The sequence below is a fragment of the Streptomyces sp. NBC_00376 genome (assembly GCF_036077095.1).
GTDB lineage: Bacteria > Actinomycetota > Actinomycetes > Streptomycetales > Streptomycetaceae > Streptomyces.
This window is the reverse complement of the sequence record NZ_CP107960.1, coordinates 8,838,185-8,894,867: the sequence shown is the minus strand read 5'-3', so window position 1 is coordinate 8,894,867 and position 56,683 is coordinate 8,838,185. Positions and strand designations below refer to the sequence as shown.

Here is a 56,683-nt window from a genome sequence, read left to right as displayed (position 1 = left end):
GCGTGTTTTCATCTGCCGCAGTAGATGCCGGATTTAGACGGCGTCTCATTTGGGGCAGTCAAGAAGTAGAAATGGCAAGCTGGGGGCACAGTGCCTCCTCTGGATCTTCCGGGCCGATTATGTCGGCGGAGCCAGGTGGATGATCATCGGGCCATGAACACGGACTACTGGACAGTGCTCGCGGACTCCGAGCGGGAGCAGTGGGGGTACGCGCCCGCCGAGACTGTCGGGCCGCTGGCCTTCGGGATCGATCGGCACGGCGCCATCACAGCTATGGCAGGGCACGGCTTCGTCGCCGAGGAGAGAGAAATAGAGCGCTGGAACTCGTTGCGCACCCAGTGGCGGGTCGACTTTCGCCGGGCTGCTTCGGACGAGCAGTGGCCGGCCGTGAAGTGCTACTTCGTCGAAGGGGTGGGGCTGACCTGCGTGCTCGTCGATGGGTTGCGTGGCCCTCAGGTCATCTGTGAGGGAATCCGGTTGATCGGCCGTGTGCCGTCGGAGTTGTCCACTGAGATGGAGGGCCATGCGCTGGAGCGAGACGTGGGCATTCAGTTCAGCCTGACGGGCGACCTGTGCTGGCCCGGCTTCGATTTTGAGCGGGGTGCGCAGCGTGCAGGTGACGTTGTCGTGAGCTGGGCTCTCTTCTTCAACACTGGAGGGATCGCTGGCACCTCCTGGGACATTGCTCCGGGAGAGGTCTGGCACCACTCATAGGCCGCCACCACTCCGGGCCACAGAGGTGGCTGGGCTCAGTTGGGGAGTCGGCGGAAGCAGATGAGGGCTGCGGCGATTCCGACGAAAGCGAGGAAGTGTTCGGCCTTGCGCTCATAGCGTCGATGGAGTCGTCGGCAGCCGTTCAGCCAGGACATCGTGCGTTCCACCACCCAGCGATGCCGACCCAGGCGGCCGGAGGGCACTGTCACGTTGACTGACCGGGTGGGATGATCTTCTGGTTGGTCATGCTGGGAGGGGTCGTCCGTGGACAGCGCATCGCCGTCGTACAAGGGGCACCGGTACCCGGTCGAGGTCATTGCCCACTGTGTGTGGCTGTACCACCGCTTCCCGCTGTCGTTCCGCGAGGTCGAGGAGCTGATGCTCGAGCGCGGCGTGGTCGTCTCCCACGAGACGGTCCGCCGCTGGTGTGCGAAGTTCGGGCAGGCCTACGCCAACGGCCTGCGCCGGAGGCGGCCCCGGCCCGGCGACAAGTGGCTCTACCTTCTTGAACGGGTTGGTCCTCCCGTTCGTAGGGTGAGGACACCCAGGGGAGCTGGGTGTGGCTGACAAGTGGCTGCCGTTCGTGGCTTCAGGTGCTTGGCCGCCTGGCTCCCCACGACGACTCGGCCGCCGATTGGGAAGTGCGAACAAGTCGCTGTGTAGAGCAATGCCGGCGAGGTCGTCCGTGGTACGCAAGGCATGTACGACCGAATGGAGCACGATGAGCCGGATATGGGCGGGAACCGACTGCGGCAAGACCCACCACCACTGCCTGGTCCTGGACAGCGAGGGCGACACGCTGCTGTCGCGTCGGGTGGCCAACGACGAGCCGGAACTGCTGAAGCTGATCGGTGACGTCCTGGACCTCGCCGACGGCGGCAAGACGACCTGGGCGCTTGACATGACCGGCGGCGAGCCCGGCCTGCTGATCGCCCTTCTGGTCAACCATGGCCAGGAGCTCGTCTACATCCCCGGTATCGCGGTCAACCGGGCCACCGACAGCTACCGCGGCCAGGGCAAGACGGACGCCCGTGACGCCCGCGTGATCGCCGACCAGGCCCGGATGCGCCGCGACCTCCAGCCGATCCGCCCCGGCGACGAAGCCACGCTCGAGCTGCGGCTGCTGACCGACCACCGCGTCGATCTGGTCGCCGACCGCACCCGCACCACCAACCGGCTCAAGGCCCTGCTGAACAGCATGTTTCCGGCCCTGGAACGGGCCCTCGACCTGGGTAACGTCGGCCCGCTGGTGCTGCTAACCGGTTACCAGACACCGGCAGCGATCCGCCGCGCGGGCAGTCGGCGGCTGACCGCCTGGCTGCGCAACCGCAAGGTCTGCAACGCTGCTGCCCTCGCCGAGAAGGTGGTTGAGGCCGCCGAGCGCCAGCACACCGCCGTCGTGGGTGAGAAGGCCATCGCGAAGATGGTGCACACCCTCGCCAAGGAGGTGATGGTCCTCAACGAGAAGATCACCGAGACCGACAAACTCATCGAGGGCCGGTTTCGCGAACACGAACTGGCCGACGTGATCCAGTCCATGCCCGGCATCGGCACGATCCTCGGTGCCGAGTTCCTCGTCGCCGTCGGCGGCAGCCTGGACGCCTTCCCCACGGCCGACCGGCTCGCGGCCTTCGCCGGCGTGGTCCCCGCCCCACGCGACTCCGGCCAGGTCAGCGGTAACGACCACCGACCGACGAGATACCACCGTCGCCTGCAGCGCGTCTTCTACATCTCCGCGCTGGTCAGCGTCCAACGAGACCCCAACTCACGGAAGTTTTACGACCGCAAGCGCGCCGAGGGGAAACGGCACGTCCAGGCCGTCCTCGCGCTCGCACGCCGTCGCGTCAACGTCCTGTGGGCTCTGATCCGTGACCGACGGTGCTACCAGGTCATACCCTCAGTGACGACGGCGGCTTGACATCGGCATTGGGAAGCACCTGGACGAGGTCTTCGTGAAGATCAACGGAGAGCAGAAGTACCTCTGGCGGGCCGTTGACGCCGACGGCAACGTGCTCGACATCCTGGTCCGGTCCCGCCGGGACAAGGCCGCGGCCCGGCGCTTCTTCCGCAAACTGCTCAAGAGAACCTGCTCGGTGCCGAGGGTGATCGTCACCGACAAGCTCCGCTCCTACGGCGCGGCCCACCGCGAGGTCATGCCCTCCGTAGAACACCGCGCCCACAAGGGCCTCAACAACCGGGCGGAGAACAGCCACCAGCCCACCCGCCAGCGCGAACACGCCATGAAAGGCTTCCGTAGCGTCGGCGGAGCCCAGCAGTTCCTGTCCGCGTTCAGCGGCATCTCACCCCACTTCCGACCACGCCGCCACCTGATGACCGCCCCCGAATACCGCACCGAGATGACCACCCGCTTCGCCATCTGGGACCAGATCACCGGCGCTGCAAGCCGGCCCACCACGGCCTGAGCACGGAGCCGGAACCCGACCCCACCACACCCGACACACCATCAGGCACTCACACACCCAACAACGTGACAGCGCCTTCCGAACACCTCGAACGTTGGCACCCACGGCCGCAGCCAGTCGCCGGCGTTTCCGTCAGGCGGAAGCCTGACGGATCTCAGGCAGTCGCGCGGGTACGCCGGCCGAGCTCGTCGGAGATCCCGTGCGTGGCCCTCAAAAGCGGCTCCCGTAGCCTGCGTGCACGGCTCGCGCCACGCGCTGTGATCACGATCCCCAGGGCGGCACTGACAGGCCCGGCCCGGCCGATCCGTACAGGCGCGGCAACCGCGACCGTGCTCTCCGAGAGCTGCCGGTCGCTGATGAAGACCTGTTCGCGGCGGATACGGTCCAGCTGCGTGCGCAGCGCCTTCGGGTCGATGACGGTGTGCGGGGTCCAGGCCCGCAGTGGCGAATCGAGGACCTCCTCCTGGATCTCCTGCGGTGCGTGTGCCAGCAACACCCGGCCCATCCCGGTGGAGGCGATCGGGAAACGAGTCCCGACCATGGTCAGCAGTTCCACCGACCGATGCCCGGCGATCCGTTCGATGAACACGAGCTCTGTGCCCTCGCGCACCGCGAGCTGGATGTTCTCGTGGGTCACCTCATAGAGGTCCTGCATGAAAGGCAGTGCCACATCACGCAAAATCTGAGTGCGCGGGCACCCCGAGGCGATCTCCCAGAGCCTCAGCCCGACATGCCACGCCCCGTCCTCTCCGCGTTCCAGCGCGCCCCAGCCCGCCAGCTCCGCGACCACCCTGTGCGTGGTGCTCAGGGCCAGACCCGTACGCTGAGCGACCTCCGACAGAGTCTGCGACGGGTGCTCACGGTCGAAGGCCGAGAGGACTTTGAGGACTTTTCCTGCCGCCGAGATCTGGGTTGTACTCACGCGGCCAGTCTCGCAGACCGGCGTTGAGCAGCCCGACTGCGGGCCGTACCATCTGCCGCACACCAAGGAGGCTATGTGAACCGAGAGATCTCTGGGCTGTCCTCGATGGCGACGCGGCCGATACTGGCCGAGCTTTCCGAGCACATCCGACTCGCCCACGGCATTCCGGTGCGATTCGAGGCCGCCGGCGGGGTCGAGACCGCACGGCGAGTACGAGAAGGCGCTGAGGCCGACCTTCTTGTGCTCGCAGATGGAGCGTTGGCTGCGCTGGGGAAGGACGGGCACCTCCTGGCGGACACGGTGCGCCCGCTGTGGATCTCCCAGGTCGTCACCGCCGTGCCGGAGGGAACGCCGGTTCCAGCACTCGGCTCGGAATCCGACCTGCGGGCCGCTCTCCTGTCCGCGAAGAGGATCGCCTACTCCACAGGCCCGAGCGGGACGGCACTCATCGATCTGATCAGCAGGCTGGATCTCACCGACACGCTTCGGGACCGACTTGTTCAGGCAGCACCAGGTGTGCCTGCCGGCAGCCTGTTGTCGTCCGGACAGGCCGACCTGGCCTTTCAGCAGCACAGCGAGCTGATGGACCTGCCAGGTGTCGTTGTCGTCGGACCGCTGCCGGGCGACACCGCGATCACCTCGCTCTTCAGCGGGGGCGTACTTGCCTCCTCCACTCAGCCGGTCCGTGCCCGCGAAGTCCTCGATCTCCTGGGGTCCGATACGGCATCAAAGGCCGCCCGCGCCCGGGGCATGCGGGCGCGGGGGGAGTGACCTGAGCCGAAGAGGCGCCGACACTACGAGCGACGGCCTTCGACGAATTCGTCTGCGGTCTTGGCCCTCAAGAACGGCCCAGATGTGTGCGACCACAGCTCGCGTGGACCGACCGATCCTCCTCAGCTCCTGAGCTTGACTCTGAAGCTTCTATAGATCGTCAAGCTGCAGGAGACGGCCCGGGTGCGCCGGTGAATGCGCTGGTGAGGTGGCGGTAGACCTCTCGCGCGACGAAGCGCTTGAGGCATCTGAAGATGTCCTTCGTCTTGAGTCCTTCGAGGGTGCGTCGTGCGACGTAGTCGCGGGTGCGCGGGTCGTGACGCATGCGGACCAGCACGATTGTGTGCAGCGCGCGGTTGGCCTGGCGGTCTCCACCACGGTTGAGTCGGTGGCGGTCTGTGCGCCCGGATGAGGCTGGCACGGGTGAGGCGGCGCACAGGTGGGCGAATGAGGCCTCTGAAGCGAGCCTGTCGGGGTTGTCGCCGGCGGTGACCAGTAGCTGCCCGGCGGTCTCGGTCCCGACGCCCGGCAGCGCGAGCAGGCCGGGGGCGGTGCGAGTGATCAGGACGCGCAGGTCGGCGTCCGCGTCTGCTATCTCCTCGCTCAAATGCCGGTAGCGCTTGGCCAGACGCTTGAGGGCCAGTTTGACGGCTGTGGCCGGGGCAGCCAGGTCGGTGCCCGGACGGCTGGCGGCGAGCCGTCGGACCAGCTCGGTGGTGGTCAGCGAGCGCAGTGCTTCGCGTACCGCAGCGGGCGCGGTGATGATCAGTGATTTGATCTGGTTGATGGTCTGAGTGCGGGCCTTGACGGCGCTGGCGCGTACCACGCGCAGTCCGCGGATTGCCTCGACCGCACCATCGCGGTGCTTCGGGGTGCCTGTGGCGCGGCCGGCGAGTACCGCGGTGGCGGCGGCGTAGGCATCAATGGGGTCGGACTTCCCAGCCGCGCGACGAGCACGACGGTCGGGTCGGTCCACCTCGATGACAGTGATCTGGTTGGTATGGAGATAGCGGGAAAGTTCGGCACCGAAGGAGCCTGTGCCCTCCATGCCCACGACCAGTACTTGGCCGTGGGAGTGCAGCCATTCCAGCAGGTCTCGGTAGCCCGTGGGCGTTGTGGGGAACGCCTCGGTGGCCAGGTGTCGGCCGATGGTGTCGATGACGGCGGCCTGGTGGAGATCGGTGTGGGTGTCGATCCCGCCGATCACCTCGATCGGCTGTGACATGGTGGCCGGGTTCCTTCCGTGCGCGGCGAGTGGGTTCGCGCGCACTGGCCGGCAGACGGACACGACTGTGATGGGACCGCTTGGGTCAAGCTTCTATGAGGTCACGATCTCCGGCCGGTACACGCATTGGCACCGCTCGGAAGGCCGACGATTCAGAGTGAGGACAGCCGAAGCGTCAATCGGGGATCGGGTCAGACCCTCGAGCGGTGCCGCCTCATCCTCACAGTCGGGGATCTTGGGGATCCCCGGCGGGGCAGCATGATCAACTGGCAGGCTCGGCTCTGTTCATGGAGAGCATGGGGAAGAAAAAGCCTCGCCGCCCTCGCCGTTCATTCACGCCGGAGTTCAAGGCCGAGATTGTCGGGTTGTGCCGACGGGGTGGCACGACTGCTGGCGACGGCGCGGCCCGTCGTCGGCTTCGTGGTGGCGGTGGCGGGCGCGCTGGCCCTGGCCCGGTTCGGCGAGGCGCCGCAGGACACCCCCGAACCGGTCTGAACCCGCCCCGCCCGCGCCTGAACCGCCCGCCCTCGCGAACCGCGCCGGACGGGCAGGCGGGCAAACAGGCGGGCAGGCGGTTCAGGTTCGTCGGCCCGGGTGGCGTTCAGCTTCCCGCCCTGCCTCGTTCGCCCCGGTCACCCGGCGGTTGCCCTGCGGCGGGACCAGGCCGACAGTCCGAGTGCCAATACGGCGCCGGCGCCGAGGACCGCGACCGCGACCCAGGTGGTGTGGGTGACCGCGTCGGTGAAGGCGATGCGCGGGTCGCGGACGTGGGCGACGCGGTCCTCGAAGCGGGTGGTGACCAGTGTGCCGAGGATACTGGTGCCGAGGACGGCGCCGATCTGACGGGCGGCGTTGACGGTGCCGCCCGCCTCGCCCTCGCGGCCCGGTGGGACGTGGCCGACGGCGAGGGCGGTGGACGGGGCGTTGGCGAGACCGCAGCCGAAGCCGAACAGGACAAACGCAGCGGCGTACCCGGCGAACGCGGTGCCCGGTCCGACCTGCGCGAAGAGGACGGCGCCGACGGCCGCGAACAGCAGGCCCGCCGTGATCAGGACGCGCGGCCCGAGCCGACGCACCAGTATGCCAGCCAGGACCGAGGCGGCGATGAACGCACCGAATTCCGCAAGAAGTTGAACGCCCACCTGCAGGGCGGTCAGGCCCCGTACCCGCTGCAGCCACAGCACTTGGAGAAGGCTGAGGCCGACGAAGCCGAACAGGACGGTCCCGGCCAGCAGGAGGGAGACGCTGTAGGAGGGATCACGCATCAGCCGCAGGTCGACCATGGGGGCGGTACGGCGCAGTTCTACCAGAGCGAAGGCGGCCAGCAGAAGGACCGCTGCCACAACGGCGGCCAGGGCCCGTGCGGAGCCGTAGCCGTGGTGACCGCCGTCGATCAGCCAGAAGACCAGGAGCGCGAGACCTGCGATCGCGGTGAACTGTCCCGCCCAGTCCAGGCGCTGGGCCGGATTGCGGGACTCGGCGACCCGGCCGAGCGCGACGATCGCTGCGAGGCCCGCCATGACGAGGTTGAGCCAGAAGGCCGCGTGCCAGGTCCACCAGCGCAGTGCGAGGCCCGCGACAAGGGGGCCGACGGCCAGGCCCAGCCCGGAGGTGGCCGCCCATGCGGCGATCGCCCCGGCACGGCGGCGCGGGTCGCGGACGGCGTGGGTGATCAGCGCGAGAGAGCTGGGGGTGATCAGGGCACCGCCCAGACCGGCGATCGCCTGGCCGACGAGGAGGGTGGCCAGGTTGTCGGCGAGGACCAGAACCAGAGCGCCTGCGGCCATCGCCGCGGTCCCGGTCAGGAAGACGCGCTTGCGACCCCACCGGTCGGCCAGGGCGCCCGCGCCGAGTACGCAGGATGCCACGACCAGGGTGTACATGCTCGGCACCCACACCATGTCGGCCGGGGCGAGGCGCAGATCGGCCTGGACGGCGCCGAGCGTGCCGATGGTCTGGGTGGTCTGGAGGAACACCGTGAACAGTCCCAGGCACGCGGCGACGAGGACCGGCCCGGGGCGGTTGCCGCGGGCGTCGTCGCGCTCCTCGGCCGTTGTGTCACGCAGCTCAGTGGTCATGGTTCGCTCCTCCGGACAGCATGGCCCCGGCCTGGCGGGGGACGTCGTCGGCGAGGAGTTCCTCGCGGGCGGCCTCGACGGCGTCGAGGACCTGGTCGACCACGTCGGCAGGGATGATCCCGGCCCGGTCGACGTGGGCGGCCATGTCGGTGTCGATGAACTCCGGGTACACGGCGACGGTGCGGGTGCCCTGCGCACGCAGCTCCTCGCGCACCGCGTTGGTCATCGGCCGGGCCGCCGACTCAAAGGTGCCGTACGAGCCGGTCTGCGGCAGCGTGTGCCGGGAGAGCACGGGGAGTACGTCGGCCGGGGCCCCGCCACCGTTCCTTCCGGGGACGGGGGCGACGGCGCGGCCCGGTCCGCGGCCTGCTTCGGTGACGAGCGCGATGGCTCCGCCGGTGTTCACGAGGTCTCCCGGGGGGCTGCCGAGGGCGAGGGGGCGTTCTCCGGGGGGGGCGTCCTGGACGACGCGGGCCTGCCGGGCGAGGGCCAGCAGTCGGCCGTCGGCCGACCACACCTCGCTGTCGTCGACCGCCCAGCCGCCGCCGGCCTGTTCGGTACGGATCCGGACGAGGGCCCGGTCCGTGAGTACCTCGGAGGCCGGCGTGTCGGCGAAGTGGATGGTCAGCTCGGCGGTCGGCACCGGACGCGGGGTGCGCCAGCACGCGAACAGGGCGGGCGGGAGGACATCGGTGAGGGTGACGACCGCGGCCTCGTCCAGCGGCCGCCCGTCGGTGAATCGCACCCAGGCCACCAGCTCGGCCAGCTCGCCCCCGGCGAGGGGCAGCGCCTCGGTGGCGGGTCGCACTTCCACCTGCTGGGCGAAGGCCACGAATCCGCCGGGCAGGTCGAGGGGCACGCAGTCGGCCGGACCCGGTACCTGGGGGAAGGCCCGCCCGTCATAGCCGGGCCCCGGGTGGCCGGAGCCAAACAGCGCCGACCCCGCGAGCACCGCGGCTCCGTCCTGATGGGCCGTGAAGAGACAGGTGGAGGCCCGACGTCCCCTACGGGGTCCGGTCAGGGACAGGCCGAGCGGACGGGTCTCGACAGGGGCGAGGAAGTGCGCGGTCAGGGCGCGGAGCGGGCGGCCTTGCCCGACGCCCTGTTCCCGCATGGCGGTGAGCGCCGCCGCTGCGACATGCCCCCCGTGCGCGCCCGCCCAGGACCTCCACAGGGGGTCGATCCGGGCCACCGCCTCATCGGTGACAGACGTGCTGCCGGGTGGTGAAGTCCTCATTCCGGTCTCCTCGTTCGGTCGGGCCCGAGGAATGCCCGAGCCAGATAGTTGGAAAACAGGACTCACTATAAGGGAGTTAGTTTGAAAAACAAATGCACTCTGATCCGGACCGCCCCCAGGCTCCGCCTCATGGGTCTTTTTTTCCAACCCACTGGTCTAGGATGAGAGGTCAACCGGCCCGGGAGGCAGACGATGGACGACGTACTGCGGGGCGGCAGGTGAGCCCGGAACCTCCCGGCGGCCGACGAGCTCCGCACCCGGAGCGACGCCCGCATGCGCCGTGCCGCCCCGGCACGGCGCCCACTCCCCGGAGGTCCACACCCATGACCGTCGCCCACCCGCGCCCCTGTTCCATCGCGAACTCGCTCGCCGTCATCGGCGAGCGCTGGAGCCTGCTCGCGCTGCGGGAGGTGTTCTTCGGGGTGCGCCGCTTCGACCGGATCGCCGCGAACACCGGCGCCAGCCGGGACATCCTCACCGCCCGGCTGAAGAAGCTCGTGGAGAACGGCGTCCTGGCCAAGGAGCTCTACCAGGCCCACCCGCCGCGCTACGAGTACACGCTGACCGAGGCCGGACTCGCGCTGCACCCGGTCCTGCTCGCCCTCAAGGAGTGGGGCGACCACTACGTGACCGAGGGAGAGGCCCCGACGGTGTTCCGGCACGACTGCGGCGCGGTCCTCCATCCGCGCACCGTCTGCGACGCCTGCAGCCGGCCCGTCCCTCCCGACAGCGCCCGCGCGGTCCGCATCGGTGGCGTCCCCCAGCGCTCCGCGGCAGACTCCCCCGGCGCACCGTCGCCGACGGACACGTGATCATCCGGAACCCTCGCCGGACGCCCGTACCGGGCGCCGGCGCCCCCTGCCGGCCGCCGCTTCCGGTATCACCGTCGGATCCTTGAGCCGGCTCTTCCGGTCCGGTCTGCGGATCGGAGGGCTGCGGGCGCCGCACATGACGGCCCGCTCTTTTGGCCGCACCATCACTCGTTCCCGTCCAGCCACCGCGGCCACCGGGAGGCCGCAGACGCGGGACGGAGCGGCCGGACGCCCCCTCTCGGAGAAGTGATCCGTACCCGGGGTTCCGCGGTACCCGGCCTCAGGAGAGCGCCCGGCAGAGAGCCTCCAGCGCTCCCGCCCACGCGCTGTCGGTCGGTGTCCCGTAGCCGACGACCAGTGCGTCGCGCCCCGGCGGCGCCTGCGGGTGCCGGAAGCGCGAGATCCCGTCCAGCGCGAGCCCCTGCCAGGCCTCCGCCCGGAGCGCGGCCTCCTCGCCGCCCTCCGGGAGTTCGAGCACGGCATGCAGGCCGGCGGCGATACCGCTGCCCCGGACACCGGGGGCCCGTTCCGCGAGTACCGCGACGAGTTGGTCGCGTCGGCGGCGGTAGCGCAGCCGCATCGCCCGCACATGGCGGTCGTACGCGCCCGACGCGATGAAGTCCGTGAGCGTCAGGTGCTCCAGCGCGCTCGACGACCAGTCGCTCAGCCCTTTCGCCTCGATCACCTCCTCCACCAGGCTCTCCGGCAGCACCATCCACCCCAGCCGCAGCCCGGCGCCAGGGATTTGCTCGTCGTCCCCAGGTGGACGACGCCTTCTGGGTCGAGCCCCTGAGCGCGCCGACCGGCTGCCGGTCGTAGCGGAACTCCCCTCGTAGTCGTCCTCCAGAATCAGCCCGCCAGTGCCGCGCGCCCAGTCGACCGCCGCCCGCCGGTCGGGGTGGAACGGCACGCCCGTCGGGAACTGGTGCGCGGGGGTCAGCAGGGACAGCGCCCTCCGGAGGGCTGATCACTTTGGCACGGCGCGATACGTATCCCACTCGCCCGGCGATGGCGGGGCCTCCTCCCGGATGTCGACGACGAGGTCATACGCCACCTCGTCGACCGCCGCGAGGCTCGCCGCCGCGGGGCCGATGTCGTTCACTTCCTCGGTGCCCGCACGGAGGAGGGCGAGGTCGCCTCATGGGCCGACCTCTATCTGGACCCGGCAACTGGCACCGCCCAGATCGAGGACCTGGTCACCTCGGAGGCCCACCTCAGGCGCGGCTACGCCGATGCCGTCCTGACCACCGCCTTGCGCCTGGCCGCCGACAAGGACTGCGATACCCGGTTCCTGACCGCGGATGCGACGGACTGGCCACGGCACTGGTACGAGCGCCGCGGCTTCTCCGTCATCGGCCGCTCTCACTGCTTTGAACGGGACTGATTGCGAGACACCGGATAACAAACCGAACGAGGGCCTGGCCGCCGCCCGCGCCCGCGGCCGGACCGGCGGGCGCCCCTCGGTCATCACGCCCGAGCTCTTGCGCGCGGCTCGCGACATGCTGCCCAACCCGGAGAACAGCATCGAGTCCATCGCGAAACTCCTCGGCGTCTCCGACGATACCCTCTGCAACCACATCCCCGACTGCGCGAACTGCGTGCCTCCCGCGTTCCGCGCCAGCTCGAAGGCAGTACCTCGTAGGTCACGGCAGAGCCGTTGTGGCTTTTGGCCTCACCTTGGCTGGACCCCATCTTGGCGGTGGCGTAGCTGCGGATGCGCGGGACGCTCTCGCGGACGAATTGCATCTCCGCGGCCAGGAGGATCGCCCCGGCCTCACCGAGGTAAGTCAGACCGGAGTGCCTGTGGATGACGTGCGACCTGGGCGGTGCAGTTTCGGTGAGACGAACTGAGTGGAGAGCGTGTCGGTGAAGGTGCTTCATTCCGTGCGGCGTTCCGCTGTGTGTCATGGAACCTGCGCTGTGTTGCGCTTCCTCGTGTGCCGGGGATACCGCTCAACGCGTAGCGGCGTCGGCGAGGATTGCCTGAAGCCGTGCTCGGCATTCGGCGACGAAGGCGGGGAGACGAGGACGCGGGCCGGGTGAGGTGTGGTCTCCTCGGCGAGCATGTGCAACAGGAACGGCACGGCGTGGAGCGTGGCCTCGTAGACGCTTCCCTGGTGATAGAGGGCGGACCACATACGGTCCCACGCCTGGGTCCGGTGTTCCCCGTCGCCGCAGACCAGAGCGCGCAGCTGCTCCGGGACGTCGGTCGCCGGGCCGTAGGCGTGGCGGAGTTCGGCCCAGGGCGCCTGGTCGAGTTCGTCGAGTGGGCGGGTGCCGGGCGACGGTACGGCGCGGTCGGGTCTCACCGGGCGCTCCCCGGGGCCTCGGGTGCGGCGGTGCGCTGGGTCTGCCGCCACGACTGGAATTCGGGTAGGGCGGCGATGTCGGTGAGGTCGCCGAAGGAGGGGTCGCGGGTGAGGATCTGGTCGGCGACCCGGTAGGCGTCGTCGGTGCGGCCGAGGGCGAGCAGGACGCGGACCTGGGTGTCGCGGACGAAGTCGTACTCCGGGGCGTCGGCGACGGTCAGTGCCTGCTCGACGGCGGCGAGCGCGCGCTCGGGTTCGCCGCTGTGCAGCAGATGCCAGGCGAGGGCGTTGCCGGTGCGGCGTTTGACCTCTTCCTGGAAGGCGCCCTCGTCGGTGAAGTGCCAGATCGTGCCGGGTATCAGGGAGAGTGTCTGCTCGGCGTAACGGATGAGCTTCGTGGCCGGTTCGGGGCGGTCGGCGTCCGGGGCGTTGTCGGCGAGTTGGCCGAGGGCGTTGACCAGGCCGTAGTGGGCGTAGAGCCGGTCGTGGTCGGAGTAGCACGCGCCCGGAACGCAGAGCGCGACGGCTTCCTCGAAGGCGGTGACGGCCGCCGCGTGGTCCTGTGCGGCCTGCTTCTCGGCGCCGGTCCTGACCAGGGCGTGCACGGACTGCCAGTTCGGGTCGTGGACGACCTCCTTGGTGCCGGTGTCTCGCAGGTCGAGCCGGGTCCGCGGAAACATCGCGCGCAGCCGCTCCAGCGTGGGCCGGTCGAGCTTGGTGTACCGCAGGCCCGCGAACTCGAGCCGGCGCAGTCCGAAGAACGACTCTGGGAGGGTGGTGAGTTCGTTGAACGACAGGTCGATGTGCCGCAGGTTCGACAGGTGGGTGAACGCGTCGTCGGGCAGCGCGCGGAAGGCGGTGCGCGCCTTCCGGCCGTCGAACGTTTTCTTGCCCCAGCGGTCGATCTCCAGGTGTTCGAGGGTGGTGATGTCCCAGATTCCGGAGAGCAGGTCGCGGCTGGGCGGGGGCTGGTTGGAGCCCGGGGCTCTGCCGTTCAGGCGCAGGACGCGCAGCCGGGGCAGCCGGGCCAGGTCGGGCAGCCGCGTCAGTCGGGCGGACAGGGAGTTGCTCAGGTTGAGTTCCTCCAGTTCGGTCAGGTTCAGCAGCTCGTCGGGGACGGAGGCCAGCCAGACGTACGACAGGTCGAGTGTCCTCAGTCCGGTCAGGCGGGTGACGATCGGGGGGAAGTCGACCAGGGTGTCGCAGTGGTAGCGGCCCTGGTGCTGGCGGGACAGGTCCAGTTCGCGCAGCGTGTGCAGCCGGGCGAGCGTGTCGGGGAGCGGGCAGGTCAGCCATGCGGCGCGCAGCACCTCCAGGCGGTCCAGGTCGCCGAGGGAGTCCGGCAGGGCTGTGAAGGCGTTGTCGGAGATGTCCAGCAGCCGCAGGTTCCGCAGCCGGCCGATGGACTCGGGCAGCCCGGTCAGCTGTGTCCCGGCCAGGTGGAGTTCTTCGAGGGCGGCCAGCTCGCCGATGCGCGGGTCGATTGTCTTGAGCTCGGCGTTGCCCTCCAGGGAGAGGACCCGCAGGTTGGGGAAGGAGAGGAGCTGCTCGGGGAAGTGCCTCAGCTTGCGTCCGGACAGGTCGAGTCCTGTCACCTCCTCCGCACGCACCAGCAGCGCGTCCAGCTCCTCCAGGGCGGCCAGATGGCTCGGCCGGACCCCGGCGCGCAGCACCTGCCGCCCCTCGCGCAAGGCCTCCGCGATCTTCCCCTCGTCGGCCGTGCCGTCATCGTCGAGGAGTTCGGGCAGCAGGACGGTGTCCAGTTCCTCGTCGGTGAAGTCCACCGGGCAGTTGGACGGCCCGTTCTCGGCGACGAGCAGTGCCTGCGGCTGCTCGGCGAAGGTCATGCCGAAGTACGACACGCTGATGACGATCCGGGCGCGGGTCCGCCCGCACACCACGAGCCAACCGCCGTCCCCGTATGAGCCGCAGATGCCGCCGGTCACTTCCAGGTCCCCGCGCACCACCACGTTGGGGCAGCCGGACAGGAACACGTTGCGGGCCCGCAGACTGCCCGTCACCATGAGGAAGTTGCCGTCGCAGTCGTCCCACCAGTCCAGGTCACCGTCGACGGTCAGATCACCGTCCACGACGGTGTTGTACGGCACCCAGTCGCTGTCGCCCTCCGGCTCCAGATGGCCCGCGACATGCAGACCGCCCTCGTACAAGCGGATCTCCTGCTCGTCGGCGAACTCGGCGTACGGGTAGCCGACATCGGCGGAGACCCGGAACCGCTCCTCCGCCTCCTGGGCGCTGATGAGGCGGTACCCCACCGGTGAGTGCACCGTTGTGAGGGCGGGGGGTACTGACGGGCCGCTCTGGGATTCGTCATCGGTCATCTGTGGTTGCTCCGTGGGGTGAAGTGCCCGGTAAGGCGGATTCGGTGGGGGAAGTGCGAGGCGCGGTCGGCTGGGGCGGGCCGCCAGGCCGACGGGTACATGCGCTCAGTGGGCCTCGGCTTGCGAGTCCGCGCGGAAGACCGGCAGACCCTCGCGGAGCCGGGCGAACAGCAGACCCCGGTCCATCATTTCCCTGCCCCCGTCCTCGTCGACGGCGAAGACCTCGTCCACCAGCAGCTCGCGCAACTGCTCCTGGACGCCGTCGCCGTGCCCCTGCTGGAAGTCGTCCAGGTCGAAGTGGAGGTCGGCTTCCACGGTCGCGATCGTGGCGTGCTCGTCCTCGATGACCAGGCGGGCGCGGATGGTGCCCGCCTGGAGCGTGTTGTCGTTGTAGTAGCCATAGACGACGTCGGCCTCGATGTCTCCGTCGACGGACATCTCGCCGTCGGTGAACACCCCTCGGGCCGTCACCCCGCCGCGGATGGCCACCACCGAATCCGGGCCGCCGTCCGCCAGCACGTCTTCGACCGCCAGGGAGCCGGTGACCACGAAGGGGGCCACCACATCCAGGCCGCCCTTCACCACCAGGTCGCCGTGATGAAAGAACGGCGTGTCCACCGACTGGTCGCCGACCAGGGTGCGCGTCGCACCCGTCCCGCCGAGCACCCTGGCGCACAACTCGGGAAGATGCGGCAGATGGTCGGGATCGCAGCCGTAGCCCAGTCCGGCCACGAAGTCCTGGTAGCTGTCGAAGTCCGGCTCCACCCGCCTGGTGAGCCAGCCGCTGTCGTCCGGGATCCCGGCGGCCTCACACACCTCGGCCAGCTCGGCCTGCATCACCCCGGCCGCTTGCCGCAGCGCCTCCATGTCGATGGGCAGCGGCCCGCCCTCCACCACGGGATACCGCACATGCGCCGGGGCCCCCGCAGCCTCCAACAGAGCCACGATCTCCGACCGTGCCTGCCGCTGCTTCTCGCTGTAATCCGGCAGGCGCAGGGCGATCCCGAGCGGGGTCCTGCCGAGGCCGTTGACCGCGGCGGCGTCGGCGCCGCGCTCCAGCAGCAGCTTCACCAGCCCCGGTCGCGCCGAGCCGACGGTCGCGTGCAGCGGAGTGTCTCCGCGATCGTCGACCGCGTCCGTCGGTGCGCCGTGGTCGAGCAGGAAGGCGTAGACCGGTACGGCTGCGCAGCTCTCGTGGGCGAGGGACCCGCCGGTGGCGGAGCGGATCTTGCCGTCCAGCCGGGCGCCGTGCTCGACGAGCAGGGCCAGCACCTCCACGGAACGCTTCGCCCAGGCCGCCGGTTCGGAGTCGTTCAAGGCCACGGCCCACGCGGCGGGGGTGACACCGTGGTTGTCGACGGCGTGCACATCCGCGCCGCACTCCAGCAGCGCCCGTATCACCTCAAGGGAAGGCAGCGGGTCGTCGGCGCTGTACGGGGCCTTCACCGCCCGGTGCAGCGGGGTGGCGCCCTGCTCGTCGTGCGCCGAGACATCCGCCCCGTCAGCGATCAGTGAACGAACCAGTGCGGCACCCTCGGCGGGGTCACCGCCACGGTCAGGCGCGACAGCAGCAAAAAGGGATTTGCTCATGACTTCGCTCATGGTGAGGACTCCTGGACGGTGCACTGACAACGGACCCCGGCAGGCCGGACGCCGGACCTGACAGAACGTAGAACATGTGACCAGGCCGTTGGTCATGAGCAGGAAGGTTCCGGTGGTTTCCGTGGCTGATTGCGTAGTTCTACTGACACCGGCGCCGGTCGAGACGCACACGGGAGAGACGGCGCCATGCTCGGATGGGCCCGGCACCGCAGGCCCGCCACATCACGAAGGAGAGGGTCGCCTCGTCCAGACAGTCCGGCTGCCATTCGACGAGCTGCTCGCCCCAGGCGACACCGGCGGTGGTTATTCGACCCGCACTCCACGGCACGGAGGCCCTCCGGGACGCTCGGCCGAGGAGCGTTCCGGTCCGCGTCCGGCCGACGGCACTTGGTCACGAGGGTGGTGGCGTGCCCGGTGCCGTAGCCGTGTGGCGGGCCACCAGGGTGGCGAGGGCCGCGCGGGACGGGACGCCCGTCTTGCGGTAGACGCGGGCGATGTGGCTCTCGACGGTGCGCGGACTGAGGCAGAGCCGGGAGGCCACGGCCTGGTTGGTGAGACCCTCTGCGACCAGTTCCGCTATCTCCCGTTCCCGCGAGGTCAGCTGGGCCAGCCCGGCGGCCGGTCCGGACGGCTCCGCCGCCCCGTCCGTGTCACCCAGCACCTCCGGGCGCTGCTGGTCGGCCAGGGCGACCAGCAGCGTGGCCCCGCCCTCGGCGGCCTGCTGGCGGGCGCGGCGCCACATGGCGGCCGCGCTGGCGCCGTCACCGGCGGCTCTGGTGAACGCGGCGCCGAGCAGCAGGCTCTGGGCCTCCCGGAGGGTCGCCCCGGACAGCGCGCTCTCCCGGGCGGCTTCGGTGAACGCCCGTGCTGCCGCGGCCGGGTCCCCGCGGTGCGCCTCGATCCGGCCGAGGGCGCGCAGCGCCGCTGCCCGGCGGGTCGGCAGGTCGATCTGTTCGGCCTCCTTGAGGGCGCGTTCGGCCGCGTGTTCGGCTTCTTCCGTCTCACCGACGGCCAGGGCTGCGGCGACGAGCAGTTCCAGGAACTCCGGGAGGAGTGAGGGCTGAATCCGGGACAGGTCCCTGCTCCCGCCCGTCTCCAGCAGGATGTCCCGTGTCCGGTGCGGGTCACCGGCGCCCATCGCGGCGAAGGCGAGCAGGGACCGTGCCAGCGTGGACCACCAGCTCTGGCCCGCGCCTTCCACAGCTGCCGCCGCCTCCTCCGCGGCGGCCAGGACGTCCGGATCGCCCGGCGGGCGGGCCTGCATGAGGAACAGGGACCGGATCGCGAGGGTGAGGCCGAGCAGTTTGCCGCTGCCCAGGGCACGGGCGATGGTCGCGGCCTCGTCGGCCAGCTCCAGCGCCGTGGTGACCCGGCAGGTCAGGAAGTGGGTGTACGCCTTGCACAGCAGGAGCTGCGACAGCATGTAAAGTCGGCCGGTCCGCCGGGCGATGTCCACGCCCCGGTCGGTGTGCCGTTCCGCGTCCGTGTACCGGTCGAGCATCACCTCGGCCCAGCCCAGTCTGACCAGGGGCTCGCACAGCCCGGCCAGGTCGCCGTCGGTGAGCGCGTCCGCCAGCCCCGCCGCGGTCCGGGCGAGCCGACGGGCCTCGGCCGTGTCACCCTCGTACGCCTCGCTCATGGCGGCCAGCGTCAGGGCGCCCATCTCGCCGAGTCCGTCACCCAGATCGCGGGCGCCGCGCAACGCCTCGGCCAGTTCTTCCCGTACCTCGGGGAAGCGGGCGACGAACTGCGCGCGGCAGCACCATTCGATGACGAGACCGATCCGCTGGGACGGTGACGGCCCGGGCCTCCGGTCCAGTTCGCGGCGCAGCAGCGCGTCGGCCTCGGCGTAACGCCCGAGCTGACGCTCCATGACGGCGCACTGCACGACCGCGGAGATACGGAGCGTGTCCTCGCCGTCCTTGTTGTCGGCGGGCATGTCGATCACTCGGTGGAAGAGGTCTCTGCTCTCCCACAGCGCCCCGGTCGTGCCGAGCGCCCCGGCGCGCATCAGTATCAGCTCACGGCGTTTGTCGAGGAGTCCGGGGGTGTTGGGCAGGATCGCGAGGACGACACCGAGCCAGTGGGCCGAGGCGGCCGGGGCCGTCACGGCGGTCTGTTCGGCGGCGCTGGTCAGGATCGCGGCGGCCTCCGGGTCCCAGCCGGTCAGTGAACGCTCGATGTGGTGCGCCCGCTCGGCGAGGGGTGCGCCGGCCTCGGCCAGTTCGGCCGCCGCCCTGTGGTGGAGCTCCTGCCGCCGCCAGGGGTCGGTGCTGTCGTGGACCAGAGCCCGGATCAGCGGGTGGCGCAGTGCCAGACGGTGTCCGGCCTGGTCCGTACGGATCAGATCGCGGCGCATGACCCCGCGCAGGGCCTCGACGACGTCGGGGACGGGTGAGCCGGTGAGAGCGGCGATGAGGTCGGCCGTGGCGTGGTCGCCGAGTACGGCGGCGGCTTCTACGGTGCCGCGCTCCAGTGGGTCCAGCGGGGCGAGCTCGTCGAGCAGCAGTGCTTCCAGGCCTGCGGGCGGACCACCGTCCCGGACCGGGGGCCCGGGCAGCCGGGCGGTGCGATGTGCCGTCAGGAGTGCCAGGAAGTACAGCGGGTTGCCCTCGCTCGCGGCGTACATCTCGGCCGCCCGCTGCTGCGGCAGGTCGCGGGCCAGTTCCTCGACGCAGTCCCGTTCGTCGAGCGGGCCGAGAGAGATCCGCAGCACCGCGCCGGTATCGGCCCCGCGCGCCAGCGCCGTGGTGAGCGCCGCCGGGGCCTGGCGGTCGCGGCGCGACACGACGAGCAGGAAGGGAGCCTTCACAGGGTGCCGCACGAGGTGGTCGACGAGTTCCAGGGACGCCGGGTCCGCCCAGTGCAGGTCGTCGAGGACCACGACGAGCCGCGCGCCCCGGATGCAGCGCAGTGCGTCCGAGGTGGCCCGGTAGAGGCCGAAACGGTCCCTGTTCCACGGCTCGCCCGAGGGCTCGGTCCTTCCCCGCAGCACCGGAAGGAGCTCCCGCAGCGACGGGAACACCCCGAGCACGCGCTGGTCGAGGTCGGCGAACGCGTCGGCGAACGGCTGGAACGGGCTGTGCCGTTCGAACTCTGTAGCCCGGCCGCGCAACACGGCCGCCCCGCGGCGGCGGGCGAGGGTACTGAACTCCGCCAGCAACCGGCTCTTGCCGATACCGGCCTCACCAGTGACATCGACGAGGGCCGGACCACCGGCTCCCATGTGCTGCAGGGCCGCATCGAGCCGGCGGAGCTCGGCTGACCTGCTCACGAACGGCACGCTGTTCATGCGCCTGCCCGGCCCCCTGTACAACTCAACCACCACGATCTCCCTCGGAACGAACGCCGCCACGGCACACCAGGGCCCCGGTGGCTACGACACGGGGCTGGGCGACTGTCGCTGTCAGACAGCGTTCTACAGCACGAGTACGACAACGCTGCCCCTGTGTGGCGGGCCCGGCCCGCGCCGGTCAGGGGCGCATGGTGACCGACGTACGGGCAGCGATACGCCGGACTGCCCGCAGCGGACCATCATGTAAATCGGCTGGGAGTCAGGCTCCCGGCGTACCAAGGAACAGAACGCGGGAGCCAAAGATGTCTTCCCGGCTGCGTATGAACGCCTGAATCACCCAACTAGCTCCGGCTCAACTACTCAAGCTCTGGCGAGGACGGCAGGAGCTCATCCGTCCCGACTCCGCCGGTGGCACCCACGCCTTCCTTGACTGGCTGTCGAGACGGGCCGGTGGCGGTCGTATTCCTCGGAATGACTATCACCGTTGCCATATCCACCAGGCTGCACTGAAGATCCCGAGGAAGGCGTGGACGTCGGCCTAAGCCCTCGGCGGAACCGAACGAACCCGGCACCCGGGTCGACAGAGGTCACCGAAATTCCCGACCGCTCCTCCTGGCCCACGGGGATGCGCTTGAGCGTTTGCAAAGAGTGCCCTACGTCGGCGCCGAGTTGCGCTTCACCAATGTCGAGGGCAACCGTCCGAACTGTTTCGCGGCCAACACAAAGGGCCGGGCTCCGGGAGTTCGATGTCGGTGATCTCCAGGGGAGCTCCGACGGCGGGCAGTACGGCGGCGCGGACCACGAACAGGCTCCTTGAGGGTCGGCAGCGGGGAACGGGGCGGTGCTCAGGGGTCAGAACTGGAGGGACTTGGTCTGGAGGTACTCCGCGAGCCCGTGGGAGCCGAGCTCGCGGCCGACGCCGGACTGCTTGTAGCCGCCGAACGGGGCGAGCGGGTTGAACCGGCCGCCGTTGATGTCGACCTGCCCGGTGTCCATCCGCCGGGCGAACGCCACCGCCTCCGCGTCGTCGCCCGCCCAGACCGCGCCCGCGAGGCCGTACACGGTGCCGTTGGCGATGCGCAGGGCGTCGTCCTCGTCCTCGTAACGGATGAGCGAGACGACCGGGCCGAAGATCTCCTCCTGGGCGACGGTCATCTCCGGGGTGACGTCGGCGAACACGGTCGGGCTGACGAAGTAGCCCTGTTCGCGCGGGGCTTCGGGGCCGCCGGCGACCAGTCGGGCGCCCTGCGCCACGCCCTTCTCGATGTAGCCGCGCACCCGTGCGTGCTGCTTGGCGTTGACGAGGGGGCCGATGCGGTCGCCGTACTTGGCGGCCGCCTCCGCGGCGAGCGCGACCGCCTCGTCGTACCGGGAGGTGTGCACCAGCATCCGGGTCCAGGCGCTGCACGTCTGGCCGGAGTTGCCCATGACGTTGGCGACGCCCACGGCGACGGCCCTGGCGAGGTCGGCGCTCGGCAGGATGACGTTGGCGGACTTGCCGCCGAGTTCGAGGGCGACGCGCTTGACGGCCGCGCCGGCCGTGGCGCCGATCTGCTTGCCGACGGCGGTGGAGCCGGTGAAGGAGACCAGGTCGACGCCGTCGTGCTCGGCCAGGGCCTGTCCGGCGACCGGGCCGAGGCCGGTGACCAGGTTGAACACGCCTGCGGGGACGCCCGCTTCATGGACCGCCTCGGCGAAGAGCTGGGCGGTCAGCGGGGTGTCCTCGGCGGGCTTGAGGACGACCGTGCAGCCCGCCGCGAGCGCGGGGGCGACCTTGGCGACGATCTGGTGCAGCGGGTAGTTCCACGGGGTGATCGCGCCGACGACGCCGACCGGCTCGGCGTACACGGTGGAGTTGCCGACCTTCTCCTCGAAGGCGTACGAGGCGGCGAGCTCGGCGTACGAACCGGCCACCAGGATCGGCACGCCCGCGTGCACCGCCTGCGAGAACGGCAGCGGCGCGCCGAGTTCGGCGGTGACGGTCGCGGCGATCTCGTCCTTGCGGGCGACGAGCACATCGCGCAGGGCGGCGATCCGCGCGGCCCGCTCGGCGGGGGCGGTGGCCGCCCAGGCGGGGAGTGCGGCGCGGGCGGCCCGTACCGCGGCGTCGACGTCCTCGGCCCCGCCGGCCGGGACCTCGGCGATGACCTGTTCGTCCGCCGGGTTCACCACCGCGATCGTGTCCCGTCCCGCGGCGGGCCGCCAGGCTCCGTCGATGTACATGCCGTCGTGGGCCTTCATCGCTGTTCCTCCCGGACACGGTTGCGGACTGGGCGTCCGCTCCCAAACTAGCGCTGTTAGTTTTGGGGCGCCAGAGACGCCCGTCACGCCGAGGGCTGCACGTCGAGCTGCCCGTGTTCGGTACCGGGGTTCTCGAACTGGGTGCGGTACAGCTCCTCGTACCGGCCGCCCGCCGCGAGGAGTTCCTCGTGCGTGCCCCGCTCCACGATCCGCCCGCTCTCCACGACCAGGATGAGGTCGGCCGCCCGTACGGTGGAGAGCCGGTGGGCGATCACGACGGCGGTGCGGCCGGCGAGCGCCTCGGTCAGTGCCTCCTGGACGGCCGCCTCGGAGGTGTTGTCGAGGTGGGCGGTGGCCTCGTCGAGGATGACGACGCACTGGCGGGCCAGCAGCAGGCGGGCGATGGTCAGGCGCTGGCGTTCGCCGCCCGGTGGCCAGCGGCTGCACACCGTCGGTTGGGTGGGGCGGGCTGTTGCTGACGGGTGGTGATGTTGTCGCCGAGCCCGCCGGGCACCGCGTGGAAACCCGCTCCGCCCCTCACGCACGCGGCACAGCATCCGCGTTCAATCGCGGGTCAGTGGCCGTGCCGGGCGATCGCGCGCAGGAAAGCGATGGTCTCCTCCTCGCCGCTGATGGCTTCGTCCAGGGACGTCCCGTACAGGCGGCTGGCCGAGAGCTTCACGATGGTGGTCCGGCTGACCGGATCGACATAGACGAACTGGTTGTAGACGCCGACTGCGCTGAACTCGCCACGGTCTCCCGCCGGGAGCCACCACTGGTAGCCGTAGCCGACTCCATCGGCTTGCTGGCCGCCGACGAGGGGGCGGCCGGGTTGCAGGTGCGGCGCGGTCCCGGTGACCGAGTCGCGCACCCACTGTGCGGGCACGATCTGCCGGCCCTGCCACACACCCCCGTTGCGGTACAGCTCTCCGAGCCTGGCGAAGTCGCGGGCGGTCAGGTTGAGCCCCCCGAAAGCGAGTTCCGTCCCGGCGGGGTCCACCAGCCAGTAACCCGCCGATGTCATGCCGAGCGGCTCGCACAGCTTCTCGCGCATGTAGTCGGCCATCGGGCGGCCGGTGGCCCGGGCTATCAGGGCGCCGAGTATCTGGGTCTCACCGGAGTTGTAGCGGCAGACGGTGCCGGGCCCGGTCTCGCGCACCATGCGGGCGACGAAGTCGTCGAGCGTGCCGCCGACGCCCGCCGTCGCGGCGGTGAGCTGGTAGATGTCGGAGGCCGGGTCGTTGTAGTCCTCGTTCCACCGGGCGCCGGAGGACATCTGGAGCACGTCCTTGATGGACACACCGTCGTACGCGGAACCGGGCCGCACCGGCACGTAGGAGCTGATGGGCTCGTCGATGCCCGTGATGTGCCCCTCGTCGACCGCTATGCCGACGAGCGCGGAGACAAAGCTCTTGGAGACCGACATGGACAGCCACTGCACGTCCGGGCCGCCGGTCAGGAAGTAGCTCTCGTGGTTGATGACCCCGTCGACGAGCACGAGCAGTGCGGACGTGTCGGTGCGGGCCAGGAACTCCTTGGTCACTCGTGCGGTGCCGTCGTAGTCGAAGCTCTCCGGCAGCGGGGCCGCCTCACTGCGTGGCCAGACGTAGGGGTGTGCGGAGGGCGCCATCTCACGGGTGTCGAGGAGGCCCTTCATCCGGCAGAAGTGCTCGTGCTGCGGCACGCCGGTGAAGAGGCCGAGGTCGACCAGGGTCATGCGCTTCTGATCAGTCATTGCCGTCCTTCGAGTGGGAACGGGGGATCCGGAAGGAGATGGAGGGTGAGCGAGCCGACACCACTGCCGGGGCGGGCTCGTCCTGGGGCCGGAGTGACCGGCTGCGATGACTAGAAAAGTAGCAGTACCACTCGGTTAGGGCAACCGAGTGGTACTGTTAAATCTCCATCAACGCAGAACAGCGGAGGGCGGCGATGAGTTCATCCCACGTCGACGGGCGCACCCTCCGGTTTCAGCACCGGCGGCCCGAGTTGCTGGCCGCGGCGACCGAGTACATCCTCGAACACGGCATCAGCAGCCTGTCCCTGCGTCCCGTGGCGCAGGCGCTCGGTGTCACCCACGCGACACTGCTACGGCACTTCTCCTCGAAGGACGCGCTGCTCCTGGCCGTCGCAGAGAAGGTCCGCACGGATCTGGCAGCATGGCTGACGTCGGACGCGGAGCTCCGCGAGGCGCACTCGACGGCCGAACTCGTCAGGGCTCTGTGGCGTCGGCTGTGCGAACCGCAGGAGCAGCGCCAGTTCCTCCTGCTTTTCGAATTCGTCGGCCATCACGGGGAAGGGTCCGGGGAGGATGAGGAACTCTCCCGGTCGATCGTCCACGACTGGATCGGGATCATCGCCAACAGGCTTGTCGCGGACGGCTGGCCGCCCGAGGACGCCTCCGCTCTGTCGACCCTTGTCCTCGCACAGGTGCGGGGCCTGCAGCTCGATCTCCTCGTCTCCGGGGACCGCGCGCGAACGGACCGCGCCATCGACTTCGCCGTACGCCCCCTCGACCGCTCCCCCGCTGGTCGAGACGGTCCGCAAGTCCGCGGTTGACCGGGCGGTATCGACGGCGCTGGCGCCGTGGCGCAAGCCGCAGGCTGTGCACCATCCGGGGAGTGTGCAGTGGCATCTCGTACTCGGTTTCGTGGCCGCAGTCACGCCCTTGACATTGATTCCCGGCACGAGCTTCACGCTGGTCACGCAACAGGTGATCGCGGGTTCTCGGTCCGATGGGTTGCGAGCCTCATTGAGAAGTTTTCACCCTGATCTCGCAGGTCACGGGGCTGGTGTGAGGCGGTGATGGCGTACTCGTGCCGGTCGTGAGCTTGACCGTTGCAAGGTGATCGTCGGTCACCTCTGAACTTCGGCGTTCGCGAGGACGAGGAGGGCCCGCAGGAGGGTGGTCGCGTGGCGGGTGTTCATACGGACCTTGGTCAGGATGCGCCAGTTCTTGAGGTTGGCGAAGCCGTGCTCGACGGCGGCGCGTTCGCGGCTGAGGAGGCGGTTCGCCTCCTTCTCCGCGTCGGTAAGGCGGTGGTTGCGGGTGACTTTGCGGCCGGTGATGATCACCGGGTCGTCGTCGGGCTGGTCGTCGAGTCCGACGAAGCCGAGGTCGGCCAGGGCGCCGAGGCCGGCCTCGCGGAGGTGTTCGGTGATCTTGTCGTGGCGGGCGGCTGTGATCTCGCTGGAACGTCCGGGCCGGGCCGAGGAGATCCAGATCAGGTTGCCCTTCTCGTCGGTGAGAGCGAGAAACAGCAGACCATGGGCCTTGTGTCTCCCGCTGTAGTTCTTCCGGTTCTCCGCACCCGTGCGGCGGCGGGTGCGGATCAGGGTGCCGTCGAGCAGGACGACCACGCCGCCCCGTTTGGCGATCTTCCTGATCCCAGCTGGCGAAGCGGATGGTCATCTCGGTGCGGTATTCGCTGGCGGTCATCAGGTGGCGGCGGGGCCTGAAGTGGGGTGAGATGCCGCTGAACGCGGACAGGAACTGCTGGGCTCCGCCGACGGAGCGGAAGCCTTTCATGGCGCGTTCGCGTTGTCGGGTGGGCTGGTGGCTGTTCTCAGCCCGGTTGTTGAGGCCCTTGTGGGCACGGTGCTCGACGGAGGGTATGACCTCGCGGTGGGCCGCGCCGTAGGAACGGAGCTTGTCCGTGACGACCACCCTCGGCACGGCCCCGATTCCCTTGAGGAGCCGACGGAAGAACCGCCTGGCCGCAGCGGTGTCCCGCCGGTTCTGTACGAGGATGTCGAGCACGTTGCCGTCCTGGTCAACGGCCCGCCACAGGTACTTCTGCTCTCCGTTGATCTTGATGAAGACCTCGTCCAGGTGCCACTTGTCGCCGGGCCGGGGCCGTCGGCGGCGCAGGCCGTTGGCGTAGGACTGCCCGAACTTCAGGCACCAGCGGCGGACGGTCTCGTGGGAGACGATCACGCCGCGCTGCAGCATCAGCTCCTCGACCTCGCGGAGGCTGAGCGGGAAGCGGAAGTACAGCCACACGCAGTGCGCGATGATCTCGACTGGGTACCGGTGCCCCTTATACGGCGGCGGCGTACTGCCCACGGACAACCCCCTCCACCATGATCAACCCGAAGATCATCCCACCCGGCCAGCCAACGTGACAGTGCCCTCCCGGGGGCTCCAGCACCTTGGCTTCGCGCAGATGGTGTGGAAGGAAGGCAACGGTGTCTACCGCCTGAGCCCGCTCATCGCCGGCTTCCGCACTCCAGCGGACCAGCTGGCTGCGATCGAGGCGATGGACGACGACGACCGCTTCGACCACCCGGACTTCCAGGACCGTTACGAGCGCCGGGTTGCGCAGCACGAAAAGGAACGCCAGGAGAAGGCGGCCCGCCGACAGCGTGCAATGGAACCGCCGATCGACCTCGCCTCCCGCCGGAAACGCTGATTCCCCCGCCTGCCCTCTACGGCGTCGCACCCCACCCGGTGCGGCGCCGTTTCTGTGTCGCCGACGGCCCGTTTGTCCAAGCTGGATGGGCCAATTCGTACATGCAGCGCTGGACAACCTGGTGCAGCCGGGAAGCCTCGGCCGGCGGCTTACGGCACAGACGGCTGGAAGCACTCACCCGCTTCAGCGACTACCACTTCACGACGACAGCCCTGACGCTGCGGGGTGCGGCGTACTGCGGTCAGAGGCCTGGTCGGTCCCAGGATGCCGGTGAGCGGCAGGGAGCCGTTGACGGCTAGGCCGACGCCGACGATGCCCAGGAGGCGCCCCACGCCGAGTGTCGGTTCCCGGTGCTTGAGGAACACGTTGACGACCCAGGCCGAGGCGGGCAGGAACATCGCGACCGAGGTCAGCAGTCCCGGGTTGTACGTTCCGGTGACAAGGGCGGGGACGATGTGGAAGAAGCAGTTGACGATGACGAGGCTGTAGAAGGCGAACCCCATCATCACGTACCTGCGTGCGAGCAGGGCGCAGAGCACCGCCACGACCCAGGTCAGCCCGATGTTGACGAAGAGGTAGAACTCCGTCGGGATCGCGCAGTCGGGATAGGTGCCCAGGCCGAGCGTGGTGCACAGCGAGTCGGGGAAGGCGTGCCGGGCGCCGTCGGCGGCGATACCGTACTCCTCGAAGATGTGGAACAGGTACATCACGACGGCGAGCCAGCCCAGGCAGGAGGGGTCCTTCCACCGGGAGAGGGCGTGGTCGCTGCGCAGCGCGTCGGTCGCCAGGAGGACGACCGTGAGGACGACTGCGGCGCCGAGGCCGATCCAGGCGAACTCGAGATCGAAAGTGGAGAACATGTCTTGAGGCACCTTTCAGGGGCCTGGGGCACGGACCCGCTGTTCGGGGCGGATCCGTGCCTGTGGCTGACCGGGGTCAGGCCGCACCCTAGGTCAACACAGCCGAGGCGGGCGGCCGTCCGAGGTCCTTCGCCTCGGGGGCACGCCGGGTCAGAGAATCGGGATGATGAACCCCAGGCAGTCTTCGACGTGACTCACCGGCTGTGTCTCGTCCGAGCCGCTCCATTCGATGAGTGGGCTGCGTCGCCGCCCGGCCTGGGCGAGCCTGCCGGCGAGGCCCGAGGTTCTCCATCAAACCCGGGGCGGTTCATGGGCCGACGTTCCGGTCCGTCGCGATAGCCGATTGGTGATTTCCCTCTTTGTCAGCACCGGGGCCGTTGTGCGGTCAGGGGTTTGGCCAGAGCCACGAGGGCTGCTCCCAGCACCACGCCGAGCACCGGAGCGAGCAGGTAGATCCACAGGTGGGTGGTGTCCTGGGCCAGGAGCGCCGGACCGAACTGTCGTGCCGGGTTGGCCGATCCGCCGCTGAGGGGACCGAACGTCGCGATGATGACCGCGGTGGCGAGGCCCACCGCGCAGGGGAGCAGTCTGTGGCCGGCCGGGTGTGCCAGGAGCACGGAGAGCATCATGGTCAGCAGGACGAGGACTCCGGTCTCCGCCGTGAGGATCGCGGTGGCGTCCCATGCCGGGTCGGCGTGGACGGTCGCGTAGCCGACGGGGACGCGGGAGACTGCCGGTCCCCAGACCAGTCGGCCGAGCGCCGTTCCCGCGACGGAACCGGCCAGTTGGGCCGTGACGTACGGGACGACGGCGCGGGCCGGGAAGGCGCCGAGCCGCCACAGCGCGATGGTGACGGCGGGGTTGAGGTGTCCGCCGGACCGCCGGCCGGGTGGGGAGATCATGAACACCATGAGAAGCACACCGATGGTGACGCCAAGGATGGCGAGAGCGTAGTGGATGTCATGGACGGAGATCGGTGAGTCGGGTGCAATAAGCCAGCGCACGCCGGTGACGACGAAGAACAGCAGAAGGCCGGTGAGGCCGAATTCGCAGGCTGCGCGACGCAGGATGCCGGATTCTGCGGTGGTGGGCGGGTCGGCCTGCGCCGGCACGGCCGGAGTTGTTATTGCCATGGACATGGTCCTATCGAAAATCGCTGTTCGCCGGGCCGCGCAGAGGAGAGCCCGGGGCGCGGGATCCCCCTTGGCGGCGGGGATCCCCTGATCGCCAGGGGATCCCCGCCTGCGTGCGGAAGGAGCTCACGCCTGGGCGTGCGCGCCTTCCAGCCAGTTGGTGAACTCGCAGGCGAAGTGCCACTGATGTCCAACGAAGACGTGCTCAGGGGCGTTGGCCGGGAACTGGATGGTCAGACGGATGCGCAAGCCGTCGGGGCCGTCGCCGAACTCATGCATGACGCGGGCGATCTCCGTGCCGTCACCGAGGCGTCCGGTGCCGCCGATGCGTACGGGGTACTCCTCGTGGCCCTCGTCCGCGATTTCGACGCCGTCGTGGAAGGTGAGGAAGAACCGGAGGGGGCCGGATCCTATGGTCTCGATGATCTCGACCACTCCGCCGCTGGAGTCGGCGAGGTAGTGCTCGGGGTTGGCGGAGAGCAGCGCGGACCGGTCACCGCCCGCGAGCCGGCCCTGCCACCAGGTGAGGAACCGGTCCATGTCGATCCCGGCGACTGTCATTTCGGTGACGGCCGACCGCCAGGCTCCTCCGGACCCGTTCGGAAGCGGTGCCATCACCGCGTCTGACGCGGCGAGATCGGGGGCGAGGAGTTCCCGCATCCGCTCGTCCCCGATCCGCTGCTTCAGCAGGGTGAGCGCCGCCCGTGAACGGTCCAGCTCCCACTGCCGAACGGCATCGTCCCCGTACTCGACACCGTCGATGACAGTGCGGATATTCAGCGCGCCAGTGGTCATGACGAAGCCCCTTTCGAGCGAAGCGGAGAAATTTTCTCCGCCTACGGCACGCTAGCATAGACGGAGAGAAGTTCTCCGCTTCATTGATGGAAGGTGGATCTCATGCGGGCGGACGCCGAACGCAGCAGACGACGGATCCTGGATGCCGCCCGCGATGTGTTCCTGGAGCGGGGCCTGGACGCCCCGCTGGACCTGATCGTGCGCCGGGCGGGTGTGGGGCCGGCCACGCTCTACCGTCGCTACGCCGACCGCGAGGCACTCGTGCGTGATCTCACCGGCGACCTGCTCTCACGCCTTGAGGCCGCGGCCCACCAGGCGGCGCGGGAGGAAGGTGACGCGTACGACGCGGTACGGCGCTTCGTCCACGCGGCAGCCGGCCTCCGGATGGGCGCGGTAATCCCGGTGCTGCTCGAACGGCTCGTTGTCGACCAGAAGTTGATCGAAAGCCGGACCCGCACATCGAGGGCGCTCGACCACCTGATCCGCGCGGCGCACGAATCCGGCAGGCTGCGCCCCGAGGTGGGGGCGGGGGACCTGATCCTCCTGTCGATCCGGCTGTCCCGCCCCCTGCCCGGTGGTCTCTCCCGGCTCGACGCGGACGGCACGCTGCTGCACCGCCATCTCGACCTTGCCCTCGACGGCCTGACCACGCAGTCCGCACCGGCGCCCGCCCCTGCCCCGGGCGAACCGCTCACCTTCGCCGACCTCGTCGCCGCCGCCGACCGCCCGAACTCGACCGACTGAGCCCGCCGGCACGGCCCGGAACACGAGAGCCTCCCCCACCAGGCGGCCCCGTTCGTTGCGGTGCACCGGGACAGTGCCGAGTCCGCCGACGGGCGGGCGCACCCGGCCACCGCACGACTGAACGTGGATGGTCAGCCGATGAAATTCGACCTCATCACGAACATGTACGCGGAGGTCAAAGCCGATATCACCGGGACGTGCGCAGACGTTCTGACCGTCCGGGCGCTGACCCATATCGAGCACCGCCAGGATCTGCTGGCCTTGATCGGTGGGGAGGCCGCCCCGGACCACTCTGAGCTGGTTGACTTGTTCCGGCGGTCCGTCCAGAGGGGGTCTTCGGCCGGGACGAGCGCGGCGGCTACATCAGCCACATCCACGCAGCGCACGCCTAGCCGCGTCGGCCTGTCACGCTGCGGACCCGGAACGACCCAAAAAATGGCTGCCGTTCGATCGCGCGGGGACTGTTGGGTGGTTGTCAGATCCGCCAGGACCGAATGCGGTCTGCGGCGTCGCAGGGGTCGGTGCGCCCGGTGTCGATGTCGTGGGCCAGGGAACACTGAAGCCGCCCCTTGATCTTGGACACCTGGAGACTGGGATCCGAGGTCCGGAGGAAGTAGTGCCAGATGGGAAGCAAGTACACGAAGCGGTACTCGGATGTGGGAGCTCTCACTTCCCTGACCAGGTAATCCTCACCCAGTGACCAGCCAATCCTCACTGCTTGTCCAGCACCAGCGCCTGGCCATCACTGCTCAACACCCCATAGAAGCACCCGAACCGGCCCGGCCCACAGCGCCCAGGCCCGGACACCAGACTGAGAACCATCCCGGACACAGAAGCGAGAACTCCCACGAAGTTGGACCACCGGAAATGTCGCCCGTGCGCCGGCCAGATCCGTGTTCAGGCCAAGGCTTTCGCGCCGGAGACCAGTTGACAGCAGGGGGTACGCGGGCGTGTGGGGCAGTGCGGGGCGCACCAGCTCCACTCGTATCGCTGGTTTAGCCATAAAAAATAACAAATCAGGATGTTGGGTTCCTACCGTGTGATGTGTCGCTCCCCTGCTGAGCAAGGAGTAGCTAGTGGCCAACAGCTTCCAACTCGACCAGATCCCGCATGGCTTCGCGTTCACCGAGGCTGGTGGGCTCATCCACTACAAGCACACGATCATCCTGACCGTGCCTCCGCCCAACGCGGGCCCCTGGGGCGACACATGGCTCAGCTTCGGCTGCGCCTACGCAGACGTCAGGCTCGGCGTGAGCATCTACACCAGCGGCTCCTGGAGCGGCGTGCAGCCCCGCAACGTCCCCGACAACGGCGACCGCCTCGCCGAGAAGCTGCCACCCGGCACCCGGAAGGTCCTCATCGGCCGCATGAAAACGGCTGCCGCCGACTCGGCGGACGACGTGCCGGTCAGCTGGCTCCTGGAATACCTCGGAACCTGACCTGCTCCGATGGCGCCCCGGCCTACCCCACTCCGGGGTCAGGCCGGGGCGCCGTTGCACACGGTCACCCGCATCTTCCACCGGCCTGCCGAGGAGCACGGGGCGGACGTCCGCGCAGGCACTGCAGCGCGGGTCGTAGATGGTGCCGCGCCCGGCGCTGACCGGAGCCACCGCACTCGGCACGCCTGACGTCGGCAGCCCAGACCGGCCCAACAGGCCAGGGGTGCGAGCACCGGCGCGCGCGGCCCCGCCGACGCGCGAGAAGGGACTGGCCGGCCGCCGATCCCCGAAGCGCTCCGCCCGCCCCGCCCCCACCCTCTCCATTTCGGCAGTTCGGGCGGCAGGGGGGTGCGCAGAGGGGATGTCAGCACCCCGACCACGCCCCTACGAGCATGGTGACCTGCGTAGACGCCTGGCGTCGCGCGGAGGGGGTGCAACAGATGCCGCAGGAGAACCTGCGGGGCATGACGCAACAGGTGCCGCAAGAGATTCCGGCTCCGGGACATCGGCGGGCCCAGGGCAGGGTCACCATGCCGACGCCGACACCGCCACCCTGAGGCCGCGGGGGTGCCTCCGGCACCACATGCTGGAACAACCGCCAGCGGGCTACCGACCCCAAGGAGGAGGCCTGCGGTCAGTGACCTTTACGGCGCTGTGCGTCGAACCGACGCAGCACCCGCACCAAACGCCACATTCCGGCCGCCGCTCCGAGCAGCGCACCTCCCACCAACGCGCCCTTCCCCGCTGGACCAGAGACGCCAAAAGCCAGTGCGAGAGCCAGAGCGACGGCAAAGACCGCCGCAGCCAGCACGACGGCAGTCACCAGAGCAAAAACGATCTCCACCGTCATTGCGTCCTTTTCCCACCGCGACTCACGCCCCATATCCATGCTGCAAGTCTCACATCGCGTCAAGCCATTGCGCCTGGACCGAACAGCACCTGGCTCAGTGGCCGCAGCCGGACATGGGGGTGTCGAGGTACTTCCAGGTCTGGGGTCCGACCTGGCCATCGGGCTTAAGGCCGCTGCAGCTCTGAACGGCACGTACGGCGGTGTCGGTGCCTTCTCCGAAGTTGCCGTCGACGGTGAGCGTGTAGTCGTAGTTGGAGTTCAGCAGGCACTGGATCTGCTTCACCTTCGAGCCGACCATGCCCTTGGCCATGACCTGGGTGCGGTCCCAGTTGTAGCGGCAGCTGGCGCGGCCGGCGGCGCCGGGCGAGGCGGCCGTACTGGGAGAGGCAGAAGCAGAGGCTGGGGAAGATGCCTCGTCCTTGGCTGAACTGCTGGGGCGCGGTGACTTCGTGTTCGTGTCTTCCTCGCCCGTGGGGTCCTGGTCCTTGTTCTTCTTCTCGTCGTCCTTCGGGGCCGTGGTCGGTGCGGTGCTGTTCTTCGGGGGCAGGGGAGTTTCGTCGACCACTGGCTGCTCGTCGCCGGGACGGTTGTCGCCGCCGGTCCCGGGCTGGGAGACGGCGGAGTCCTTCGTTTCGTGGACCGAGTACCAGCGTCCGACGAGCAGCAGCGCGGCGAGGGTGGCGGCGATCAGCGCGAGGGTTTTGACCCGGCTGCGGGAGGCAGCTGCTGGCTTTGCTGGTTCGGCAGGGCTGGACGTGGATGGTTTCTGGGGGGGGCAGCGGCCGGCGTTGCCGGTTCGACCGGGCCGGGCGTGGATGGTGCGGGGTCCGGGCTGGCCGCTGCGGGTTTCGGAGTTGCGGGGGCGGGTGTGGGGTCCGGGGCTGCTGTCGGCGGTGTGGGGTCCGGTACGCCTGGTGCGGGGTCTGCCGGTGCGGGAGTGGACGCCGCTTCCGGCGGTGTCTCCTCTTGGGTGTCTGCGGCGCGGCGGGCTTGGTCGGCGGTGTCCCAGAGGCCGAGCAGGGTGTTCTTGTCGAGGCCGCGGCGGGTGCAGAGGCGTTCTACCGCTGTCCGGGGTGGGAATGCGGTGCCTTTGAGGACGCGGTTCCAGGAGGAGCGGGAGTAGCCGGTGTCGTGGGTGAAGGCGTCCAGGGAGAGGTTCTTGGATGCCTTGATCTGTCGCAGTGCCTGGAGCAGTGCGGTGACTTCTGGCAGTGGCTGCGCGGGTGGCATGTCGCCTTGTTCGGGTCGCACGGGTCTTCCCCCCTGTACCGATGATCGTCGTGTTCCAGAGCCGTTTCTTTTCGCAGGTCAGGGGCCTTGTGGAACGGCCGGGACGGCGCGGTACGGCTGGAATGGCGATCAGGCTACCGGTGGGACGGCGGTACCCCGAATCTTCATCTCGTCGACGCCGCAAAGGCGCGGCGCAAACTGCCTGCCGGGTGTGTGCCGGTGGGTCTGACGAGGGGTGAAGTCGTGCGCATCATCAGCAAGAAGACGGGTCTTCAGGCGGGTGCCATGGTGGCGGTCGCGGCCGCTGGATTTGGCCTGATCAGCTTCTCCGGGAACGAGGAGGCGCAGGCGAACAGCCCGGCCGCGTACGGGGTGAAGGGGTTCGACACGAGCCATCACAACTCCCACCCGATCCAGTGGTCGGCGTCCGTGAGGGCGGGGTACTCGTTCGTGTTCCAGAAGGCGACGCAGGGCGCCGGTTACCGCGACCCGATGTTCGCCGGTGACTTCGCGGGGGCGTCGCGGGCCGGGCTGATGGTCGCGCCGTACCACTTCTACGACTCCGGTTCCGGCGCCGCCCAGGCCGATCACTTCGTCCGTACGGCCCGGGCCGCCGGCTACGACGGCAAGCGTGCCGGGCAGCTGCCGCCGGTGGTCGACCTGGAGAAGATCCGCGGCCGGTGCCCGGCCGGGGTGAACAACACCCAGGTCGCCGCATTCCTCACCAAGGCCCGTCAGGCGTTCGGGGTGAACCCCATCGTCTACACCTCGAAGGACTTCGCCGACACCTGTCTGCGCGGCAACACCGGCGCCCTGGCCAACAGCCCGCTGTGGCAGCCCCGCTACGAGAGCGGAACGCGTGAGCCCGCTCCGGTCGGCGGCAGGTACTGGTCGATCTGGCAGTACACCGAGAACGGGACGGTACCCGGCCTGCGAGGCAAAGCCGACATCAACGTCTACAAGGGCACGCTGACCCAGCTCCGCGGCCTCGCCCACCTCGCCCCCGGCCAGTCCCCCACCCCTCCGGGAACGGGTACAACGACGCCGCCTGCTCCGGCCGCGGCTGTCTGGCCGCTGCTGAAGAGCGGGGCGCGGGGCGTGAACGTCACGACCGCCCAGCACCTGCTGGCCGCGGCCGGCCAGTCCGTCACCGCCGACGGGATCTACGGCCCGAACACCCAGAACGCCGCCGCCGCGTTCCAGCGGTCCCATGGCCTGACCGCGGACGGCATCATCGGCCCGAACACCTGGAACAAGCTGGTCCGCACTGTTGGCCAGGGCGCGAACGGATCCGCGGTGAAGGCCGCCCAGGCGCAGCTCGCCGGGTACGGGAACCGCATCGTGGTGGACGGTGCGTTCGGTCCGGCCACCCGGAACGCGACGGCTGCGTTCCAGCGGTCCCACGGCCTGACCGCGGACGGGGTCGTGGGTCCGAAGACGTGGAACAAGCTGGTCAACGGGACCAAGACGACCCAGCCCGCCCCGACCACGCCCGCTCCGGCGAACGGCAGGCTGACCCAGCGCCAGGCCCTGACGCAGCTCGCCGCGGCCGGGATCAAGGCCCCGGTCGGGCGGACCTCTCTGGCGGGTGTCCGTGCCCGCACGGTCCAGGGTGTCATCGCTCTGAAGAAGGCCAGCGGCGGGTGCACCATCGTCATCACCGGCGGCACCGAGTCCGGCCACAGCACCAGGGGCAACCACTCCCACGCAGGCGGCTACAAGCTCGACCTGCGCACCCGTGACGAGGGCAGCTGCGTGACCAACTGGATCAAGACCACCCAGCGCAAGGGCGCCCCCCGAGGCACCGACGCCCGCTGGCACGGCACCCTCAACGGGATCTCCGCCGAGTACGTCTACGAGGTCCCGCGCAGCGGCGGCGTCCACTGGGACATCACCTTCATCTGATCCCCCGCCCCGCCCCCGCCCACCGGCGCGGGGCAGCCGCCACCGCACCATCCCACACCCCCTTCCCGGTCCCCGGGCCGCGCCATGCCCAGGTGCGGCCCGGCCGGCCGGGCCCACACGACACGAAAAGGATCTACGGTCATGAACCGTGCTCCCCGCACTCTCTGGGCCACCCTCACCACGACCGCCCTCGCCATCGCGGCCTTCGCCACGCTCGGTACGCAGGCCCCCGACACCGCCACCGCCAGCAGCAGTGACCCGGCAGCCTCAGCCGCCCGTTCCACCACCCCCGCTTCCAGGGACCAGCAGTGGCCCACCCTGCGCACGGCAGCCAGGGGGCCGCTGTCACCGCGCTCCAGCAGCTCCTCACCGCCCACGGGCACCCTCTGACCGCCGACGGGGAGTTCGGAGGCCTCACTGCGGCCGCCGTGCAGGCCTTCCAGACCGAGCAGGGCCTCCAGGCCGACGGCGTCGTCGGTCCGAACACTTGGAACGCTCTGACCACCACCCTGCGCACCGGCAGCCAAGGAGACGCGGTCACCGCCCTCCAGCAGTTGCTCACCGCCCGCGGGTACTCACTGACGGCCGACGGGTCCTTCGGGGGCCTTACCGCGGCTGCCGTCCAGGCCTTCCAGAGGAACCGGGGGCTGCAGGCCGACGGGGTCGCCGGTCCGGCCACCTGGATCGCGCTGATCACCGCGCCCGCCAGCGCCCGGCCCAGCACCGGCACCGGCACCGGCACCGGGAACGCCCAGCCCGGCCCCACCGGGTACTCCCTGAAGTTCACCAAGAACCAGAAGCACCCGATGTACTCGACCCTCGCCCTCGTCCACAACGGCAAGGCCGTCAAGACCTACCGCGCCAACTCTGGCATGGGCAGCAAGGACACCTGCCTCTCCAACGAGGGCTGGCTGCCCAACGGGACCTACAAGGTCAAGGGGCACGAGACCAACCGCGGAGGGTGGAACTACAACCCCAATGTGCAGATCCAGGGCTACGCCATCCAGCTCGAAAACAAGACCTGCACACCCAAGGCCGGCCAGAAGCCCGTCGAGCGCACCGACATGTTCGTCCACAGCGAGATGCTCGCCGACGGCACGCAGGCCGTCGACGTTCCCCTCAAGGAAGACGATTTCTGGCGCTGGGACGCCGACTTCGACTACAAGTCCAACGGCTGCATCAAGCTCAAGCCCGCCGACCTCAAGGACCTGTTCTCCCGCCTCGACCAGGCCGGCTGGCCGAAGAACCTGACCCTCCAGGTCAGCTGACACCAACACCACCCACGCCCGGTAGGCGGCACCCCATGAGGGTGCCGCCCACCGGCCCCGAGGATCCGCCGCGGAGACGGGGGCGCAGCCGGGCTGGATCCGAGCACGCCTCGGGCACGCAGTTCATCGAGGTCGGACAGGCGCTCTCCGGGAAGAGCGTCGAGCAGGTCGGCCTGGGCGGCGCGGATACTGGGCGCGGGAGCCTGAGGGCCTGCGCCAAGGGCACGGCCGGTTCGCCGGCCTGACCTCGGCTCGCGTTTTCCCTGGTCAGAGCCTTGCTCCGAAATCTCGCTTCGTTCTTTTGAGGAAAGTTCAAATCACGTGTGACATTCGCAGGATCTGCCCGCACACCCCTCCTATACAACGAGGCAACTGCTAACAGACCTCCCGCGCGACAAGAACATCGTCGGGGTTGGCAGTGGATCCAGACCGAGGGGGCTTATGCCATGAGTACCGAAGACGAGATCAACGAGATCAACGAGATCGTGGCCGCGGAGCTGACCGGGGACCGTGCGGCTCGGCTCCGACGCGACGCCGCGCGGATCGAGGAACTGGCCTACCACCGGTTCGAGGGGCGGGATTACAAGGTGTTCGAGGACGAGCTGTACCGAGAGGTGCAGCCGATCGTGCTCGGAATGATCCGTAAAGGGTCGCTCGCCCGACTCGCCCTGAGGCATTCCGAGCGTCAGGGGCGGAAGTTCTTCGTGCACCCCGACGACCTGCTCCTGCTGAAGAGCAGCAGCGAAGCGCGGGACACGGTCATGGTGGACATGGTGATGGAGGCGCTGCGGAAGCTTCAGCGCGACCTGAAGCGGGAGTGCGGCTGGAGGGTGGACTACAGCGGTCCGCGTGGGGCCAGCTGCCTGGCGTCGTACTTCATCACCCTGTGCGTCTGGGTGTTCCGCCGGGCGTACGTGAAGTGGGCGCAGGACCGGGTGAAGTGGGCGCGGCTGCACGCCGTCTACGACTTCACAGAGGGCGCTGCGAACGAGGTGGGGATCGGGCGGCTGCTCGGCGCCACCGACTATGTGGTGGACTCCGAGGTCTTCGGCACGGACCTCGAGGAGATCCTCGATGAGCAGGCGCCGGAGACTCAGGCCGTCGTGCGGCTGACGGTCATGGGCTTCAAGGGCCTGGAGACCGCCGACAAGCTGCACATCACCCACGGGACCGTGCGGAATCGGCTGACGCGCTTCAGGACGGCGCTCTACGAGGCTGCGGGCGATGGCCGTATCTGGATCCCAGGGGAGTTGCACACGCGGAAGGCGCCGCGTCAGGCCGGGAGGGTTGCCGCGTGAGCTGGTTGAATCTCCTGGAGGTCCGCTCGCGGACGTGGCGTGCCGCCCAGGTGCTGAAGGGGGCGCCGGCATTCGCGCGGCGTCGGCTGACGGCCGCTGACGTATGGGTCCAGGACCACCACGTGGGTGTGGGGGTCACCGTGCTCGTGGCGCTTTGCACGGCTGCGGGGCTTCTGCTGCGGTTCCGGATGGACCAGGTGATCGAGCTGGCGCGGCAGTTCGCGCCGGTGTGCACCATCCTCTCCATCGCGATCACTGCAGTCTTCGGCTCGATCAAGTGGGTCCGCAAGCGCAAGAAGGCCCGGCTGGCGACCACGGAGGCCGCCAGGTCGTGACGAAGGGCGGAGACGTCCTGCCGGGCCGTCAGAACGCTACTGACAAGCCCGTGGTGGTCAAGCTCGGCATGCGCTGGTAGACGGTTGGGGTGCAGAACGCGAGTCGCGTCTGCTCGTCCGTCCATTCCCGGAGTGCTGGGCGGATGCCATGGCGCTCTGTGCATCGCGTCGCGGCGAACACCGAGACACCGGTGCGCGCGGACCCGCCGACGCGCGCGAGAGGGACTGGCCGGCCGCCGATCCCCGAGGCGCTCCTGGCTGAACAGGCCCAGCCGGAAGCAGATCTCAGCCGATTCCCTGAAAACAACACCGGGAAAGCGGCATCAAAGGTCAGGCCGGATGGTGGGGCAGCTCGTCGTCGGCGCGGCCGCCGGTTCCGAGGGTCCGTCGCGGGGACGGGGGCGCAGCCGGGCGTGTGCCGAGCACGCCTCGGGCACGCAGTTCATCGAGGTCGGACAGGCGCTCTCCGGGGAGAGCGTCGAGCAGGTCGGCCTGGGCGGCGCGGATGCTGGGCGCGGGAGCCTGGGGGCCTGCGCCAAGGGCACGGCGGACGGTCACGCCGGTCATCGTACGGGCAGCGCATCACCGACCCCGCTGGCCGCCGGGTTCCCGTGCACCGGGCCGCAACGGGGTGTCGGCCGCTGCGAGAAGGGCATCCGCTGAGGGCGGACGCTCCCTCGCTATCGCAGCCTGACCAACACCGAAGCCAATCTCAGCTGACCCGGTCCAGCCATGTGCGGTAGCGGCTTCCGAAGGGTTCTGCAGCGTCGTGCAGCGCGGCTGACAGCCACGCGGCGGCACTCTCCGCATGCATGATGACGTCTCGTGGATAGCCGTACTGCCTCTGATGACTGGCGAACTCGTCCTCGTCGTCCACGAAGACGGATCCGTCTTGCCGTATCCGGCAGACATCCAGATCCAGGTCCACCGTGGTCACTTCTCCCTTGTGCGGCCAATCGGGAGGAGTGGTGACGTCGCAATAGACGTCCAGGTGGGCTGGAGCTGCCTGGAACCGGGCCGTCCACCAGGCTCCGTGTGGAAAGAGCATGACTCGTTGCTCTTCGATTGTGTAAACCTCCCCTTTCCCGCCTTTGCTATAGATCGTCCCGATTGGCGCACCGAGCCAGACCCCGAACTCGTCCTCGCCCAACCACACCATCGAGTGGTGCCAGTGCAGGCTGCCATCGAACTTACGGACCACGACCCGGACCTCGGTTTCTCCCATGGCGGGAGGCTACTGGCAGCCAGGCAACTGGCATTCTGTGTCAACGAACGAGGAGAGCCCCCACATCGATGACTGATGTGGGGGCCGTTCATGTCAGTGAGGACCGCTACGAGTCCTCCACGGGAGCTTTGACGCTGCCATATCGGTCGGCAGCGGCGTATAGCGCTCACTCACCTCTCGGCGCTTCTTGCGCTCGCGCAGCTCAGTCAGGTTGTAGGTCCCCGCTGGTGAGCTGAGCGGTACGAGTTCGTAACTGTCCTCAGGCTCCGCCGTCTTCTCCATCATCCCCTACAGACCGTCGCCGTTTGTGGCTGGGCTCTGGCCTGGTTCTTACCCGCCCCCGACTTGTTTCGCTGAGGAACGCCTCAATTGGAGGGGTCTTTTCAGCCCGCAGGGTGAGGGCGGGCCAGGCGGAGAGGTAGCGTCCGGCGGCGGCTGCCTCCTGCGCGGCCGGCACTTGGCCGCGCCACTCCCGTTCCCTTGCGCAACGTCGGATCCCGACTGGTGGCGTGCACCGGCAACGAGCGTGCCCGATTGGGTCGCTGCTGCCGGGCCCAGTCCCGAGGGCCCTGGCCTGCGTGGTCGGGCCTGTGGTCGGCCTATGTCGGCCCGTGGTCGTGCCCGACCGTACAGGCGCCGAGCAAACGGCCGCGCCGCCCGGCTTCGAACCGTCAACCTCCTAGTACGACTATCGCGCACAAAGACACCTCATGCAGCTAAGCCGTCAAATCAATCGACAGCCATCCACGCCGTCGGCGACGATGCGGTGCCGCTGATCGCCTTACCAGGAGCCTCTGTGTCGTCCAGAACCGCAGACATCGACTTCACGTTTGCGCGCGAGATCACGGTCCGGACCATCGTCGAGGCTCTGGCCACCTCAGGGTGGTCGCTGGAGGAGCCGCTCTCGTACATGGTCAACGACAATGACCTGTACGACTGGCAGTCGACCACCAACGACCACACGGGGGAGGTCCTGGCCTTCCTGGACGCGCCCGAGCATGCTGCGAAGTACCACGTCGCCGTCTGCGTCTACCACGCGCAAGCGGGCACCGGCGGTCAGCTCCTCTTCTTCCCGCACCGCACAGCCTGCAGCTTTAGCCCCACCATTAACCGGCGGAGCCTGCCAGGCTCGGCCGGCTTCACCGATGTGAGCTGGTACCTCCACGCACTGGTGCCGCCCCTGCTGGCCCTTGGGCTGGAAGGCTACGAAGCCCGGGACATCGGCTCCTGAAGCTCGGTTCAGCCAGTGGGGACAGGTGGGGGAAACGCTGTGCCTTCCTCGAAGTGACAGCGGTGCAGCAGGCAGTGGTGCAGCTGCCCGAGCATCCGGTTGAACAGGTGCCTCAGGGCCTGGGCATGCCAGTCTCCGGCCTCCCGTCGGCGTCGGTAATGAGCGTTGGCACCCTTCGAGTGAGTAAGGGTGGCGAAGGCCCATAGGTATCCCGCGTGGTTGAGCCGGTTGTTCTTCACGAACCGGCGCCCGACGTATTTGCGTTTCCCAGACGCCCGGGTGATGGGCGCCGCGCCCGCGTATGCCTTCAGTCCGCCGGCAGTGGCAAAGCGCGTGCGGTCATCACCGATCTCAGCCAGGAGGCGGGCACCGACCTGTGCGCCGATGCCGGGGAAGCTCAGCATGATCGGCGCGTCGGGGTGGGTGCGGAAGGTCCGCTCGACCGCCTTGGCGAGCTCGTCGACGGCCCTGCAGACCGCGTTCAACTGGACCAGCAGGGCCTTGGCCTGGATGCCCATGGCCTCCTCGACTGCTGGCAACTGCCGGGCGGTCGGCTGCCGGAGCAGCGTCTGGATCCTCTCGGCATCCTCGTTGATGCCGCGCTTGCGTCCGGCGCTGTGCATCATCACCTTGAGTTTCCAGAGCTGCAGTTCGGCGGCCGTGGCCGGGGTCGGCGCCGCAGCGAGGATCTTCCGCGCGTCGGGCCGGGTCAGTCCGCCAGCCTTGTGCCGCCATGCCTCCAGGGCGGCCGGGTAGTACTCGCGCAACAGCGAGCGGAGCTGGTTGGCGATCTGCTGCCGATTCCAGACCGCGTCCTGGTGGGCGCGGGCGAGGACGGCGATGGCCTGGGCCAGATCGCCGTCGTCGGGCAGAGGCCGGTGCATCGGCATGTCGGTGCGGATGATGTTCGCCAAGACCAAGGCGTCGCCAGGGTCGGACTTCTTGCGGCTCACTCCGTGCCGGTCGCGGTAGCGGGAGGCCGCCATCGGGTTGATCGCGAACACCTGCCGGGCCCCGGTCCGCAACGTGGCGACCAGCAGGCCGCGGCTGGTCTCGATCGCCACAGGGATCGGCGTCTCGGCGCTGTCGCCGTGATCGGCCATCAGGTCCAGCAGCAGCTGGTAGCCGTCCAGGTCGTCGTCGATTCGGCACTTGGCCAGCAGCTTGCCGGTGTTGTCGATGATCGCGACGTCGTGGTGTCCCTCCGCCCAGTCGATCCCGCAGTACACGTCCATGGATCCCGCCCCTTCGCCAGTGCTGTTCTCGAACGCGAGCACGCGGGGCCGCACGGCGCACTAATTCCAGGGCTCCAAGGCCCGCCACCTCATCAGCCGTGCGCGGCACCGCCGGACCGCACGGGCGCACGCCGTGTCCAGAGCTCGAAGCTCGTGAGGAAAAACGCGTCACCGTGCGGCAGCTCATCCACCGAGGATCCCGAACTCGACGGACCCATGAGGGCAGAACGTGCGAGGACCGGCCGGCACCCAGCGCCACCGGTCTTTCCACAGACCTGATCGGTCGGAGGTGTCGTAGGGGTCACCACAGCACCGACCGGACCACACACGCCCTGCCCCAGCAGACACCGCCCGCCGGGCCGGTCAGAGATCCAGAACCTCTAGTAGGGCTTTGTTAGGTCCTGTGGTGTGGTTCTGGTGTTGGTGCGGGTTGGCCGCATATCGAGCAGGCGCCGGTCCAGGTGGCCAGGAGGGCCTGAAGCGCGCGGAGGACCGCGTAGAGGGTCAGGCCGGCGCAGGCGCTTTTGGGTCGAGCCTGAGCATGGTGCAGAACGCCTGGGCGAGGGAGGCGAGGGTGACGTGGCGGTGCCAGCCGGGGAAGTTGCGGCCCTCGAAGTGGTCCAGGCCCAGACCGTCCTTGAGCTCGCGGTAGTCGTGTTCAACGCGCCAGCGGATCTTGGCGATGCGGACCAGTTCGCGCAGCGGGGTCTCGGCAGGCAGGGTGGAGAGCCAGTAGTCGGTGGGCTCGGCGGCGCCGGGCGGCCATTCGGCCAGCAGCCAGCACTCGGGCAGGGAGCCGTCGACGGCGCGGCGGATCGTCCGGTTTGCGGGTCGGACCCGCAGTGCCAGGAACCGCGAGCGCATCTCGGCGCGGGGATTGTGCTTCGTGGTCTTGCTTCCCTGGCGCCAGGTCACGGTTCGTGCCGCCGATCGCCCTGTGTCCAGGACGAGTTGGCGCAGAGTGCTGTGCTGACCGGGGTAGGCCGGTCCGGGCGGGCGGCCCTGGCCGCTGTAGGGCGGGCGCTCGGGGACGGCGTCGCCCGGGTAGGCGGTGGTGGTGCCCTTGACCGCGACGGCGTAGGCCAGGTCGCGCTCGGTCAGGCCCTCGCGGAAGCCGGTCGCGTCGCCGTATCCGGCGTCGGCGACCACCGGCAGGTCAGGAAGTTCCCAGCCCTCGCGGACCTCGTCGAGCATGTCCAGGGCCAGGCGCCACTTCTCCCTGTGCCGCTCGCTGTCGGGGATGGCCGCCTTGGCGCGTCGGCGCTGGATCGCCCCGGTCAGCAGCGCATCGCCGGTGTTCTTGGTGTCGTCCCAGCTCTCGGGCAGAAACAGGCGCCAGTTGACCGCCGAGGAAGCGTGGTCGCTGACCAGATTGACGCTGACGCCGATCTGGCAGTTGCCGCGCTTTCCCAGCGCACCGCAGTACATCCGCGCCACACCCGGTGAGTCGTAGCCGTCCTTGGGAAAGCCCACATCGTCGATCGCGTACGCCTCCGGCGAGATGTGAGCGGCAGCCCAACGAGCCAGCCGCTCACGGACCTTGGCCCAGTCCCAGGTCGAGGAGGCCACGAACTGCTGGAGCTGCTGGTGGTCCACGCCCAGGCGCTCGGCCATCGGCTGCATCGACTTGCGCTTGCCGTCCAGCATCAGCCCGCGCAGGTACAGCTCGCCCTTGGCTCGCTGATCCCGCCGGGCCAGAGAACCGAGCATCTCCGCCGCGAACGCCTCCAAGCGTGTGCGGACCGTGTCCATCTCCTCGGGCGTCACACCTGAAAGAACATCACAACCTATCTGGAGATGATCAATCGGGGTACCTAACAAAGCCCTACTAGTAGTGCTTGGTCATGTGCGGTCTGCGATGGCGTGTCTTCTTGATGGGTCGTGTCGTTGACAGGACGTGCTGAGTGGGGAGTTGGCTGCGGTCCGGTGTGATCTGGAGGACTTCGCGGCGGAGATGTTCGAGCCGTTCGCGCGAGCGGATCAGCGTCGGTGGGGTGGGGTCTATCTGCGGGGCCTGCTGCTGGACGGCGGGCGCAAGTCGGTGGAACCGATGGCCGCCCGCCTGGGCGAAGACGGGAACCGGCAGGCGCTGGCCCACTTCATCACCTCCAGCCCGTGGGATGCGGCGCATGTGCGGGCCCGTCTGGCCTGGCGTATGCAGCCGGTCGTCAAGCCCACCGCGTCGATCATCGATGACACCGGGTTCCTCAAGGACGGGGATGCGTCGGCGTGTGTGACCCGGCAGTACACCGGCACTGCGGGCAAGGTCACCAACTGCCAGGCCGGGGTGTCGCTGCACCTGGCTTCCAACGGCGCCTCGGCGGCGGTGAACTGGCGTCTGTTCCTGCCCGGGAGCTGGGATCCCGCCTCGCCGAAGGCCGATCAGGCCAAAGTGGCCCGCCGTGGCAAGTGCGCCATCCCTGCCCAGGTGGGCCATGTCGAGAAGTGGCAGCTGGCCCTCGACATGATCGACGAGACGCGGTCCTGGGGCATCGAGGTGCCCCAGGACATCGCCGACGGCGGCTACGGTGACACCGCCGCCTTCCGGCTCGGCCTGGAAGAACGCGGTCTCGATTACGTGGTGGGCATCTCGACCCCGACCACCGCACAGCCCGAGGACGCACAGCCGTCTGCCCCGGCCTGCACAGGCCGGGGCAGACGGCCGGTTCCTGCCTACCCCGAGCCGGCCCGGAGGGTGAAGAGCCTGGTCATCGCGGCCGGAAAGTCTTCCGCGCGGCCGGTGCAGTGGAGGGAGGGATCACGGCCGGGCAGTGGCCGCAGCGGGCACAAACGCATGTACTCGCGCTTCGTGGCCCTGCGGATCCGGCCCGCCGGACGCGAGATCCGCAAGGCCACGGCCGCCACCGAGCTTCCGGTCCGCTGGTTGCTGGCCGAATGGCCCGCCGACCAGGACGAGCCCGTGCAGTTCTGGCTCTCCAACCTGCCCGCAACCACCCCGTTGCCCGTCCTCGTGCGCACCGCGAAGCTCCGCTGGCGCATCGAGAACGACTACCGCGAGATGAAACAGGCCCTGGGCCTGGCCCACTTCGAAGGCCGAACCTGGCCAGGCTGGCACCACCACGTCACCCTCGTCTCGGTCGCCCACGCCTTCTGCACCCTGCAGCGACTGAGCCGATCCCCAAAAGAGACGGCGTCGGCCTGAGCCTCTACCGAGTCGTCCACGAGCTGCAGATACTCCTCGCGATCTGGACCGGCGCCTGCCCCACCTGTCACCGCAACATGCCAGACCCCGCACCAACATGACCAAGCACTACTAGCTGGCGTACGGTCAGCTGCTCGCGCAGCAGAAGGAAACCGACGGCCGCCGCCACGGCGGGGCTCAGTGCGAGAAGCACCCCGAAGGCGCCGGCATCGATACGCCGCAGCACCGTCATGTCCAGCGCGTACGGAATCAGCGAGGACAGAAGAGCCACGAGGAGACCGGTGAGGAGAACCGCCGGGTGGGTCGCCACCGCAACGCCGTCCGTGACAGCGGAAACTGGGGTCAGGACGCAGGCACCGCAGGCCAGCGCCAGCGACAGGCCCGTCCAGTCAGGAAACAGCCGTCCGACCCGCCGGCTCAGGGCCACATACCCGGCCCGGCACAGCGCGGCGGCACCTCCCAGCACCAGCCCGGCAACGGACAGCGAGGCACCCGGGCCCGTCAGCAGCAATACGCCCGCCAGCGCCAGCAACGCCACCACGAGATGCTCCAGCCGACGGGACAGAGCGATCGACAAGGCGAGCGGGCCGAGCAGTTCCACGGTCGCGGCCACGCCGATCGGCAGGCGGCTGATGGCCTGAAAATACGCCACATTCATGGCCGCGAAGACCAAGCCGAGCGGGATCACTGCACGCCACTGCACCGCCGTGACCCTGCGCAGTGACGGCCGGACAAGCAGCCAAAGGATCGCAGCGGAGAAGAACAGCCGCATACCGGCCAGAGCCGAGGGACCGACGGACGCGTACGCCTCCTTCGCGACGGCCGCCCCGGCCTGAAGACTGGCGATCTGGACCAGCATCAACACCGGCGCCGTCGCGGTCCCCTGCCGCAGCAAGCGGACAGCCTGCACCATCGTGCCTCCGAGATCTCGTCGTATCCGGTGTCGTCCTGCAGGCCACGACGGCCATACGGCGCTCAGCCTGTCGCCCCGGTGCGCCCCGGGGCCACACGATGATGTAATTGTCTTATGCAGTTCAACCATTACGGCGGTGAGGCCGCCCGACTCGCCGCTGACCTGGTCAACCTGACCGAGGCACCCCATTCCGCAGACCTGGAACCGCTCCTGGCCGTGCATGGAGTGGTGAACCGCACGCTCACCACCGCGCAGGCCGAGACCATCTGGACATGGAGCCGGCGCCTGGCCGCATGTTTCGGGCGACAGAACCTCGACGTGCGGTGTGATGCGGTCAATGCGCTCCTCGCCGACGCTTCGAGCAGCCCCCTTATCTCTCTGCACGATGGACAGCCCCATCTGCACTACAGCGCCACCGGCGCCGACCCGGCCGCGCACATCCGCGCCATCACCGCGGCCGGACTCGCCTACGTCATCTGCTCCGCCGACGCCGAGCGGCTGGGACGCTGTGCACGACGCGACTGCGCTCTGGCTTTCGTCGACACCTCCCGCAACGGCAGACGCGCCTACTGCTCTGTGCGCTGCGCCAACAACGACGCCGTGGCCCGCCACCGCGAGCGACGCCACGGAATCGCGAAACCGACAACCAGACCAACAACACCGCGCACATAAAGAAGTGCAGTCGGTGGCGCAGACATGGCGAGAGGCAGGACGGACAGAGCTGACGACGCAAGCCGTAGAGGAGCGGCTGGATGAACCGCCCCGGTTCGAATGGAGGTCGGTCCGGGAGCATCCCCGCGCTCGCGGGGATGCTCCCGGACCGACCTCCACGTATCAGGGCAGCAGCTCCCGCGCGGCGTAGTAGGCGTGCAGCGCGGCCTCGCTGCCGGAGCCCAGGGCGGTCATGATCCGCTGGAAGCGGGCGGAGCGCAGGTCGCCGGCCACGATGATGCGGGGGTGCTGGCCGGTCGGCGGGCAGTAGCCGTTCCCGTCGCGGCTGAGGTCGCCGGACGGGGCGGTGGGCGCGTTCCCGATGCTCACGTAGACGGCGTCTGCCGTGACCGTGCATGGTCCGCCGTCCCGGGTCAGCGCGTCCGCTGTCGCCGTGGCCTCTTCGAAGGGGTGCAGGGTCAGGTGCTCGACGGGCAGGAGCGTGACGCGGGGATCGTCGCGGATCTCCTCGGTCTTGTACTCGTCGGCCGCGGGGTGAGCGACGAGCAGGCGGGTTTCGGTGGTCGGGTGGGCGCGCAGGAAGGTGCCGATCGGGCGGTCGCCGCCGAGGACGAGGAGGGTACGGCCTTCGGCGTCGTCCGCGTCGGCCTGCCAGAGCGGGGGCAGGGTGAGGCTGCTGGGGGCGGTGATCCAGGCGGCGTCCCGTGGCTGGAGGGGGCCGACGCCGGTGGCGACAACCGTGTACGGGGCGGTCAGGCGGGTACCGGTGTCCAGGGTGACGGTGACGTGGTCGTCGGCGGCGCGGAGTTCGACGGCGTGGCGGCCGAGTTCCAGGCGGCACAGCTGAGTGCTCTTCAGCTCCGTGGTGATGGAGTCGGCGAGCTCGGGGCCGCTGGTGCAGCCGCCGAGGACGTTGTTCAGTGCCGGGATGCGGTACAGGCTGCGGCACAGGGTGTCCGGCTCGATCAGGACCGAGCGCATGCCGACGCTGGCGGCCATGCGGGCGGCGGCGCAGCCGGCCGGTCCGCCGCCTATGATGATCAGGTCCGTGTCGTGGGTGATGGGCGAACCGGTGTGGAACGGTGTGTCGGCCATGAGGCTATTCCAGCACCGGGGCCCCTGCGTACGCAGTGAGCTGCCCCACCACATGCTCTGCGGTGACGAGTTGCCCGGTCCCGATCAGGCGGCGGGCGACGACGAGTCCAGCATCGTGGACGTCCGGGCCGGCGTCGCTCACCAAGACGTCGGTGACGAGCCAGGGTGCGTAGCCGTGCTCGAAGGCATCGGCGGCGGACTTCAGGACGCAGCGGAAGTCATCGACACACCCCACCCAACGCCACACCCCCGGACCGGTCACACCATACAAATCAACGACCGCGAAGTATGGGACTAGACGGGTGGTGGTGGCGGAGGGTTGCCCGGAAGGGCCGGATTCTCCGGGTGACGTACGTCGCCGCTGCCGAGCAGGACGCGGGCCCGGACCCGCATCGGCTCGTCGCCGCGCCGGGAGAGCAGGACCAGCTCGTCGACCAGGGCCGTCATGGGGCCGAGGAGGGCCTCCGCCTTGCGGGCGAGGGGGTGCGGGTCCGGGGCACGGCCGAGGGACAGGTGCGGGGTGTAGCCGTGCGAGTGCGATCCGCAGAGCGGGAAGCGGAGCTCCAGGGACTCCCGCAGCCGCGCCCAGGGCTCGTGGTCGGCGGCGGCCGGGTCGAGCCAGACGGTGGCGTCCTCGCGGTGTCCGAACCAGTGGACGCCCGCCAGGCGGGCGGTGAACGGCGGCGCCTCGGCGAGCGCCGCGGCGACCAGCGGCAGGGCCCGGGCGAACTCGGCCTCGGGGACGAAACCGAAGAGCACGTTGACGTGCGGCGGCCAGCGGCGGATCTGCCGGTCGTGTTCGCGGCGAATGTGCTGGATCGGCGGCCACAACTTTGCCGGCGGCAGCCAGGCGACGGCGGTGCGGTTCGTCGACGGGACGGCGAGGACGTCGCCGGGTGCCGGGGCCGGCACGGGACCGACCTGCCCGACGAGGGCCTCGTCGAGTCGGTCGATGCCAAAGGCGCGGTCCCAGACGACCTGGCCGTCCGCCTCGAAGAACACCACCCGGTGCCAGGGGATCTCCCCGCCCGGTACGAAGTCGCCGAGCAGGACCCGCTTCGGCGGAGCCCCGCGCTCGGCGATCCCCATCACGAACCGCTCGGGGTCGAAGCGCGGGTCCCAGAGCACCCGGTGGTAGATCTCGTCGCTGGTGTGCACGTCAGCACCTGCCCTCAACTATCAGGGTGACGCGCGCCCGGTCGGCCCTGCAAGTCAGCCCCCGGCCCGCCCACCTCGCTGCGGTTACGACAGGAGAGCGAGAGACAGCGGCGGTTTGTGCGACATTCCGTGAGTTCCCCTGAGCCCGGCTGAGTCCCCGACCCTGTGGCCAGGGAGTTTTTTTCTCCTTCGGGCGTTCTGCCGCTCTATGACGTAACTTCGGGATTCCTGAAGCGCTCTTAGTAGGGCTTTGTTAGGTACCCCGATTGATCATCTCCAGATAGGTTGTGATGTTCTTTCAGGTGTGACGCCCGAGGAGATGGACACGGTCCGCACACGCTTGGAGGCGTTCGCGGCGGAGATGCTCGGTTCTCTGGCCCGGCGGGATCAGCGAGCCAAGGGCGAGCTGTACCTGCGCGGGCTGATGCTGGACGGCAAGCGCAAGTCGATGCAGCCGATGGCCGAGCGCCTGGGCGTGGACCACCAGCAGCTCCAGCAGTTCGTGGCCTCCTCGACCTGGGACTGGGCCAAGGTCCGTGAGCGGCTGGCTCGTTGGGCTGCCGCTCACATCTCGCCGGAGGCGTACGCGATCGACGATGTGGGCTTTCCCAAGGACGGCTACGACTCACCGGGTGTGGCGCGGATGTACTGCGGTGCGCTGGGAAAGCGCGGCAACTGCCAGATCGGCGTCAGCGTCAATCTGGTCAGCGACCACGCTTCCTCGGCGGTCAACTGGCGCCTGTTTCTGCCCGAGAGCTGGGACGACACCAAGAACACCGGCGATGCGCTGCTGACCGGGGCGATCCAGCGCCGACGCGCCAAGGCGGCCATCCCCGACAGCGAGCGGCACAGGGAGAAGTGGCGCCTGGCCCTGGACATGCTCGACGAGGTCCGCGAGGGCTGGGAACTTCCTGACCTGCCGGTGGTCGCCGACGCCGGATACGGCGACGCGACCGGCTTCCGCGAGGGCCTGACCGAGCGCGACCTGGCCTACGCCGTCGCGGTCAAGGGCACCACCACCGCCTACCCGGGCGACGCCGTCCCCGAGCGCCCGCCCTACAGCGGCCAGGGCCGCCCGCCCGGACCGGCCTACCCCGGTCAGCACAGCACTCTGCGCCAACTCGTCCTGGACACAGGGCGATCGGCGGCACGAACCGTGACCTGGCGCCAGGGAAGCAAGACCACGAAGCACAATCCCCGCGCCGAGATGCGCTCGCGGTTCCTGGCACTGCGGGTCCGACCCGCAAACCGGACGATCCGCCGCGCCGTCGACGGCTCCCTGCCCGAGTGCTGGCTGCTGGCCGAATGGCCGCCCGGCGCCGCCGAGCCCACCGACTACTGGCTCTCCACCCTGCCTGCCGAGACCCCGCTGCGCGAACTGGTCCGCATCGCCAAGATCCGCTGGCGCGTTGAACACGACTACCGCGAGCTCAAGGACGGTCTGGGCCTGGACCACTTCGAGGGCCGCAACTTCCCCGGCTGGCACCGCCACGTCACCCTCGCCTCCCTCGCCCAGGCGTTCTGCACCATGCTCAGGCTCGACCCAAAAGCGCCTGCGCCGGCCTGACCCTCTACGCGGTCCTCCGCGCGCTTCAGGCCCTCCTGGCCACCTGGACCGGCGCCTGCTCGATATGCGGCCAACCCGCACCAACACCAGAACCACACCACAGGACCTAACAAAGCCCTATTAGGGGTGTGAAACTGGCGACCTCGCGTAATCGGGAGTCTCGTATTCCTCAGCTGTTGAGTGCTCTTGGTGACCGTGAGTGGTCGCCAGTTTCACACCCCAGGTAGTCGTTCCTCGGCAACCGACGGATGCGAGCATGACGCGCCCACAATCGGAGGAATGCCGAAAGCAAGGCACCGAACGGGGATCCAATTGGCTGTTTGCCCAACCGATTCGACCCGAGGATGTCCCCATGCGTCGTGCCCTTACAGCGGTTGCCTTGTGCGCCGGGACCGTTGCTCTCACGCTCGGAAGCGCGGGATTCGCCAACGCGGAAGCTTGGATCTTCCCGCGACAGTGCTTGGACGGAGGCGGGCAGGTTATGCAGATCGAGCCCGGGCTAGGCACCTGCATCGGCGGGACGTACGACGGCACCGAGGTGCGAGAGCGAGCCTGAGCCCATTCGATTCCACTGTGATCGCATCGCCCCGCCGAACTGTTCGGCGGGGCGGCGTTACTACGCTCCTGGTGACCGTGAGTGGTCGCCAGGAGCGTAGTAACGCCAGGTTCCTCCTGCCTCGACGGCGAGCTGGGCGGTGGTGTCGTCGTGGTAGCCGAGCATCCGGGCGACCACCGGAGCGGGGGCCTGGAGGACGAGGTGGCGGATCGCCGCGGTGCGTCCTCGCTGGGTCGGGAAGGCCAGGTGACGGAGTCGGAGTTCCAGGGTTTCCGGGGTCATGGGCTGTCCAGCCCGGCGGCCGGGGAAGAGCCATCGGGCGTCCGGATTGGTCGCGGTCATGGTGTTCGGCCGCTGCCCCAGGTAGTCCAGCAGCATCCCGGCGAAGGGGGTCGGAACGGGCGACGGCGGGTCGCCGAGCCGGACCAGGATCTCGCCGTCCTCGTGCAGGACGTAGTCGATGCCGAGCCGGGCGATCCGGGTGAGCGGCTGTGCGTAGAGAAGGACGAGCACGCCCGCGACGCGGTCCTGGAGCGGCACGTCGTCGTGGTTTACGAGTTGTCGCAGCAGTGCGAGCCGCTGGTGCTGGGCGAGCGGGGCGGGATTGCTTGTGGAGCGGTGCGGGATGGCGACCTTCGGCAGGTGCTTGGACTGCATCGCCCCCCGCAGGAAGGCGTGGGTGAGGCGCCGGGCGGTGTGGCCGCCGGCGTACCAGGCGTCGACATCGGCCTGCGCGCAGTCGGCGAGAGACCGTCCACGCTCGGCAAGGTGATCGAGGAAGGCGGTCGCGAGGCGGATCTCGTCGCGGGCCTGCTGGACCTGCTTGCCGGTGAGCGGGCCGCGGCCGACCAGGGTGTTCAGGCGGCGCTGGACGTGCCAGGCGGCAAAGAGCTCCAGCAACTGCCGGTGCCCGGCATCGTCGATGGCGGGCAGTTCTCGGCGAGCCATCGCTGGAACAGCAGCAGCTGCCGGTCGGCCGGTGGCAGGATCCCGGCCTGGATGAGCAGATCACGCAGGTAGGCCACGGAACGCCAGGGGGTGAGCCGGCTCAGGCCCTCGTGGGTGAGCGGGACTTCGCCGCGGGCCAGGGCCCGCAGGTACCGCTGGACGTGGGGCTTGCTGGTCCAGGTCAGGGCGCCCTTCGGGCGGCGCGTCTGCCCCAGGGCGTCGAAGAGTGGGAGGAGTTCGGCCCGGACGGAGCCGGTGCCGTCGTCAAGGAGTTCGCCAAGGCGCTCAGCCAGCACGCATTGGCCGCAGACTCCGCGCCGGTAGCGCCTGGCCTCTCGTCCGCACCGTTCGCAGGTGAAGTCGCCGAGGCCACCGGCGTAGTCGGTGCAGAGCTTGCCGCCGTCCGGCGCGAGGCCGGGCGTCAGCCGCTCAGTGCCGCAGCCGGTGCAGGTCCCATAGGTCTCCAGCACGTGGTCGTAGCAGCGCGGGCAGAGATAGCCCTCGGGCAAGTGCGCCGCCCCGAGACGCACGGCCCGGCGGCAGCGCGCGCAGAACAGGACCTCGGCGCGGACGCGGGTGCGGCTCATCCTTCGGGCCGGATGCGGGCGCGCTTGGGACGGATCGCCGACAGGTCGACGACCGCGTCGCCGATGGCGACCCTGCGGATGGTGGCGTTCTCCGCCTTGGTGGCAATCAGGTCGGCCGGGATGCACTCGAAGATGTCGCAGAGCGCGGCCAGCACCGGCAGCGACAGCCGCTCGGGGGTGCCGGTGACCAGGCGGTGGACCTGGGAGAGGGAGAGGTCGATGCCGCGCTCGGCGAGCGGTGGGGCGAACTCGCTGGTGGTGAACATCCCGGCGGTGGCCATCCTCTCGCGCAGTCGCCACTGGTAGCTGACCTGGCGTTTCATTGGGCCCTCCTCGGGGGCTTGAGCGCGGCCTCGATGGTGGTGTCCAGGGCCCGCCGCAGGGTGCGGGTGCGGAAGTCGGAGGACACACAGGTGTAGATGGAGGTGGTGGACGCGTGGTCGTGGCCGGCCTGCTGCTGGACGAACAGCAGGTCCCAGCCGTCCTCGATCAGGTGGGTGACGTACGACCTGCGCAGCGAGTAGAAGTCCAGGACCGGGTCCAGGCCGAGGTCGTCGCGGTAGGCGGCGAAGCGGGAGTCCAGCCGTTGCAGACCAACGCGCCGGCCGCGTTCGGACGGCCACAGGGCGGGCCCGTCGGTGTGTCGCATGGCAGGTCTCACCTCGTTGATCCACTGGTCGAGGATCTCGGCCGACCAGTCCCACACGGTCAGCACGCTGCGGCGCTTCGGGGGCGAGCCCTTCTTCGCTTTGCCGTGGCGGACGTAGCAGACGCCGTATTCGCCGAACTCCGCCCCCTCGGGGTTGCGACCGAAGTCGGCCGTGTCGAGCATCCGCGTCTCGTTGCGCCGCAGCCCGTAGGCGTACGAGGTCTTGAACAACATCGCGTCGCGGAAGGCGGGCAGCCACCCCTTGCGGCCGCGTCTGCGGACCCGGCTCACCCCGTCGTCGGCGTGGTCGAAGAACGCCTGTAATTCCTCCCGGGTGAAGGCCCGTTTCGGGGACTCGGCCTCGCACTCCTGCATGTGCACGGCGGTGTTCCACTCGTGACACACCTGGATCGGATGGGTGCCGAAGCGCCGCTCGCACTCGGCGGCCCAGCCGTAGGCGGGGTCGGTGGCGTAGTCGCAGAACAGCCGCACCGCCTCCTGGTAGCCACGCAGCGTCGAGCGGACACAGCCGTGGACCGCCCGCAGGTCGCCGAACCACTCGTCCGCCAGCTGCGAAGACCAGGCCCACGGAAAGGCGTCCGCGTGCGCGGCGAACTTGTGGACGGGGTTTGGCGTTGACCGTTGACTGCTGTGTGCGACATCCCGTGAGTTCCCCTGAGCCCTGCTGAGTCCCCAGCCCCGTGGCCAGGGGGTTCGTCCTCCTTCGTATGCTCTCCCGCCAGGTGACGTAACTTCGGGATTCTTGAAGCGTTCTCATCTCGTCCGACCGATCTGCGGTCCGGGTGAAGGTGAGGGGGCTCGGGTTGGCGGCACTGGCAGTCGTGCGGGACCTCCGCGATGTGCGGGCTCCGGTCTCGGCGGAGGAACTGGAGCAGTTCGAGACCGACGCGCTGGCCGGGTTCGTGCTCGCACGGGCGTCGGCCGGGCTGACGGACGGCACCATCCGCGGGGACGTCGGTCACCTGGAACAGGTGCGGACGTGGTTCGGTCGGCCGCTGTGGGACATGGAGCCCGCCGACGCGGACGCGTACTTCGGGAAGGTGCTGCGGAACTCGCCCAGCGGCACCCGGCTTGCCCGGTCGCAGGCGCTCACCACGTACTTCACGTTCCTGGAGCTGAGGCACAAGGTCGAACTGCACCGGATGACCGGCCGGGTTGTCGAGTGTCCGATCGACGAGATGAATCGGCCGCGCGGGGCGAAGGACGCCCAGCTGCGGATCCCGCCACTGGAGCCGGAGGTCGGGCAGTTGTTCACCGGCTGGGCCGGTGAGCTGGCCACCTGCCGGAAGTTCGCCCCGATGGCCAGGAACTACACCGCCTCGAAGCTGATGTCCGAGGTGGGGCTGAGGGTGAACGAGGCCCGCAGGCTGGACCTGGATGACATCAAGTGGAACCTCGGGCGGTTCGGCAAGCTCCATGTCCGCTATGGCAAGGGGAAGCGCGGATCGGGCCCGCGCGAGCGGATGGTGCCGCTGATCAACGGTGCGGGCCGGACTCTGCGGTGGTTCATCGAGGATGTGTGGGGTCAGTTCGGCGACGACCACACCCGCCCTGGCGCCCCACTGCTGCCCTCCGAACGCAAGAACGCCGACGGCTCCTCACGGCGGGTCGGTGACGATGCCCTGCGCAACGGTCTCGCGGAGGCTACCAAGCTCCACCTGCCCAGCTGGACCGACAAGCTGACGCCGCACGTCCTGCGGCACTTCTGCGCGTCCCAGCTCTATCTGAACGGGCTCGACCTGATCTCGATCCAGGAGGTTTTGGGACATTCCTGGATTGCCACGACGATGCGGTACGTCCATGTGCAGCAGACCCGGGTCGAGGACGCCTGGGCGGCAGGGCAAGAGCGGGCCGCGAAGCGGCTGGAAGGGCTGATCCGATGAGGTGGAACCTGCGGCTGACCGCCGCGAACAAGGGCATCTGGAAGGCGTCCGAGCTCCAACGGAACCTGGCTGAGCATGGGTTGGTCATCTCGGCGGGGAAGATGTCCGGGCTGTGGTCCGGGCAGCCGGTCTCCCTCAAGCTGGAGGACCTGGACGTGATCTGCGTCGTCCTGGGCTGCGAGATCGGTGACCTGCTGATCCCCGAACCGCAGAAAGTCACCCGTCCCGGCCAGGACACCGATGTCCGGCAAGCGGCCGCTGGCTCCTCGGGACCGGCCCCGGCGGTGGTTCCTCGCCGCCGGGATGGTCGGTCCCTTCCTCCGATGTGACCTATGGACCCGAGTTCCTGCCCGGATTGCCTGTCCTGGGGGCGTTTCTTCGAGCCGCGGTGCTCGACGTGTTCCTCGTTCGCCAGCCGATGGAGGGGAGGTGCGTGCGCCGGCTGCACGCGCCAAGTACCCCTGCGGGAGGAGTACTGCCGTCTGTGCTGGGTCCAGGCGAGAACGGAGGCCGCCGCGACTGGCGGCAAACCGGAGTCCTTCCTGCCTCACCTCCGCCACCAGCAGCTGTTCTTCTACGGACTGACGGCACTCTGGGACCGGCGTCCCAAGCCATCGGCGGTCAAGAACGGTCGCCGGGGCCGACCCCGGCGACCCGATCCGGCCCCTGCAACCCCTCCGTCCGCGGTCTGGTGCCAGCTCGCGTTGTTCGAGGCCCGCCGAGACCTCACGGGGCGGGTCAGCGATGAGGACGCTCGCCGCGGCAATCCCTGGCCGGCCTGGGCCCGCCATAGCGCCCACCGCCTTGGCGAGGCCCGCGGCTGGCCGCGCAAGACGCGTCTGAACGTCGACCAGGCCCTGGTCATCGTCCTGACCGGCCATGCCGAGGTCGACGTGATCCGGTACTCGGAGGTTTTCCCGGTGCTTCGGTCGCGCGGCCTGAGCGTCGAGCGGACCACGGAAGTGCTCGACCACATCGGCGTGTTCCTCGACGACCGGCCATCGTCGTTCGGACTGTGGCTGGAGTCCAAGCTCGACGGTCTCGCCACCGGGATCGCCCGCGATGTCGGAGACTGGGCCCGGCTGCTGCACGACGGCGGCCCTCGTTCCCGGGCCCGCCATGCGGCGACGGTCTGGAACTACTTCAACCGGATCCGGCCCGTGCTGCTGGAGTGGTCGGACCGTTACGACCACCTGCGGGAGGTTACCCGCGACGACGTGCTCGCCCACCTCGAAACCGTGCAGGGCTCGCAGCGGCAGACCACGATCATCGCTCTGCGGTCGCTGTTCGGCTGGGCCAAGAAGAACGGCACGATCTTCAAGAACCCGACCAGCCGCATCCGGGTCGGCCAGCGCGAGGAAGGCGTCATCCAGCCGCTGGAGCCCGGACACATCGACGGTTCTGTCGCCGCCGTCACCCATCCCGCCGACCGGCTGATCCTCGCCCTCGCCGCCGTCCACGCGGCACGACCTGCGGCGATCCGCCGCCTCCAGCTCGACGACGTCGACATCGGCAATCGGCGCCTGTCCATCGATGGCCGCACCCG

52 protein-coding genes and 6 pseudogenes (1 of these 58 only partly in view) are annotated in these 56,683 nt (G+C 69.3%); 25 read left to right on the top strand and 33 right to left on the bottom strand.

The annotated features are described in order from the left end of the window. The first annotated feature begins 153 nt into the window (after window positions 1–153). Window positions 154–714, top strand: a complete 561-nt coding sequence (locus OG842_RS40085; RefSeq protein WP_266733931.1) for a hypothetical protein — start codon at window positions 154–156, stop codon at window positions 712–714. A gap of 35 nt (window positions 715–749) precedes the next feature. Here the strand turns inward: OG842_RS40085 and OG842_RS40080 are convergent. Further along, a pseudogene (locus tag OG842_RS40080) lies at window positions 750–911 on the bottom strand (transposase); the annotation flags it as partial. A gap of 67 nt (window positions 912–978) precedes the next feature. Here OG842_RS40080 and OG842_RS40075 point away from each other — a divergent pair. The 3 genes and pseudogenes from OG842_RS40075 to OG842_RS40065 form a co-directional block, all read left to right on the top strand. Beyond that, window positions 979–1,209, top strand: a pseudogene (locus OG842_RS40075) (IS6 family transposase); the annotation flags it as partial. Window positions 1,210–1,435: 226 nt separating this feature from the next. Continuing rightward, complete coding sequence (locus OG842_RS40070) at window positions 1,436–2,632, top strand: IS110 family transposase (RefSeq protein WP_266726579.1); 1,197 nt, start codon at window positions 1,436–1,438, stop codon at window positions 2,630–2,632. Beyond that, a pseudogene (locus OG842_RS40065) lies at window positions 2,619–3,137 on the top strand (IS6 family transposase); the annotation flags it as partial. The gene OG842_RS40070 and the pseudogene OG842_RS40065, both read left to right, overlap by 14 nt. Before the next feature lie 154 nt (window positions 3,138–3,291). Here the strand turns inward: OG842_RS40065 and OG842_RS40060 are convergent. Next, on the bottom strand, window positions 3,292–4,059 hold the full coding sequence (locus OG842_RS40060) for an IclR family transcriptional regulator (protein ID WP_266733933.1): 768 nt from the start codon (window positions 4,057–4,059) through the stop codon (window positions 3,292–3,294). A 75-nt stretch (window positions 4,060–4,134) separates the two neighbouring features. Here OG842_RS40060 and OG842_RS40055 point away from each other — a divergent pair, with 75 nt between their 5' ends. Beyond that, complete coding sequence (locus tag OG842_RS40055; RefSeq protein ID WP_266733934.1) at window positions 4,135–4,830, top strand: substrate-binding domain-containing protein; 696 nt, start codon at window positions 4,135–4,137, stop codon at window positions 4,828–4,830. Between the two features lie 160 nt (window positions 4,831–4,990). Here OG842_RS40055 and OG842_RS40050 read toward each other — a convergent pair whose 3' ends face one another. The 3 genes from OG842_RS40050 to OG842_RS40040 all read right to left on the bottom strand — a co-directional run bounded on the left by OG842_RS40050 (window position 4,991) and on the right by OG842_RS40040 (window position 9,370). Further along, on the bottom strand, window positions 4,991–6,055 hold the full coding sequence (locus tag OG842_RS40050) for an IS110 family transposase (protein ID WP_266733935.1): 1,065 nt from the start codon (window positions 6,053–6,055) through the stop codon (window positions 4,991–4,993). Between the two features lie 632 nt (window positions 6,056–6,687). After that, window positions 6,688–8,133, bottom strand: coding sequence for an MFS transporter (locus OG842_RS40045; protein ID WP_124722577.1), 1,446 nt, complete (start codon window positions 8,131–8,133; stop codon window positions 6,688–6,690). Continuing rightward, on the bottom strand, window positions 8,123–9,370 hold the full coding sequence (locus tag OG842_RS40040; protein ID WP_323185819.1) for an acyl-CoA thioesterase domain-containing protein: 1,248 nt from the start codon (window positions 9,368–9,370) through the stop codon (window positions 8,123–8,125). The genes OG842_RS40045 and OG842_RS40040 overlap by 11 nt, the downstream gene beginning before the upstream one ends. 323 nt (window positions 9,371–9,693) lie before the next feature. Here OG842_RS40040 and OG842_RS40035 point away from each other — a divergent pair, with 323 nt between their 5' ends. Next, a complete protein-coding gene (locus OG842_RS40035; RefSeq protein WP_266487577.1) occupies window positions 9,694–10,182 on the top strand; it encodes a winged helix-turn-helix transcriptional regulator in 489 nt (162 codons plus the stop codon). 280 nt (window positions 10,183–10,462) lie between these two features. Here OG842_RS40035 and OG842_RS40030 read toward each other — a convergent pair. Then, a pseudogene (locus OG842_RS40030) lies at window positions 10,463–11,125 on the bottom strand (aminotransferase class I/II-fold pyridoxal phosphate-dependent enzyme); the annotation flags it as partial. A gap of 24 nt (window positions 11,126–11,149) precedes the next feature. Then, the gene (locus tag OG842_RS45425; protein ID WP_362012627.1) at window positions 11,150–11,284 is read right to left on the bottom strand and encodes a hypothetical protein; all 135 of its coding nucleotides are present in this window, start codon (window positions 11,282–11,284) and stop codon (window positions 11,150–11,152) included. Between OG842_RS45425 and OG842_RS40025 the strand changes: the two genes are divergently transcribed. Further along, window positions 11,228–11,566, top strand: coding sequence for a GNAT family N-acetyltransferase (locus OG842_RS40025; protein ID WP_401879236.1), 339 nt, complete (start codon window positions 11,228–11,230; stop codon window positions 11,564–11,566). The two genes, OG842_RS45425 and OG842_RS40025, sit on opposite strands and share 57 nt — an antisense overlap. A gap of 520 nt (window positions 11,567–12,086) precedes the next feature. On the opposite strand, the gene OG842_RS40020 is transcribed toward OG842_RS40025, so the two are convergent. From OG842_RS40020 to OG842_RS39990, 7 genes and pseudogenes are all read right to left on the bottom strand, one after another. Then, entirely contained in the window at window positions 12,087–12,491 is a 405-nt protein-coding gene (locus OG842_RS40020) for a hypothetical protein (protein WP_124722573.1), read from the bottom strand. Continuing rightward, complete coding sequence (locus OG842_RS40015) at window positions 12,488–14,830, bottom strand: leucine-rich repeat domain-containing protein (protein WP_266733938.1); 2,343 nt, start codon at window positions 14,828–14,830, stop codon at window positions 12,488–12,490. Before OG842_RS40015 ends, OG842_RS40020 begins: the two co-directional genes overlap by 4 nt. A gap of 105 nt (window positions 14,831–14,935) precedes the next feature. Next, on the bottom strand, window positions 14,936–16,432 hold the full coding sequence (locus OG842_RS40010) for an ankyrin repeat domain-containing protein (RefSeq protein WP_328512629.1): 1,497 nt from the start codon (window positions 16,430–16,432) through the stop codon (window positions 14,936–14,938). Window positions 16,433–16,823: 391 nt separating this feature from the next. After that, the gene (locus OG842_RS40005; protein ID WP_266733942.1) at window positions 16,824–19,706 is read right to left on the bottom strand and encodes a helix-turn-helix transcriptional regulator; all 2,883 of its coding nucleotides are present in this window, start codon (window positions 19,704–19,706) and stop codon (window positions 16,824–16,826) included. Between the two features lie 873 nt (window positions 19,707–20,579). Further along, window positions 20,580–21,968 (bottom strand): aldehyde dehydrogenase family protein, encoded by a 1,389-nt coding sequence (locus OG842_RS40000; protein ID WP_266733944.1) that lies wholly within the window; start codon window positions 21,966–21,968, stop codon window positions 20,580–20,582. 83 nt (window positions 21,969–22,051) lie between these two features. Further along, window positions 22,052–22,396, bottom strand: a pseudogene (locus tag OG842_RS39995) (ABC transporter ATP-binding protein); the annotation flags it as partial. A 146-nt stretch (window positions 22,397–22,542) separates the two neighbouring features. Then, a complete protein-coding gene (locus OG842_RS39990) occupies window positions 22,543–23,703 on the bottom strand; it encodes a serine hydrolase domain-containing protein (RefSeq protein ID WP_266733945.1) in 1,161 nt (386 codons plus the stop codon). 194 nt (window positions 23,704–23,897) lie between these two features. On the opposite strand from OG842_RS39990, the gene OG842_RS39985 reads away from it, so the two are divergent. Further along, entirely contained in the window at window positions 23,898–24,524 is a 627-nt protein-coding gene (locus tag OG842_RS39985; protein ID WP_266733946.1) for a TetR/AcrR family transcriptional regulator, read from the top strand. A gap of 297 nt (window positions 24,525–24,821) precedes the next feature. Here OG842_RS39985 and OG842_RS39980 read toward each other — a convergent pair whose 3' ends face one another. Further along, window positions 24,822–25,325 carry a transposase family protein gene (locus OG842_RS39980; protein WP_266733948.1) on the bottom strand — a complete coding sequence of 168 codons (504 nt, stop codon included), beginning with the start codon at window positions 25,323–25,325 and terminating at the stop codon, window positions 24,822–24,824. A gap of 25 nt (window positions 25,326–25,350) precedes the next feature. Then, window positions 25,351–26,031, bottom strand: a pseudogene (locus OG842_RS39975) (IS6 family transposase); the annotation flags it as partial. 100 nt (window positions 26,032–26,131) lie between these two features. Here OG842_RS39975 and OG842_RS39970 point away from each other — a divergent pair. Then, window positions 26,132–26,377, top strand: a complete 246-nt coding sequence (locus OG842_RS39970) for a hypothetical protein (protein WP_266733950.1) — start codon at window positions 26,132–26,134, stop codon at window positions 26,375–26,377. A 149-nt stretch (window positions 26,378–26,526) separates the two neighbouring features. Here OG842_RS39970 and OG842_RS39965 read toward each other — a convergent pair whose 3' ends face one another. The 3 genes from OG842_RS39965 to OG842_RS39955 all read right to left on the bottom strand — a co-directional run bounded on the left by OG842_RS39965 (window position 26,527) and on the right by OG842_RS39955 (window position 29,165). Next, window positions 26,527–27,237, bottom strand: a complete 711-nt coding sequence (locus tag OG842_RS39965; RefSeq protein WP_266733952.1) for an HXXEE domain-containing protein — start codon at window positions 27,235–27,237, stop codon at window positions 26,527–26,529. Between the two features lie 362 nt (window positions 27,238–27,599). Continuing rightward, entirely contained in the window at window positions 27,600–28,370 is a 771-nt protein-coding gene (locus OG842_RS39960; RefSeq protein ID WP_266733954.1) for an MIP/aquaporin family protein, read from the bottom strand. A 126-nt stretch (window positions 28,371–28,496) separates the two neighbouring features. Then, window positions 28,497–29,165, bottom strand: coding sequence for a hypothetical protein (locus tag OG842_RS39955; RefSeq protein WP_266733955.1), 669 nt, complete (start codon window positions 29,163–29,165; stop codon window positions 28,497–28,499). 102 nt (window positions 29,166–29,267) lie between these two features. On the opposite strand from OG842_RS39955, the gene OG842_RS39950 reads away from it, so the two are divergent. Next, the gene (locus OG842_RS39950; protein ID WP_266733957.1) at window positions 29,268–29,909 is read left to right on the top strand and encodes a TetR/AcrR family transcriptional regulator; all 642 of its coding nucleotides are present in this window, start codon (window positions 29,268–29,270) and stop codon (window positions 29,907–29,909) included. A 1,076-nt stretch (window positions 29,910–30,985) separates the two neighbouring features. Then, window positions 30,986–31,348, top strand: a complete 363-nt coding sequence (locus OG842_RS39945) for a hypothetical protein (RefSeq protein ID WP_266733959.1) — start codon at window positions 30,986–30,988, stop codon at window positions 31,346–31,348. A gap of 634 nt (window positions 31,349–31,982) precedes the next feature. Here the strand turns inward: OG842_RS39945 and OG842_RS39940 are convergent. From OG842_RS39940 to OG842_RS45420, 3 genes are all read right to left on the bottom strand, one after another. Continuing rightward, the gene (locus tag OG842_RS39940) at window positions 31,983–32,237 is read right to left on the bottom strand and encodes a DUF6332 family protein (protein WP_266733961.1); all 255 of its coding nucleotides are present in this window, start codon (window positions 32,235–32,237) and stop codon (window positions 31,983–31,985) included. Between the two features lie 55 nt (window positions 32,238–32,292). Then, complete coding sequence (locus tag OG842_RS39935; protein ID WP_266733962.1) at window positions 32,293–32,763, bottom strand: peptidoglycan-binding domain-containing protein; 471 nt, start codon at window positions 32,761–32,763, stop codon at window positions 32,293–32,295. Between the two features lie 122 nt (window positions 32,764–32,885). Continuing rightward, window positions 32,886–33,428 carry a helix-turn-helix transcriptional regulator gene (locus OG842_RS45420; protein WP_353962605.1) on the bottom strand — a complete coding sequence of 181 codons (543 nt, stop codon included), beginning with the start codon at window positions 33,426–33,428 and terminating at the stop codon, window positions 32,886–32,888. A gap of 243 nt (window positions 33,429–33,671) precedes the next feature. Here OG842_RS45420 and OG842_RS39930 point away from each other — a divergent pair, with 243 nt between their 5' ends. The 7 genes from OG842_RS39930 to OG842_RS39900 all read left to right on the top strand — a co-directional run bounded on the left by OG842_RS39930 (window position 33,672) and on the right by OG842_RS39900 (window position 38,897). Then, window positions 33,672–35,333 carry a GH25 family lysozyme gene (locus OG842_RS39930; RefSeq protein WP_323185820.1) on the top strand — a complete coding sequence of 554 codons (1,662 nt, stop codon included), beginning with the start codon at window positions 33,672–33,674 and terminating at the stop codon, window positions 35,331–35,333. 141 nt (window positions 35,334–35,474) lie between these two features. Next, complete coding sequence (locus OG842_RS39925) at window positions 35,475–35,723, top strand: hypothetical protein (RefSeq protein ID WP_266733963.1); 249 nt, start codon at window positions 35,475–35,477, stop codon at window positions 35,721–35,723. After that, a complete protein-coding gene (locus OG842_RS39920) occupies window positions 35,642–36,601 on the top strand; it encodes a L,D-transpeptidase family protein (RefSeq protein WP_266733964.1) in 960 nt (319 codons plus the stop codon). Before OG842_RS39925 ends, OG842_RS39920 begins: the two co-directional genes overlap by 82 nt. Window positions 36,602–36,636: 35 nt before the next feature. Further along, a complete protein-coding gene (locus OG842_RS39915; RefSeq protein WP_266733965.1) occupies window positions 36,637–36,846 on the top strand; it encodes a hypothetical protein in 210 nt (69 codons plus the stop codon). Between the two features lie 201 nt (window positions 36,847–37,047). Further along, window positions 37,048–37,899, top strand: a complete 852-nt coding sequence (locus OG842_RS39910) for a hypothetical protein (protein WP_266733966.1) — start codon at window positions 37,048–37,050, stop codon at window positions 37,897–37,899. Then, entirely contained in the window at window positions 37,896–38,234 is a 339-nt protein-coding gene (locus OG842_RS39905; protein ID WP_266733968.1) for a hypothetical protein, read from the top strand. The genes OG842_RS39910 and OG842_RS39905 overlap by 4 nt, the downstream gene beginning before the upstream one ends. 339 nt (window positions 38,235–38,573) lie before the next feature. Continuing rightward, on the top strand, window positions 38,574–38,897 hold the full coding sequence (locus tag OG842_RS39900) for a hypothetical protein (RefSeq protein ID WP_266733970.1): 324 nt from the start codon (window positions 38,574–38,576) through the stop codon (window positions 38,895–38,897). 49 nt (window positions 38,898–38,946) lie between these two features. Here the strand turns inward: OG842_RS39900 and OG842_RS39895 are convergent, their stop codons facing one another. Further along, on the bottom strand, window positions 38,947–39,459 hold the full coding sequence (locus OG842_RS39895) for a DUF402 domain-containing protein (RefSeq protein ID WP_266733972.1): 513 nt from the start codon (window positions 39,457–39,459) through the stop codon (window positions 38,947–38,949). Window positions 39,460–40,255: 796 nt separating this feature from the next. Here OG842_RS39895 and OG842_RS39890 point away from each other — a divergent pair. Continuing rightward, window positions 40,256–40,690 (top strand): hypothetical protein, encoded by a 435-nt coding sequence (locus OG842_RS39890; protein ID WP_266733973.1) that lies wholly within the window; start codon window positions 40,256–40,258, stop codon window positions 40,688–40,690. Between the two features lie 8 nt (window positions 40,691–40,698). On the opposite strand, the gene OG842_RS39885 is transcribed toward OG842_RS39890, so the two are convergent. Both OG842_RS39885 and OG842_RS39880 read right to left on the bottom strand, forming a co-directional pair. Next, window positions 40,699–41,925 (bottom strand): IS110 family transposase, encoded by a 1,227-nt coding sequence (locus OG842_RS39885; protein WP_266733975.1) that lies wholly within the window; start codon window positions 41,923–41,925, stop codon window positions 40,699–40,701. Between the two features lie 504 nt (window positions 41,926–42,429). After that, window positions 42,430–43,692, bottom strand: coding sequence for an IS701 family transposase (locus OG842_RS39880; protein ID WP_443063949.1), 1,263 nt, complete (start codon window positions 43,690–43,692; stop codon window positions 42,430–42,432). A gap of 130 nt (window positions 43,693–43,822) precedes the next feature. Here OG842_RS39880 and OG842_RS39875 point away from each other — a divergent pair, with 130 nt between their 5' ends. Continuing rightward, entirely contained in the window at window positions 43,823–45,088 is a 1,266-nt protein-coding gene (locus tag OG842_RS39875; protein WP_443064044.1) for an IS701 family transposase, read from the top strand. Between the two features lie 67 nt (window positions 45,089–45,155). Here the strand turns inward: OG842_RS39875 and OG842_RS39870 are convergent, their stop codons facing one another. Beyond that, window positions 45,156–46,001 carry an EamA family transporter gene (locus OG842_RS39870; protein WP_266733977.1) on the bottom strand — a complete coding sequence of 282 codons (846 nt, stop codon included), beginning with the start codon at window positions 45,999–46,001 and terminating at the stop codon, window positions 45,156–45,158. Between the two features lie 114 nt (window positions 46,002–46,115). Here OG842_RS39870 and OG842_RS39865 point away from each other — a divergent pair, with 114 nt between their 5' ends. Next, a complete protein-coding gene (locus tag OG842_RS39865) occupies window positions 46,116–46,673 on the top strand; it encodes a CGNR zinc finger domain-containing protein (protein WP_266733978.1) in 558 nt (185 codons plus the stop codon). Window positions 46,674–46,835: 162 nt separating this feature from the next. Here OG842_RS39865 and OG842_RS39860 read toward each other — a convergent pair whose 3' ends face one another. The 3 genes from OG842_RS39860 to OG842_RS39850 are packed head-to-tail and all read right to left on the bottom strand — an operon-like array spanning window position 46,836 to window position 48,926. Further along, window positions 46,836–47,768 carry an FAD-dependent oxidoreductase gene (locus tag OG842_RS39860; protein WP_266733980.1) on the bottom strand — a complete coding sequence of 311 codons (933 nt, stop codon included), beginning with the start codon at window positions 47,766–47,768 and terminating at the stop codon, window positions 46,836–46,838. Window positions 47,769–47,772: 4 nt separating this feature from the next. Next, window positions 47,773–48,003, bottom strand: a complete 231-nt coding sequence (locus tag OG842_RS39855) for an isochorismatase family protein (protein WP_266733982.1) — start codon at window positions 48,001–48,003, stop codon at window positions 47,773–47,775. Window positions 48,004–48,062: 59 nt separating this feature from the next. Then, a complete protein-coding gene (locus OG842_RS39850) occupies window positions 48,063–48,926 on the bottom strand; it encodes an RNA repair domain-containing protein (protein WP_443064043.1) in 864 nt (287 codons plus the stop codon). 304 nt (window positions 48,927–49,230) lie between these two features. On the opposite strand from OG842_RS39850, the gene OG842_RS39845 reads away from it, so the two are divergent. Next, window positions 49,231–50,493 (top strand): IS701 family transposase, encoded by a 1,263-nt coding sequence (locus tag OG842_RS39845; RefSeq protein WP_443063949.1) that lies wholly within the window; start codon window positions 49,231–49,233, stop codon window positions 50,491–50,493. A 616-nt stretch (window positions 50,494–51,109) separates the two neighbouring features. Here OG842_RS39845 and OG842_RS39840 read toward each other — a convergent pair. From OG842_RS39840 to OG842_RS39825, 4 genes are read right to left on the bottom strand one after another with little or no spacing between them, the layout of a single operon-like run. Then, entirely contained in the window at window positions 51,110–51,997 is an 888-nt protein-coding gene (locus OG842_RS39840; protein ID WP_266733984.1) for a hypothetical protein, read from the bottom strand. Further along, window positions 51,907–52,584, bottom strand: a complete 678-nt coding sequence (locus OG842_RS39835; RefSeq protein ID WP_266733985.1) for a hypothetical protein — start codon at window positions 52,582–52,584, stop codon at window positions 51,907–51,909. The genes OG842_RS39840 and OG842_RS39835 overlap by 91 nt, the downstream gene beginning before the upstream one ends. Further along, window positions 52,581–52,907 carry a helix-turn-helix domain-containing protein gene (locus OG842_RS39830; RefSeq protein ID WP_266733986.1) on the bottom strand — a complete coding sequence of 109 codons (327 nt, stop codon included), beginning with the start codon at window positions 52,905–52,907 and terminating at the stop codon, window positions 52,581–52,583. Before OG842_RS39830 ends, OG842_RS39835 begins: the two co-directional genes overlap by 4 nt. Continuing rightward, a complete protein-coding gene (locus OG842_RS39825) occupies window positions 52,904–53,725 on the bottom strand; it encodes a tyrosine-type recombinase/integrase (RefSeq protein WP_266733987.1) in 822 nt (273 codons plus the stop codon). The genes OG842_RS39830 and OG842_RS39825 overlap by 4 nt, the downstream gene beginning before the upstream one ends. Before the next feature lie 332 nt (window positions 53,726–54,057). Here OG842_RS39825 and OG842_RS39820 point away from each other — a divergent pair, with 332 nt between their 5' ends. From OG842_RS39820 to OG842_RS39810, 3 genes are all read left to right on the top strand, one after another. Further along, a complete protein-coding gene (locus tag OG842_RS39820; protein ID WP_266733989.1) occupies window positions 54,058–55,137 on the top strand; it encodes a tyrosine-type recombinase/integrase in 1,080 nt (359 codons plus the stop codon). Beyond that, window positions 55,134–55,466 (top strand): helix-turn-helix domain-containing protein, encoded by a 333-nt coding sequence (locus tag OG842_RS39815; RefSeq protein ID WP_266733991.1) that lies wholly within the window; start codon window positions 55,134–55,136, stop codon window positions 55,464–55,466. Before OG842_RS39820 ends, OG842_RS39815 begins: the two co-directional genes overlap by 4 nt. Window positions 55,467–55,841: 375 nt before the next feature. Continuing rightward, window positions 55,842–56,683: the 5' portion of a hypothetical protein gene (locus OG842_RS39810; RefSeq protein WP_266733993.1), read on the top strand. 415 nt of this gene lie beyond the right edge of the window; only the first 842 of its 1,257 coding nucleotides appear in the window; its start codon is at window positions 55,842–55,844; its stop codon lies off the right edge, out of view.

Coding starts and splice junctions, on each gene's coding strand:
- OG842_RS39885 (WP_266733975.1), bottom strand. CDS start 41,925: ATGGACGTGTACTGCGGGATCGACTGGGCGGAGGGACACCACGACGTC.
- OG842_RS39860 (WP_266733980.1), bottom strand. CDS start 47,768: ATGGCCGACACACCGTTCCACACCGGTTCGCCCATCACCCACGACACG.
- OG842_RS40035 (WP_266487577.1), top strand. CDS start 9,694: ATGACCGTCGCCCACCCGCGCCCCTGTTCCATCGCGAACTCGCTCGCC.
- OG842_RS39990 (WP_266733945.1), bottom strand. CDS start 23,703: ATGACTGATCAGAAGCGCATGACCCTGGTCGACCTCGGCCTCTTCACC.
- OG842_RS40000 (WP_266733944.1), bottom strand. CDS start 21,968: ATGAAGGCCCACGACGGCATGTACATCGACGGAGCCTGGCGGCCCGCC.
- OG842_RS39865 (WP_266733978.1), top strand. CDS start 46,116: ATGCAGTTCAACCATTACGGCGGTGAGGCCGCCCGACTCGCCGCTGAC.
- OG842_RS39985 (WP_266733946.1), top strand. CDS start 23,898: ATGAGTTCATCCCACGTCGACGGGCGCACCCTCCGGTTTCAGCACCGG.
- OG842_RS39815 (WP_266733991.1), top strand. CDS start 55,134: ATGAGGTGGAACCTGCGGCTGACCGCCGCGAACAAGGGCATCTGGAAG.
- OG842_RS40010 (WP_328512629.1), bottom strand. CDS start 16,432: ATGAGCGAAGTCATGAGCAAATCCCTTTTTGCTGCTGTCGCGCCTGAC.
- OG842_RS39925 (WP_266733963.1), top strand. CDS start 35,475: ATGAACCGTGCTCCCCGCACTCTCTGGGCCACCCTCACCACGACCGCC.
- OG842_RS40050 (WP_266733935.1), bottom strand. CDS start 6,055: ATGTCACAGCCGATCGAGGTGATCGGCGGGATCGACACCCACACCGAT.
- OG842_RS39840 (WP_266733984.1), bottom strand. CDS start 51,997: ATGGCTCGCCGAGAACTGCCCGCCATCGACGATGCCGGGCACCGGCAG.
- OG842_RS40070 (WP_266726579.1), top strand. CDS start 1,436: ATGAGCCGGATATGGGCGGGAACCGACTGCGGCAAGACCCACCACCAC.
- OG842_RS39895 (WP_266733972.1), bottom strand. CDS start 39,459: ATGGGAGAAACCGAGGTCCGGGTCGTGGTCCGTAAGTTCGATGGCAGC.
- OG842_RS39915 (WP_266733965.1), top strand. CDS start 36,637: ATGAGGGTGCCGCCCACCGGCCCCGAGGATCCGCCGCGGAGACGGGGG.
- OG842_RS39970 (WP_266733950.1), top strand. CDS start 26,132: ATGGTGTGGAAGGAAGGCAACGGTGTCTACCGCCTGAGCCCGCTCATC.
- OG842_RS39900 (WP_266733970.1), top strand. CDS start 38,574: ATGGTGGGGCAGCTCGTCGTCGGCGCGGCCGCCGGTTCCGAGGGTCCG.
- OG842_RS45420 (WP_353962605.1), bottom strand. CDS start 33,428: ATGCCACCCGCGCAGCCACTGCCAGAAGTCACCGCACTGCTCCAGGCA.
- OG842_RS39830 (WP_266733986.1), bottom strand. CDS start 52,907: ATGAAACGCCAGGTCAGCTACCAGTGGCGACTGCGCGAGAGGATGGCC.
- OG842_RS40040 (WP_323185819.1), bottom strand. CDS start 9,370: ATGAGGACTTCACCACCCGGCAGCACGTCTGTCACCGATGAGGCGGTG.
- OG842_RS39950 (WP_266733957.1), top strand. CDS start 29,268: ATGCGGGCGGACGCCGAACGCAGCAGACGACGGATCCTGGATGCCGCC.
- OG842_RS40045 (WP_124722577.1), bottom strand. CDS start 8,133: ATGACCACTGAGCTGCGTGACACAACGGCCGAGGAGCGCGACGACGCC.
- OG842_RS40085 (WP_266733931.1), top strand. CDS start 154: ATGAACACGGACTACTGGACAGTGCTCGCGGACTCCGAGCGGGAGCAG.
- OG842_RS39910 (WP_266733966.1), top strand. CDS start 37,048: ATGAGTACCGAAGACGAGATCAACGAGATCAACGAGATCGTGGCCGCG.
- OG842_RS40015 (WP_266733938.1), bottom strand. CDS start 14,830: ATGACCGATGACGAATCCCAGAGCGGCCCGTCAGTACCCCCCGCCCTC.
- OG842_RS39835 (WP_266733985.1), bottom strand. CDS start 52,584: ATGAGCCGCACCCGCGTCCGCGCCGAGGTCCTGTTCTGCGCGCGCTGC.
- OG842_RS39870 (WP_266733977.1), bottom strand. CDS start 46,001: ATGGTGCAGGCTGTCCGCTTGCTGCGGCAGGGGACCGCGACGGCGCCG.
- OG842_RS39955 (WP_266733955.1), bottom strand. CDS start 29,165: ATGACCACTGGCGCGCTGAATATCCGCACTGTCATCGACGGTGTCGAG.
- OG842_RS39960 (WP_266733954.1), bottom strand. CDS start 28,370: ATGGCAATAACAACTCCGGCCGTGCCGGCGCAGGCCGACCCGCCCACC.
- OG842_RS39965 (WP_266733952.1), bottom strand. CDS start 27,237: ATGTTCTCCACTTTCGATCTCGAGTTCGCCTGGATCGGCCTCGGCGCC.
- OG842_RS39940 (WP_266733961.1), bottom strand. CDS start 32,237: ATGGATATGGGGCGTGAGTCGCGGTGGGAAAAGGACGCAATGACGGTG.